Raw genomic sequence first — 56,217 nt, forward strand, 5'->3', positions numbered from 1 at the left:
AGACCCAATTCCTCTTCATTTCGCACAATAAGATTGCGATGGAGATGGCCAATCAACTGATCGGTGTGACGATGCAGGAACAAGGCGTGTCGCGCATCGTGGCGGTGGACATGGAATCCGCCGCATCATTTGCTACAGAGGCTCAAGCCGCATGATTACAGATTTCCAAATGAGTTTGATTGCCGCAGGCGGCGTATTCGTCGTCGGCGTCATTAGCTACAACAAGTGGCAAGAGTACAAGCTGAAAAGACGCGTCGAGCGCGCCTTTGATGGCCAGCACGACGATGTCCTGATGCGTGCCGACGACGGCGTGCGCGCCGAACCGCGCTTCCACATGGACGACGTGCCGATGCCGGACGCCGGCTCCGGCGCTTACGGCGTGCCGGAACATATCGGCAGCCATGTCGGCGGCGTCTCCGCGCCTAGTTTTGCTCCGGATAGCGATGAACCAGCTGCGCCAGTGCGCACCGCCGATGCGGATGTGCCGGCCGAGGAACTGGCGACTTGCCTGGTCGACCCGCTGATCGATTGCCTGCTGCCGCTGGAACTGGAAGCGCCTTCGCGCGGCGAGAAGCTGCTGCCTGCGCTGCAAAAGCTGCGCTTTGTCGGCAACAAGCCGGTTCACTTCATCGGCCTGGCCGTGAGCGGTGATTGGGAGCCTGTGCGCCACGGCGTGGTGTACACCAAGCTGCAGGGTGGCGTGCAACTGGCCAGCCGCAGCACCGCGCTGAACGAACTGGAATACTCCGAACTAGTTACCCGCCTGCGCAGCGTATCCGACGAGATTGGCGCAGAGCCGCAAATCCCGGACATGATCGAGGTAATGCAGGACGCGAAAAACCTGCACCGCTTCGTCGCCAACCATGACGCGCAACTGGGCGTGAACCTGGCGTCCAACGGCGCCCCATGGAATATCGCAACGCTGCTGGGCGCACTGGAAAAACTAGGCTTCGACGTACGTCCAGACGGCCGTTACGCCATGCCGGACGGCGAGGGCGGTCACCTGTTCTCCCTGTCCACCAACGTTACCTTGGCCGAGGAAACCACTTCGCGCCTGACGCTGCTGCTCGACGTGCCATGCGTGGCTCCGGTACGCGACGGCTTCGGCTCGATGATCGCCTGCGCCAAGAACCTGATGGCCCGCCTCGACGCGACCATCGTGGACGACGCTAACCAGCCGCTGGCTGACGAAACTCTGGCCAGCATCGCCGGCCAGGTAAAAGAGTTTTACGACGACATGGCAGCATCGGATATTCCGGCCGGTTCCACCCGCGCGCTGCGCCTGTTCAGCTGATCAGAAACATGAGCAACACCCAACACGCAACACCCGCCGAACGCGCCGCCTGGCTGACGGCGGAACTGAACCGCCACCTGCACGCTTACCACGTGCTCGACGCGCCAACCGTTCCCGACGCGGAGTACGACAAGCTGTTCGTTGAGCTGCAATCGATCGAGGCAGTCCATCCCGAACTGCAGGCGCCGGATTCGCCGACCCTGCGCGTTGGCGCACCGCCGCTGGCGGAATTCGCTTCAGTCACCCACGCCGTGCCGATGCTGTCGCTGAACAACGGCTTCAATGACGAAGATATCGAGAACTTCGACCGCCGCGTGCGCGAGGGCCTGGACGCGGTGCAACTGGTCGAATACGCCACTGAAGCCAAGTTCGACGGCCTGGCGATCAACCTGCGCTACGAGAACGGCGTCTTCGTCCAAGCGGCCACGCGCGGCGATGGCTACACCGGAGAAGACGTCACCGCCAATATCCGCACCATTAAAGGCATTCCGCTGCGCCTGAATAGCGACGCACCGCCGCCGGTGCTGGAAGTGCGTGGTGAAGTGCTGATGTTCAAGGCCGATTTCGCAGCACTGAACGCCCGCCAGCGCGAGCTGGGGCAGAAAGAGTTCGTCAACCCGCGCAATGCCGCGGCGGGCGCGCTGCGCCAGCTCGACTCGCGCATCACCGCTGCACGCAAGCTCAGTTTCTACGCCTACGGCATCGGCGAACTAACCGGCGCCGAACTGCCAGCGACGCACAGTGCGCTGCTTGACTGGTACGCCGAACTTGGCCTGCCTGTTTGCGCCGAGCGTGATGTGGTGCTGGGCAAAGATGGCTTGCTGGGTTATTACGAGCGTATCGGCAAGGCGCGCCCTTCGCTGCCTTACGAAATCGATGGTGTCGTCTACAAGACCAACCGTTTCGAAGATCAGCGCGCGCTGGGCTTCGTTTCCCGCGCGCCGCGTTTCGCGCTGGCGCATAAATTCCCGGCGGAAGAGGCGCTGACCACGGTGCAGGCCATCGAAGTGCAGGTTGGCCGCACCGGCGCGATCACGCCTGTGGCGCGCCTGGCGCCCGTGTTCGTTGGCGGTGTGACCGTCACCAACGCCACGCTGCACAATGAAGATGAAGTGCGCCGCAAGGACGTGCGCGTTGGCGACACCGTGATTGTGCGCCGAGCCGGCGACGTGATCCCGGAAGTGCTGTCCGTGGTGCTGGACAAGCGTCCATCGCCGGAACCGATGGCGTGGGCGCTACCGACCGAATGCCCGGTCTGCGGCTCGCACGTCGTGCGCGAACCTGATGAAGCCGTGGCGCGCTGCTCCGGCGGTTTGTTCTGCTCGGCCCAGCGCAAGGAGGCGATCCGCCACTTCTGCGGCCGCCGCATGATGGACATCGAAGGCCTGGGCGACCGCTATATCGACAACCTGGTCGAGTGCAACCTTGTGCACGGTGTGGCGGACCTGTTCCGCCTGACGCTGGACGACATGCTGAAAATGAAGCGCCTGGCCGACGAGCGCGAAGGTACGACACCGGAAACCGTGGCCCAGGGCAAGGTGCCGACCAAATGGGCGGAAAACCTGTTGGACGCGATCGCCGCCAGCAAGAACCCTCCACTGGAACGCCTGCTGTTCGCACTGGGCATCCGCCACGTCGGCGAATCCACCGCCAAGACCCTGGCCGACTGGCTGGGTAAGCTGGAATTGATCCGCAGGGCGCCAGTGGCATTGCTGCGCGTGCTGCCGGACATTGGCGGCACGGTAGCCGAATCGATTGCCGACTTCTTCGCCGAAGAACGCAACCAGGAAGCACTGGACGCGCTGCTGGCCGCAGGCGTGGCGCCGAAAGGCGAACATGCACCAAAGGCCGCGTTGCGCGAAAAGCTTGATCCTGTGGCGCTGCTGGCGGCCCTCGGCATCCCGAAGATGACCGAGCCGCGTGCGCGGCAGTTGGTGGAGCAAGGCATGACGCTGGAGGCGTTGTCCCACCTGACGATCTACAACGTGTTCGGCTTGCCGGCGACGGTCGAGCAGGGGCTCGAGGCCTGGCTCGGCGAGCAAGCGAACCGCGACTCGCTGCTTGCCCTGCACGAGTTGCGCGAAGCATTGCTGGCGCAACTGCCGGAAGTGGCCGACGCTGAAGGCGCGATGACGGGCAAAACTTTCGTACTCACCGGCACGCTGCCGACCATGAGCCGCGACCAGGCGCAAGCCCTGATCGAATCGGCGGGCGGCAAGGTCTCCGGTTCGGTATCGAAGAAAACATCCTATGTCGTCGCAGGCGCGGAAGCCGGCAGCAAGCTGGCCAAAGCCGAAGAACTGGGCGTCACCATTCTTGATGAAGCGGGCTTGCTCGCACTGCTGGGAGGCTGAGCATGGCAGTTCGTGAAATCCTGAAAATGGGCGACCCAAGGCTGCTGCGCGTGGCCGAACCGGTGCGCGAGTTCAATACCAAGGAACTGCACGCCCTGATTATCGACATGTTCGACACCATGCACGCAGCGAACGGCGCCGGCCTGGCCGCGCCGCAGATTGGCGTGAACCTGCAACTGGTGATTTACGGCTTCAAAGCCAACACGCGCTATCCGGATGCACCGCAAGTGCCTGAAACGGTGCTGATCAACCCTGTATTGACGCCAATCAGCGACGACATGGAAGAAGGCTTTGAGGGCTGTCTGTCGGTGCCGGGCCTGCGCGGCAGTGTGCCGCGCTATACCGAGCTCCATTACGAAGGCTACGACCAGTTCGGCGAACGTATTGTGCGCGATGCCGATGGCTTCCATGCGCGCGTGGTTCAGCATGAGGTGGACCACTTGCTGGGCATTCTCTACCCAGCACGGATTCGCGACTTCTCCAAGTTCGGATTTACCTCGGTGTTGTTCCCCGACCTCGATCCAGGCGACGACGACTGATTTGTTGGCGGCGCCGGGAAATCTGGCGTAATATCCCCGCCAATTTGCATCCTTATCAACACAACGGATTTCCCCAGATGAGCAACTCGTCGCAAAACAACCCGCTCGAATTTAGTATCCGCGGCATTGTCCTCGGCATCCTGATTACCCTGGTCTTCACTGCGGCGCAGGTTTACCTGGGCCTGAAAGTCGGCCTGACCTTCGCCACCTCGATTCCTGCCGCCGTGATTTCCATGGCCCTGCTTAGCGCATTCAAGGATGCGACGATCCAGGAAAACAATATCGTTCAGACCATCGCTTCGGCGGCGGGCACGCTGGCGTCGGTGATCTTTGTGCTGCCAGGCCTGCTGATGATCGGCTGGTGGGCGAAAATCCCGTTCTGGCCGACCTTTGGCGCTTGCGCCATTGGCGGCGTGCTGGGCGTGATGTACACCATGCCGCTGCGCCGCGCGCTCGTGTCGCAATCGGACCTGCCATATCCTGAAGGTGTCGCTGCGGCGGAAGTGCTGAAAGTCGGCACCCAGTCGCGTTCCGGCGCGCAGGAAGGTAAAGCCGGCCTGTGGGCTGTGATCTGGGGCTCCGTTGCATCGGCCGTATTCGCCTTCCTCGGCGCGGCCAAGCTGATCGCTTCGGAAGTTGCCGCCTTCGTTCGCGTCGGTAGTGGTTCCACCGGCATGGGCGCTTCGAGCTCGCTGGCACTGATCGGCGCCGGTCACCTGATGGGTATCAGCGTCGGCATCGCCATGCTGGTAGGTCTGGTGATCGCCTGGGGAGTACTGGTACCGCTGCTGACCAATATGGACCCGCAGCCTGCCATGAGCGTTGCCGACCACGCGCTGCAAGTATGGAGCACCAAGGTGCGCATGATGGGCGCGGGCACGATCGGCGCCGCCGCTATCGTCACGCTGGCGACCCTGGGCAAGCCCGTGCTTGGCGGCCTGAAGTCGGCACTGGAAACCGCGCGCCGTGTGAAAGCGGGCGGTGCGGACGTGCCGCGTGAAGACAAGGATATCCCGGTATTTATCGTTGGCCTGGTAACCCTGCTGGCCATGGTGCCTGCCGGCTGGCTGCTGGCATCCTTCCTGGAAGGCGGCGTGCTGGCTTCCATTTCGACGCCGCTGGTGCTGGTTGGTATTGCCTACATCGCGCTGGCCGGTATGGCCGCCGCCGCTGTGTGCGGCTACATGGCTGGCCTGATCGGCTCGTCGAATTCGCCGGTGTCCGGCATCGCTATCCTGACCATCCTCGGCGCTGCGACTTCGGTTGGCGTGATTGGCCGCCATATCATGGGTCCGGATATTGCGCAGGCGCTGATTGCCTTCTCGCTCTTCGTCACCACCGTGGTGCTGGCAGTCGCCGTGATCGGTAACGACAACCTGCAGGACTTGAAGACAGGCCAACTGGTCGGCGCTACGCCTTGGAAGCAGCAGGTGGCGCTGATCATCGGCGTGTTCGCCGGCTCCTGCGTCGTTCCGCCAGTGCTGGAACTGCTGAACCATGCTTACGGTTTCGCCGGCGCACCTAATGCGAACGCGATCTCCGCGCAGCCGCTGTCTGCGCCGCAGGCAACCCTGATCTCGACTCTTGCCAAGGGCGTGATTGGCGGCGACCTGAAATGGGACCTGATCGGCTACGGCGCCCTGATCGGCCTGGTCCTGGTAGCAATTGACTTCTTCCTGAAGCGTTCCAGCAGCAATAAATACAGCTGCGCGCCGCTGGGCGTTGGCCTGGCGATCTACCTGCCTTCCGCAGTGACCTCGCCGGTGGTGGTTGGCGCAATCGCCGGCTACTTCTTCGACAAAGCCATGAAGGGTAAGAAGTACGGCGAAGGCGCTTCCCGCCTGGGCGTGCTGATCATGTCCGGCTTCATCGTTGGCGAAAGCCTGTTCAACGTAGCGCTGGCCGGCCTGATCGTCCTGTCCAATAATGGCGAGCCGCTGGCAATCAAAAACAGCATGACCGAAGCGACCACCATGCTGATCGCGCTGGCCGTTGCAGCCGTCGTGGTGGCGGGCTTGTACCGCTGGTCGGCAAATTCGGCGCGCGCTATCGAAGCTTGAACGTTGCAGGAGTGATCCTGAAGGAGTGTGACCATGACGCTATCGAGGATGGGGCAGGGCACATGGAATATGGGCGAACGCGCGGCCGACAAAGCGGCCGAGGTGCGCGCCCTGCAACTGGGCCTTGACCTGGGGATGACGGTGATCGACACGGCGGAAATGTATGCTGATGGCGGGGCCGAAAAAGTAGTCGGTACAGCGCTTGCGGGCCGCCGCAGCGAGGCCTATCTGGTCAGCAAGGTGCTGCCGCAGAACGCTTCCCGCAACGGCGTGGTGGCGGCATGCGAGAAAAGCCTCAAACGCATGAAGGTCGATCACATCGACCTTTATTTGCTCCACTGGCGCGGCAGCGTGCCGCTGGCTGAAACGCTTGAAGGGCTGACGGCCCTGAAGCAGGCCGGTAAGATTCACGAATACGGCGTCAGCAACTTCGATCTCTCCGATATGAAGGAAGCCGATGCGCTGCCGGGCGGCGAGGCCATCGAAGCCAACCAGGTGCTGTACAACCTGCGCCGGCGCGGCATCGAGTGGGATTTACTGCCGTGGTGCCAGGAGCGCGGCGTGCTGCTGATGGCCTACTCGCCGCTCGAAGCGGACCGCAAGGAGCAGCAACACCTGCTGTCCAATCCCGCCCTCGTGGCCATCGCCGCGCGCCACCAGGCCACGCCTGCGCAAATCGCGTTGGCCTGGCTGCTGCGTAAGGACGGTGTGCTGCCGATCCCAAAGGCGACCAGCGAGGCGCATGTGCGCGCCAACGCTGCGGCGATGATGCTGCGGCTGGACCAGGAAGACCTGGCATTGCTGGATAAATCCTTCGCGCCGCCGACACGGGCCACTCCGCTGGACATGCTTTAGCGCTGGCCGCCGCGAGTGGTCCTGAGCCGCTCCAGGATGCGCTGAAGTTCGTCCTGCATCTGCGGCGACAGGTTCTGGAACTGGCAGCCAATCTGCACCTGCTCGCCGAGCAGGAAGGAGCGGAACTGGCGCGCCAGGCGGATTTCCAGGTCGCAGATCAGCACCGAACCCGGACCCATATCAAGGCGCACACGCTGCAAGCGGCGGCCCACATGCAGTCCGACCGCATCGCGCGGTGCGCAGCGCATGCCTACGCCGCCAACGGCGAAATCGTATAATTGCATCTCATACGGCTTGCCATTCAGGACGAAGGAAGCGGTGTGGTAGGTGCCGAGCGGGGTTTCCAGGCGAGGAGCCGCGCGGCGGTTCAGCACCTGGCAGCGTTCCGGGAACTGCGCTGGAATCAGCGTCGGCTGCTCGGGCAGGGAATTCCATTGCGGGTCGTTCAGCTTGAACTGGAACTTGGCGCCGTGCAGCCACGCGACGAAAGTGCATTCGCCAGGCGGCAGCGAGGAGCCTTCATTGAGCTGGATGACAAAGTGCGGTAATTCTGGATCGACCGACAGCAAGCGCGCCAGCACAGCGTCGGCGCGATCTCTGTGATAAATGGAGATCGCATCGCCTGCTTCGGCCAGCTCGGCGAGCGCATCGCCGATTTCATCGGGGTCCACGATGTCATGTGGATTTGACCCCGCGTCCATCGGTTCCACCACGTCTTGTGGACGGGGCGGCCCCTTGCGGAGGTCGTTTTGCATTGGATCGTTCACAGCTCAGGTTCTCGTTTTTTAGGAGAAGACCCGGTTACTTTACCGCGTTCCGGCGTGCTCCGCTTGCTAAACGGCAATGAAAGCTGCTTTTCTGTTGCGTTGATGCCGACTCAGAAGCACTCGTCCGGGCTCAGGTAACGCCATTGTCCTTCAGGTAAGTTGCCAAGTTTTACACGACCAATGCGCACTCGCTTCAAGCCCACCACGCGCAGGCCGACCATCTCGCACATACGGCGGATCTGGCGCTTTTTGCCTTCGCGCAGGGTGAAACTGAGCTGGTCGTCGTTCTGCCAGCGCACCTTGGCCGGCAGCAGCGGCTTACCATCCATCCACAGTCCGTGGTTCAGCTTCTTCAATTCGCTGTCGGGCAGGCGGCCAGGCTTGGTGTATTCCACGCGTACCAGGTATTCCTTGTCAACGTGGGTGTTCTCGCCAATCAGCTGCTTCGCGACGCGGCCATCCTGGGTCAGCACGAGCAGGCCGACCGAATCGATGTCCAGGCGGCCCGCCGGCACAAGGCTGCGCAGCTGGTTGCGGTCGAAGCGTTCCGGCGCGCTGTCTTCGGCCCAGCGGTTCTCCGGCTTGATCAGGACCACTGCCGGCTGGTAGCCGTCTTCTGCCTGGCCGCTGACGTAGCCCACCGGCTTGTTGATCAGGATCGTGACGCGGCGCGCCTGTTCGGCCGCGGCCTGGCGCTCCACGGTGACTTTCTGGCTTGGATAGACTTTGGTGCCCAGTTCGGACACCACTTTGCCGTCCACGCGCACCCAGCCTTTGGCGATCCATTCATCGGCTTCACGGCGGGAACACAGGCCCAGTTCGGACATGCGCTTGGAGAGACGTAATAATTCTTCGGACATCAGATTTTCAGTGCTTCGAGTAAGTCGGTTTCCAGCTGCAGCTGGGTACGGGCATTGGCCAGCGCCGCGCCATCGACGATGAACACGTCTTCCACGCGTTCGCCGAGGGTCATGATCTTGGCCGTATGCAGGTTGATTTTGTATTTGGTCAGTACGTTCGCAATCGAATACAGCAAGCCGGTGCGGTCATTCGCCGCTACGGAGAGCAGGAAGTACTGTCCGCGTTCGTCGGGACGCAGGTCCACGGTCGGCTGTATCGGGAAGGTGCGCGACAGGCGCGACAGGCGTCCCTTGCTCGGCGCGGTCAGCGGGCCTTGCGTCACCAGCAGCTCGCACAGCTCATGCTCGATCAGGTTGATGATGTCGCGGTAGCTTTTGGCGAAATTCTGCTCGGTGACCAGGAAGGTATCCAGCGCATAGCCGTGCTTCGTGGTGTGGATCTTGGCATCGAGGATGCTGAAGTTCTTGCGGTCGAAGTAGGAGCAGATGCGCGCGAACAGGTCCGGCTGGTCCTTGATGTAGACAGCCACCTGCAAGCCTTCGCCAATCGGCGCCAGGCGCGCTTTCACTACCGGCTGTTCGCTGTCCAGGCGGTCCCACAGGGCGCGCGTCTGCCAGGCGATGTCGCTGGCGTCGTGGCGCAGGAAGTAGGCCAGGTCCAGCTGCTTCCACAGCGCTTCGTGCGCATCTGGCGGCAGGCCATACAGGCGCAACGTGGCCAGCGCTTCCTGCTGGCGGTTCTTCAGCTCGCGGTCGGTGGAGTGCGGTTCTCCGCCCAGCACGCGCAGCGTCATCTTGTACAGGTCTTCCAGCAGCTTGCCTTTCCAGGCGTTCCATACTTTCGGGCTGGTGCCGCGGATGTCGGCTACCGTCAGCAAATAGAGTGCGGTCAGGTGGCGCTCGTCGCGCACGGTCTTGGCGAAGGCCTGGATCACGTCCGGATCGGACATGTCCTGCTTCTGCGCCACGTGCGACATGGTCAGGTGCTGTTCGACCAGGAATGCCACCAGTTCAGTGTCTTCCTCGTTGATGCCATGCTCCTGGCAGAACTGCTCGACGTCGGCTACGCCGAGCTTTGAGTGGTCGCCGCCGCGGCCCTTGGCGATGTCGTGGAACAGCGCCGCTACGTACAACAGCCATGGCTGCGGGAAGTTCGCCATCAGCTGCGAGCAGAACGGATATTCGTGCGCGTGCTCGGTCATGGTGAAGCGGCGCATGTTACGCAGCACCATCATGATGTGCTGGTCCACCGTGTAGACGTGGAACAGGTCGTGCTGCATCTGGCCCGTGATCTTGCGGAAGCTTGGCAGGTAGCGGCCGAGGATGGACAGCTCGTTCATCCGGCGCATATTGTGGATGATGCCTTGCGGCGCCTGCAGGATGCGCAGGAAGTAAGCCTTGTTGACCGGATCGGCGCGGAAGCCGGCGTCGATCTTGAAGCGCTCGTGCCACAGCGCGCGCATGCTGCGGGCCGTCATGCCTTTGAGGGCAGGGCGCTCGCACAGCAGCACAAAGATTTCCATGATGGCCGACGGCGTTTTTTCAAACGTATCGTCATCGTTCATGTCGATCATGCCGTTCACTTCGCTGAAACGCTCGTTGATGCGGATCGGCTCTTCGTCGTGCGGGAACAGGTAGGACTCGATGTTCTGCAGCAGGATGGTGTTCAGCTGCACCACGGTCTTGGCAGCCCAGTAGTAGCGCTGCATCAGGTATTCGCTGGCGCGGCGCATGTGGACGCCGCTGCCGGTGGCTTTCAGGCCCAGGGTTTCGGCGACGGCGGTCTGCACGTCGAACACCAGGCGGTCTTCGCGGCGGCCGGCCACCAGGTGCAGGCGCACGCGGATATCCTTGAAGGCGCGTTCCTTTTCCATCAGCTGGCGTGCTTCGGTCTGGGTGATCAGGCCGCGCACGGCCAGGGTACGCCACGAGTTGGCCAGGCCGGCGGCCTTGGCCATCCATAGGATCACGTGCAGGTCGCGCAGGCCGCCCGGGCTTTCCTTGACGTTCGGCTCGAGGCTGAACGGCGTGTCCTCGTACTTGGCGTGGCGCTGGCGCATTTCGATGGTCTTGGCCTCGAAGAAGGCGCGTGGATCCATGGCCTTGTTGTAGGCGTCCTGCATCTGCGCGAACAGCACCATATTGCCGGTGATGATGCGCGCTTCCAGCAGGCTGGTTTGCACGGTGATGTCGGCCTTGGACTCGGCCAGGCATTCGTCGATGGTGCGGATGCTGTGGCCTACGTCCAGGCCCAGGTCCCACAGCAGCTGGACGAATTCTTCCAGTTTGCCGCGCGTGGCGTCGTCCGGCGACTCGTGTAGCAGGATCAGGACGTCGACATCGGAGTAGGGGAAAAGCTCGCCGCGGCCGTAGCCGCCGACCGCCACCAGGGCTGCTTGCGGCGGCAGGCGATTCGCCGCCCATGCCTGCGTGAGGACATCGTCTACGGAGCTGCGCAGGTTGCGCAGCAGCTTTTCAGGCATGCCATCTTCATGGAAGTTGGCAATGATGCGCTGGCGGTCCGACTTGAGCCGGGCCTTCAGCTGTTCCCGGAGATCCTTCTTCATCGCGGCGTGGGGCATGCGTGTATCGGCGGGATTAGGCTGCGGCTTGTTCGGTAACGAAGGCAGGCGGCGGAGGGCTGCCGGCGGACAGGGTGAACACTTCGTAACCGGTTTCGGTCACGACCAGGGTGTGCTCCCATTGTGCGGACAAGCTGCGGTCCTTGGTCTTGATGGTCCAGCCGTCAGGCATTTCCTTGATTTCGCGGCGGCCGGCGTTGATCATCGGTTCGATCGTGAAGACCATGCCCGCTTCCAGCACAGGGCCGGTGCCCGGTTTGCCGTAGTGGAGGATTTGCGGTTCTTCGTGGAAGACCTTGCCGATGCCGTGGCCGCAGAATTCGCGCACCACGCTGTAGCCGTTTTTCTCGGCATGCACCTGGATGGCGTGGCCGATGTCACCGAGGGTGGCGCCCGGCTTCACCTGCTCGATGCCGAGCCACATGCACTCGAAAGTCACGTCGGACAGGCGCTTGGCAAGGATCGACGGTTTGCCGATGAAGAACATGCGGCTGTTGTCGCCGTGGTAGCCGTCCTTGGTGATGACGGTGATGTCCAGGTTGACCACGTCGCCGTCCTTCAGCACCTTGTCGCCCGGGATGCCGTGGCAGATCACGTCGTTGACGGAGGTGCAGATGGCTTTAGGGTAGGGCGTATAGCCAGGCGGGCAGTAGTTCAACGGGGCTGGAACGGTGCCTTGCACATTGGTCATGTATTCGTGGCACAGGCGGTCCAGCTCACCGGTGGTAACGCCGGCTTTGACGAAGGGGGTGATGTAGTCGAGCACCTCGGAGCCAAGGCGGCCGGCCTCGCGCATGCCTGCGATGTCTTCGGGGGTTTTGATATTGATAGTCATGGATTCTGCTATGGGTGCGTAGTCCCCGTGATTATAAACGACAACGCTATGCCGGCTTGGGCCCTGACCCTGGTGCGATTGGCCCATGCCATGAAGCGGTCATAAATGCGATTTAGTATCCCGGGTTGCGTTTTTTCTTTTATGCGAAAGCTTATGCTTTGTTGTTCTTTCGTAAATTGTGCTGAAGTGTTGTTTTCTTTCGTTTAATCATGCGAAACGTAAATTTGCGGCGTTCGTGCGCATGATTTCTTGCAATAATTGACACACCCAAACCTGACCATAAGGAAACCCGATGTCCACTAGCCGCCGCAAGTTCCTTGGCATGGCCACCGCTGGCGCCGCCAGCACACTGTTCCCCGATCTGATCCGACAGGCGCTGGCCGTTCCGGCCTACAGCCCCACCGGCACCCTGGCCGATGTGCAGCATGTTGTGATCTTCATGCAGGAAAACCGAGCCTTCGACCACTATTTCGGTACCCTGGCCGGCGTGCGCGGCTTCAACGACCCGCGCGCCATTACGCTGCCGGGCGGGAAACCGGTCTGGTACCAGCCTAACAGCGGCAGCGGCTATGTGCTGCCGTTCCATTTCGACGCCAAGAACACCAGCGCGCTCTCGCTGGGCACCAACCATAGCTGGAAAGGCTCGCAAACCACCTGGCAGGGCTGGGACGCCTGGGTCAAGCAGAAGACCGCGCAGAGCATGGGCTATTTCGATCGCGGCGACCTGCCGTTCTACTATGCGCTGGCGGACGCGTTTACTATTTGCGACGACTACCATTGCTCGATCTTCGGCGCCACCGACCCGAACCGCATGTACTCGCTGACTGGCACCAACCAGAATTGGCAGTCGTCGATGGGAAGCTTGTACAACATCGATTCCGCTGGCTATTACAACAACGAGCCTCAGTACGACAACATCACGCCGACCGTGACGGCCAGTGCGCCGAACTGGCGCACTTACGCGGAGGTGCTGGAGGCGAACAGCGTGAGCTGGAAGGTCTACCAGGAGTGGGACAACTACGGCGACAACTACCTGGCCTACTTCCGCAATTTCCGCGTCAACGCCGACGGTACTCGCCTGTCGCAAAGCAGCCCGCTGTACCAGAAGGGCCGCGTGATCGCGCCTGGCTCCACCGAGGCAAATTCCAAGGGCACCAAGGCCGACTGGCTGGTGGCTTCGTTTGCCGATGATGTGCGCAATAACCGCCTGCCGCAAGTCTCCTGGATCTGCGCGCCGAACGATTATACCGAGCACTCGCCGAATTCGCCCAACGCCGGCGAGAACCTGACTGCGCGCCTGCTGGCGGCCCTGGTCGCCAATCCGGATGTTTGGTCGAAAACCGTCTTCCTGCTCACTTACGACGAGAACGATGGTTTCTTCGACCACGTGCCGTCGCACCTGGCGCCGCTGAACACCGGCATGGGCCGTGCCACCATGGCCGATGTGGGCCAGTACGAAAACTACAGCGGCGTGCCGGTCGGCCTTGGGCCGCGCGTGCCGATGCTGGTGATTTCGCCGTGGAGCAAAGGCGGGCGCGTTTGTTCGCAATTGTTCGACCACACTTCCAAGCTGCGCTTCCTGGAAGAGTGGCTGGTGGCGGGGCTTGGCAAGCAGCGCGCCAGCATCGCTTGCGAGAACATTTCGCCGTGGCGCAGGGCAGTCTGCGGCGACCTGACCTCCGCCTTTGATTTCAAGACGCCGAATACGAGCTGGCCATCGACTGTGCCGAAGACGACGACCTACCAGCTGGTGTCGGGCAAGCCGTATCCTCAGCCGCCAGCGGTGCAGGCCCTGCCCGCGCAGGAGGCCGGAAGTCCGCGCTATTCCTGCCCCTTGCCGTATGCGTTTGCGGCAACCGCCCGTGTGGCGTCGTCAAAGCAGGTGGAGCTGTCGTTCTTCAACCAGGGCGGGGCAGGCAGCGCCTTCATCGTTTATTCGCAAGCCCGCAATGACGGGCCGTGGTACTACACCGTCGAGGCGGGGAAGAAGATCGAACGCGAAGTCTGGAACTGGAGCTCGGCGAATTACCATCTGGACGTGGTGGGGCCAAATGGCTTCAAGCGTGAATTTGCCGGCGTGCTGGCGCTGGCCACGGCTTCCGGCGGCGCCCGTCCGGAAGCGTGGTTGAATCCGAATGTTCCGGCAATGTCGGTCGATGTGGTGCTTTCCAACGTCGATGGCCTGCGTGCCGCCTCCTTCAAGGTGAGCGACAATGCCTACGGGCGCGCAGCGAGCACCCATACGGTCGCCGCCGGCCAGCAACTGACGGTCAGCGTGGCGGTCAGCGCGAGCTACGGCTGGTATGACTTGTCCGTGACCTGCGACTTCGACGCGCAATACCTGCGCCGCATGGCTGGCCGACTGGAAAACGGCCTCGCGAGCCGCACCGACCCTGTCCTGGGCCGCACAGTGGCCGGCCCGCAGGCGACGTTCGCAGCCAGCGCGGCGAGCGTGCCTGCCGGCACGCCGATCAGCTTTAATTACACGGTGCCGGCGGCCCAGGTGAACAGCAAGAACTGGATCGGTATTTATCGCAGCGGCGTTACGCCTGGTTCGACCGCTTCGGCGTCCTGGCAGTACGTCACCAATGGTGCGGGCAGTGCTTCATTCTCGACCAGCGGGCTGGCGGCAGGCAGCTACGCAGCCTGGCTGCTCTATAACGATGGTTATACCGCCCTGGCCAATCCGGCGGCATTTTCAGTGACCTGATGGATGTGTGCAATTGTGCTGATTTCCGCACTGTGCACTTATAAATTCATCAAGACTTGCACAATCGTGCGTGTTTAACTCTCCGTTCCTTACAACAAGAAACGGAGAGACCGAAATGCGCTTGAAAGTTGCAACTGCAGCAGTGATGTTGTTGGCCAGCCTGTTCGCGCAGGCTGGTATTCCTTACAAGGACAGCGTGTATGAGTTCAAACAGCCGGGCGGCGAAAAGCTGCGCGTGCACCTGGACGGTAACGACTACTACGCCGAGCAGCGTACCGACGATGGTTCGCTGATCATCTTCGACGCCGCGAAAAAGGGCTTCTGCTACGCCACGGTGAATGCTGCTGGCGACGAGCTGGTGTCGACCGGCGTGCTGGCGACCAACGCCAAAGCCCGCAGCTTGAATGGAACGGCCAAGAAGCAGGAAGGCCTGAACCAGGACGCCCGCGCCCGCAAGGCCAAGGAAAAGTTCGAGAAGATGAATGGGCGCACGCTGGAAAGCGCCCGCAAATCGGCGAGCATCGCAGCCAATGCGCCGCAGTCCCTGGCGGCAGCCGTGACGGGGCAGGTGAAGGGCCTGACCGTGATCATCGATTTCCCGGACGTGCCGGGCACGATCACGCAGGCGCAGGTGAATTCCTTCCTGAATGACATGCCTTACACCGGCTTCGGCAACGCGCAATCGGTGCGGGGCTATTGGCAGTCTGCGTCGGGCGGTAAGCTGGATTACACCAACACCACGACGATCTATTACCGCGCTAAGAAGAACAAGGCCTACTACGCCGACAGCACCCTGGATTCCGGCGTCCGTTCGCAGGAGCTGATCACCGAAGCGCTGAACTGGCTGGAATACACCCAGGGCTTCAACTTTGCGTCCCTGAGCGTCGATGCCAACAAGCGCATTCGCGGCCTGAACTTCTTCTATGCCGGCGGCTCGGACAGCGCCTGGTCCAAAGGCCTGTGGCCGCATATGGGCTGGCTGAATAACCAGTTCTGCGCGGATGGCGTCTGCACCGGCTACTACCAGATCACCAATATGGGCAACTCGCTGGCGATCGGCACCTTTTCTCATGAGACAGGGCACTTGGTGATGGGGTGGCCGGACCTTTACGACTACGACGGCAGTTCCGAAGGCTCGGCGGCCAGCTATTGCATCATGGGCTTTGGCAGTATTGGTGCACAGAGCCAGTATCGCCCGGTTCCGCCGAATGGCTTCTTCCGCTACCAGGTTGGCTGGGATACTGTGACGGAGCTGAATCCGGTGCTGAATGCCAGTGCGCCAAAAGGCCGTTTGAGCCATACCTCCGGCTCGCATAGCCTGTACCGCTGGACCAATCCGGCCAAGCAGGACGAAGCCTTCTACATCGAGGCGATCTATAGAGCCGACCAGAACCTGTACCAGCTAGGTTCGGGCCTGGCGGTGTGGCACATCGACCCGGCGGGTAACAATTCGGACGAGTGGCACCCGTATGTGCAGATGGAACACGCAGACGGCCGCCGCGATCCTGAGTACAACGTCAATCGCGGCGATGCGACCGACCTGTATGACGGCGCGATCTACAAGGCTTTCTACGATACGGTGCCGAATAACTACGCTTCGCGCGGCACCAATTCGCGCTGGTGGAACGGCAGCGGCTCGAACTTCGGCCTCGCCAATATCAGCGCTGCCGCGCAGACGATCTCGTTTGATGTGGTGAAGGGCGATGGTACGGCTGCCGGCGACACGTACACCGGTTATCTGTCGGGCGCAAACGCCTCCGCCATCCAGCCATCGCCATACTTCTACTACAACGGCGGCACGATCAAAGCCAACTTGTCCGGCCCGGCGAACGGCGCTGACTTTGACCTGAAGCTGGAGCAGTGGAGCGGCAGTGCGTGGGTGCAGGTGGCATCCTCGACCAGCCCGACGTCGGCCGAGTCGATCACCTACAACGCCGCGGCAGCCTACTACCGGATCACCGTGTATAGCTACAGCGGCGCAGGCAACTACACGCTGACCGTCACCAAGTAATTCGCTTAGTGGACCCTTGCAGCTCGCTGCTCTGCGAGCTGCCTTTTTATTTCATCGATGTCGGCCTGCATCTTGAGTATGGGAGGCGATGTCTTTTGGCCGAGCTCGATTGCAGCGAATATATTCTGCATGAGCGCGGCATTGAAGGCGGCGGCACCGAATACAGTGCTGAGGGTGGCGGCTATCGCGGTGGTAATGACCGTACGCTTAAGGCTCACCATTCCAGCCTCAATGCGATCCATGGTCCTTTGCATGTGTTCAAAACGCTCGCGCGTGGCGGCTTCGCGCTCTTCCGCAAGTTTGCGCGCAGCAGCTTCGCGCCGATCAGCGAGCTGGCGAGCGGCGGTTTCGCGTTCACGTGAGGCGGCTTCGCACTCACGTGCAGCGGCTTCGCGTTCATCCGCGCGCGCCGTATAGGCTTCCATTGTTGCACGAAACTCTGCGAGCTTCAGGTCGCTGCGCGCTTCGGCAAGTGCGGCGTTCGAGTCGACGTACTGTTTGATGGCGGGATCCATGATTTCATCTTCGGCGGGGAGGGGAGTGATGTCAACCAAGCTCATGAGGGCACCGCAATGTGTTTCCTCATTTTGGCGACGCTCCCCGGCGCCCGTTTAGATCAAAATCAAGCTTTTTCCTTGCTTTCCGCCAGGTGGTGAGCCACGAGTGCGTTGGCGTGGCCGTGGCCCATGCCGTGGTCGGTTTTCAGTATCGACACCATGTCCATATGCTTCATACCCTGCATGCCTTTCAGTAGCTTGAGCCAATGTTCGACCGGCTTGCCGTACTTGGCTTCGATTGAAGGGAAGTAGGAGGATGGGGAACCCATGACCGTCTCCTTACTGTTCAACCAGTAAAGCCAGCAAGGCCAGCGACTGCTGCCAGCCCACATAGCACTGATCGGCGGGAATCACAGCCGGTACGCCTTCCTGCACGATGTCGACATCCGTGCCGCAGGAAACCGCGCGCAGCGTGATCGTGGTCTGCATCTGCCCCGGCAGGTTCGGATCATCGAAGACCGCGGTGTAGCGGATCTTCTCGCCCGGATGCAGTTCCAGGTACTCGCCGCCGAACGAATGCGTGAAGCCGGTGCCCAGGTCAGTGAAGGACATGCGGTACTTGCCGCCCACGCGTGCATCCATTTCGTGGACTTCGCCCAGGTAGCCGTTTGGCGGCAGCCATTTGTTGAAGGCCGAAGCCGTGGTCCACGCCTTGTAAATGCGTTCCGGGGAAGCGCGCAGGACGCGGTGCAGTTTGATGGTGTTGGTGCTTGCCATTTTGAGTCTCCTTGAGGGTGGTTTGTATAGCCACGACGCGCCAGCTCGCCCAAATTCGACACGGGAGCGCGAAATTTTTTGTATTCATTGTCAAGTTTGCACTAAAATGCTGCCCGTTGCATGCCCTGCAGAGCAGTAACACGCTTGCATGACTACCCCAAAACAAGCTAAAATCGATGGTTGCCTGAACTCTGTTCTTGCAATGTTGTAAATTTTCTTATTTTATAAACCCGAATCCCCCCAACAAGGGTGCCCGCAAGGGTCACTGGGCGGATTCCAGACCAAACCCTGGAGTAAATAATGTCTGTAACGATGCGTGAAATGCTGGAAGCCGGCGTCCATTTCGGTCACCAAACCCGTTTCTGGAACCCAAAGATGGCTCCGTTCATCTTCGGCCACCGCAACAAGATTCACATCATCAACCTGGAAAAGACCCTGGCCATGTACCAGGACGCGATGAAAACCATCCGTCAAATCTCCGCTTCCCGTGGCACCATCATGATGGTTGGCACCAAGCGCCAGGCTCGCGACATCATCGCTGCTGAAGCTCAGCGCGCCGGTGTTCCGTTTGTTGACCAGCGTTGGCTGGGCGGCATGCTGACCAACTTCAAGACCATCAAGACCTCGATCAAGCGCCTGAAAGACATGGAAGCCGCGATCGAAGACGGTTCCGTCGAGAAGCTGTCGAAGAAAGAAGCGCTGCTGTTCCGTCGCGAACTGGACAAGCTGCAGAAATCCATCGGCGGCATCAAGGATATGGGCGGTGTTCCTGACGCAATCTTCGTGGTTGACGTTGGTTACCACAAAGGCGCGATCACCGAAGCCGCTAAGCTGGGCATCCCAGTGATCGGCGTGGTCGATACCAACCACTCTCCAGAAGGCGTGACCCACGTTATCCCTGGTAACGATGACTCCTCCAAAGCGATCACCCTGTACGCCCGCGGCGTTGCAGATGCGATCCTGGAAGGTCGTGCAAACGCTACCACTGAAGTCCTGGAATCCATCAAGACTGCAGCTGGCGACGAGTTCGTAGAAGTTAACGAGCAGGCTTAATTGCCTGGCTGCCGCAAGGCGGCTTCAGCTTGAGAAAGGGGTGGCCCACCAGCTCCCCCTTTTTTTTAAACAGAATCCCCCGGACGAGCAGGCTGCCTTTGGCGCCGCCCCGGACTGAAATCCCAATCGAATACAGGAGAATCACATGGCAGCAATTACTGCAGCAATGGTAGGTGAACTGCGCGCTAAGACCGACGCGCCAATGATGGAATGCAAAAAAGCGCTGACCGAAGCCGGCGGCGACATGGACAAAGCAGAAGAACTGCTGCGCGTTAAGCTGGGCGGCAAAGCTGCCAAAGCGTCCGCACGCGTTACCGCAGAAGGCGTGGTTGCTTCCTTCATCTCCGGCGGCGTTGGCGCCCTGGTAGAGGTGAACTCCGAGACCGACTTCGTTGCTAAAAACGACGACTTCCTGGCCCTGGCTGCCTTGGCTGCCAAGCTGGCCGCTGAACAGAACCCAGCTGACGTTGCTGCCCTGCTGGCCCTGCCAGCTGGCAACGGCCAGACCCTGGACGAAGTGCGCGCTGCCCTGGTTGGCAAAATCGGCGAAAACATGTCGATCCGTCGCTTCCAGCGTTTCGAAACCACCGGCAAGCTGGCTTCCTACCTGCACGGCACCAAGATCGGCGTGATCGTTGAATTCGACGGCGCTGACGAGCAAGTTGGTAAAGACGTGGCCATGCACATCGCTGCAATGAAGCCGGTTGCCCTGTCGTCCGAGCAAGTTCCTGCCGACCTGATCGCTAAAGAGCGCTCGGTTGCCCAGGCTAAGTCCGACGAAGATGCAGCTGCTGCAGTTGCCGCTGGCAAGCCAGCCCAGCCAGCAGACATCGTTGCCAAGCGCATCGATGGCGCCGTTGCCAAGTACCTGAAAGAAGTGTCCCTGATGAACCAGGCTTTCGTGAAAAACGACAAGCAGTCCATCGAGCAGATGCTGAAAGCCGCAAGCACCACCGTCAAGGGCTTCACCATGTACGTGGTTGGCGAAGGCATCGAGAAGAAAGTTGACGATTTCGCGGCGGAAGTCGCAGCCCAAATGGCTGCCTCCAAAGGCGCTTAATCAAGAGAACGGGCCGCAAGGCCCGTTTTTTTAAGCCTGCAGTAAAGGGTTGTTAAGGCTTTTTTAAGGCTTTCAATCCGGAATTAAACGGTGGACAATGGCATTTCCGTTATCATTGCCGCCGAAGCCACACCGAACAAAACATTTAAAAGGAGCCCCAGCTCATGTCAAAACCAGCCTTCAAGCGCGTCCTCCTGAAATTGTCCGGCGAAGCCCTGATGGGCGATGACCCGTACGGCATCAACCGCGGCACTATCGAACGCATGGTGGCGGATGTCGCCGAAGTCGCAAAGCTGGGCGTTGAACTGGCGGTCGTCATTGGCGGCGGCAACATCTTCCGTGGCGTGGCGCCTGGCGCCCAGGGCATGGACCGTGCTACCGCCGACTACATGGGCATGCTGGCCACCGTGATGAGCGCGCTGGCCCTGGCCGACGCCATGAAGCACGTGGGCGTGACCGCGCGCGTGATGTCGGCTATCGGCATCGAACAGGTGGTCGAGCCTTATGTGCGCCCGAAAGCGCTGCAGTACCTGGAAGAAGGCAAGGTCGTGATCTTCGCCGCCGGTACCGGCAACCCATTCTTCACCACCGACACCGCAGCGGCGCTGCGCGGTTCGGAAATGAGCGCGGAAATCGTGCTGAAGGCCACCAAGGTCGACGGCGTCTACACCGCCGATCCGAAGAAGGACCCGCACGCCACCATGTACCAGAAGATCAGCTTCGATGACGCTATCGCCAAGCACCTGCAAGTGATGGACGCCACCGCGTTTGCACTGTGCCGCGACCAGAAACTGCCGATCAAAGTATTCTCCATTACCAAGCCGGGCGCGTTGATGAACGTGATTATGGGCGCGGAAGAGGGTACACTGGTTCACGTTTAAAATAATTCAAGTAAAGTAACAGGAGAGTAGGAATGTCTACTGCTGACATTAAGAAGAATGCCCAGGACAAAATGGGCAAGTCCCTGGAAACCCTTAAGGCCGACCTGGCCAAAGTGCGTACCGGCCGTGCCCACGTTGGCATCCTGGACCACGTGATGGTGGACTATTACGGCAACCCGACCCCGATCAACCAGGTAGCTAACCTGACGCTGGTCGATGCACGCACCATCGGCGTAGCCCCGTTCGAAAAGAAAATGGGCGCTGCCATCGAGAAGGCGATCCGTGATTCGGACCTGGGCCTGAACCCGGCATCGCAGGGCGACCTGATCCGCGTTCCGACCCCGCCGCTGAACGAAGAGCGCCGTAAAGAGATGGTCAAGCTGTGCAAGGGCGAGGGCGAAGATGCCAAGGTCGCTATTCGCAACATCCGCCGCGATGCCAACGAGGGCTTGAAAAAGCTGGTGAAAGACAAGGCCATTTCGGAAGACGAAGAGCGCCGCGCAGTGGATGAAATCCAGAAGCTGACCGACAAGTTCATCGCCGATATCGACAAGACCGTCGCCGAAAAAGAGAAAGAAGTCCTGACCGTTTAAGGTCCAGAAACCGGGGAGGGTGCTGGCATTGCCCGCACCCTCCCCGGATTTTTAGTTTACGTGCCTATGAAATATTCGAGTTCGACAACCGGAGTCCCTGATGCACCGAAGGTGCCGCGCCATGTGGCCATTATCATGGACGGCAACGGTCGCTGGGCCACCAAGCGCTTCCTGCCGCGCGTGGCCGGCCACGTCAAGGGCGTGGATGCCGTGCGTACCGTGGTTGAAGCCTGCATCGATCGCGGCATCGAGTACCTGACCGTGTTCGCCTTCAGTTCCGAAAACTGGCGCCGTCCGGAAGAAGAAGTCTCGCTGCTGATGAAACTCTTCGTTACCGCGCTTGAGCGCGAAGTGGCGAAGATGCATGCCAATAATATCCGCCTGAAAGTTGTGGGCGACCTGTCGCGCTTCGGCGATAAGCTGCGCGAGATGATTGCCAATGCCGAGCGCAAGACCGCCAATAACACCCGCCTGACCGTCACCGTGTGCGCCAACTATGGCGGACGCTGGGATATCATGCAGGCGATCGGCAAGATGGTGGCCGAGCATCCAGGCACGACCGACTTCTCCGAAGAGCAGTTGGCGCCATACCTGTCGATGGCTTATGCACCGGAGCCTGACCTGTTCATCCGTACCGGCGGCGAAGAACGCATTTCCAACTTCCTGCTGTGGCAACTGGCGTACACGGAACTGCACTTCACCGACACCTACTGGCCCGACTTCAATGCCGAGCGCCTGGACGAGGCGATTGCTTCCTACCAGGGCCGTGAACGCCGCTTTGGCCGCACCGGCGACCAACTGGCTAACAAGAGCTAAACAACGATGCTGAAAACCCGCGTGATTACCGCCGTCCTGCTGCTGGCGGTACTGTTGCCCGTCCTGTTCTCCGGCTACCTGCCGGCGGTGCAGGTGGTGGTGGCCGTGTTCTTCGCCGCCGCCGTGTGGGAAGCCTTCCGCCTGTTCAAGAACCGCGCCGCGCTCGTCGTGGCCGGTGCCTGGACGGCGGCTTTCGCCTACACCTTCATCTTCACCAATGGCCTCGAGCAAGCGAAGTTCTGGCTGGCGATTGGCGCCGCCATCTGGCTGATCCGTTTCACGCCTTCTCTGAAACTCGGCTTGCCTGCGCCGGAGGGCGCCGGCAATACAATGCTGAGCATGGTGTATGCGGCGACCCTGGTGTCGTGCTTCGTCGCCATGCTGCTGCTGTTTGCGCGCGGTCCGGTCTACCTGCTGTCGGTGATGGCTGTGGTGTGGGCGGCCGACATCTTCGCCTATTTCTCGGGCAAGGCTTTCGGCAAGCATAAGCTGGCGCCGACCATCTCGCCGGGCAAATCCTGGGAAGGCGCGGTGGGCGGCATGATTTCCGTGCTGGTGCTGGCCGCCGTCACCGTGCTGCTGGCGCCGTCCGTGCCGCTCCTGCAGGAAACCTTCGCGGTGCGCCTGGCCGAGCGCATGGGCTGGGGCATCATGCTGGCCGTGCTGGTGCTGATCGTCGCCGCCTCCATCGTCGGCGACCTGTTTGAATCCATGCTCAAGCGCCGCGCCGGCATGAAGGACAGCAGCAACCTGCTGCCGGGTCATGGCGGCGTGCTTGACCGGATCGACGCGCTGGTGCCTGTGCTGCCCATCGCCGCGTTGATCACCCCAAGGCTGTTCTAAGGAATTCCATGCAACGCATTACCATCCTCGGCGCCACCGGTTCCATTGGCGTTTCCACGCTGGACGTCATTGCGCGCCATCCGGACCGTTATTCCGTCTACGCGCTGACCGCCCATAGCCGGGTCGAAGAACTGGCCGCCCAGTGCATCCAGTTCCGTCCGGCGCGCGCCGTGGTGGGCAGCGCCGCTGCCGCCGACCAGCTGGGCGCCTTGCTGCGCGCCGCCGGCTGCAAGACGAACGTGGAGTGGGGCGAGGCCGCGCTGTGCAGCGTTTCGTCCGACGCCGAAACCGACGCCGTCATGGCTGCCATCGTCGGCGCGGCGGGCCTGGCGCCAACGCTGGCCGCCGCCCGCGCCGGCAAAAAAGTCATGCTGGCCAATAAGGAAGCGCTGGTCATGTCCGGCCAGCTGTTCATGGACGCCGTGGCTGAAAGTGGCGCCGTGCTGCTGCCGATCGACTCCGAACACAACGCCATCTTCCAGTGCCTGCCGGCTGGCTACGGCCGCGTGCCCGCCGCCGCTGGCGTGACCAAGATTCTGCTGACCGCTTCCGGCGGCCCGTTCCTCAAGCGCGACGTGGCAACCCTGGAAAACGTGACCCCGGACGAAGCCTGCAAGCATCCGAAATGGGTCATGGGCCGCAAGATTTCGGTCGATTCCGCGACCATGATGAACAAGGGCCTGGAAGTGATCGAGGCCCACTGGCTGTTCGGCGCCCCAGCCGAACAGATCGACGTGGTGATCCATCCGCAATCGGTGATCCACTCCATGGTGTCGTACAACGACGGTTCAGTACTGGCAGAATTGGGGAACCCGGACATGCGCACGCCGATCGCGCACGCCCTGGCTTACCCGGAGCGCGTCGCCTCCGGCGTGGCCCAGCTGGACCTGACCCAGGTCGGTACCCTGCAATTTGAAAAGCCCGATTTCGAACGCTTCCCTTGCCTGGCGCTGGCCTTTGCAGCCCTGCGCGCCGGCGGTACGGCGCCAGCCCTGCTGAACGCGGCCAACGAAGTGGCGGTGCAAGCCTTCCTCGACGAACGCATCGGCTTCCGCCGCATCGACCGCGTGATCGCGCAAGTGATGGACGAACTGCCGCACGGTGCTGCCAGCAGCATCGAGGCCGTGATGGCGCAGGATGCGCTGGCGCGGGCCGCTGCGGAACGCATTATCGCGGGATAAGCGGCAATGGATACCCTGCGCACCATTCTCGCCACGATTGTCTGCCTGGGTACCCTGATCGTGATCCACGAGCTGGGGCACTACCTGGTGGCGCGCTGGTGCAACGTCAAAGTCCTGCGCTTCTCGGTTGGCATGGGCCGTATCGTCTGGATGCGCAAGATCGGCCCGGACCAGACGGAATGGGCGATCTCCGCCATCCCGCTGGGCGGCTACGTCAAAATGCTGGATGCCCGCGAGGGCGACTTGAGCGGCGCTACGCCGGAAGACCTCAAGCGCGAATTCACCCGCCAGAACGTCTGGAAACGCATTGCCATCGTGGCCGCCGGCCCGCTGGCCAACTTCCTGCTCGCCATCGCCCTCTACGCAGGCCTGTACATGAGCGGCGTGCGCGAGCCTACCGCCCGTATCGCCGACCCGGCGCCTGCCACGGCCGCTGCTACAGCGGGCCTGAAGCGCGGCGACCTGGTCAAGTCTGTCAATGGCGACGCGGTGCAGGGCTGGTCTGAGCTGCGCTGGGCCATCATCCAGACTGCAATTCACCGCAAGGGACTGGACCTGGTGCTCGATCGCCCTGGCTATGGCGAGCTGCGCGTCGCCATTCCGGCCGAAGCGTCGGCTAAAGTCAGCCTGGAAGACGACGTGCCGGCAGTCCTTGGCCTGGACCTGATGCGTCCACCGCCGGTGATCGGGAATATGGAGGAGGGCGGCGCCGCCCGCCGTTCCGGTTTGCAAAAAGGCGACCTGGTTGTCGCCGTCGACGGCCATCCAATCAGCGACGTGCGCGCCTTTGTCGCCGAAATCCAGCGCTCACCTGGCCGCAAGCTGGCCATCACCGTGCAGCGCGACGGCCGCCGGCAGCTGCTGGACCTGGTGCCGGACGCGGTGGAAGACAAGGCTGCAAACAGCAAAGGGCTTGTAACAGTCGGTAAGATCAAGGCCGAACTGGTGGGCGCCCTTGATACGATGGTGGTGCAATACGGCCCACTGGACGCTATCGATAAGGCGGTACGTAAGGTAATCGATACTTGCTCGATGACCGTCAAGGTATTGGGCCGCATGATTATGCTGGAAGTCTCGCCGAAGAATATTACCGGCGTCCTGACCATTGCCCAATATGCCGGGGAAACCGCCAAAATGGGCGCCGAGCCATTTATTGCCTTCGTCGCCTTCATAAGTGTGAGCCTTGGGCTAATGAATTTACTGCCAATTCCTGTTCTGGATGGGGGGCATTTGCTGTATTATTCGCTGGAAGTTTTGACCGGGCGCCCCGTTTCCGAGCGCTTTGGCGAAATGGCGCAGCGTATTGGGCTTGGTTTGCTGGTGTCTTTAATGGCGCTGGCCTTATTTAATGACCTGGTCCGGCTGCTTTAATTTTTTTCGATTTGCCGATGAAATTACACACTGATCGTATCGCCCCTCAATTCCGCCGCACCCTGGTAGGCGCAGCCGTCCTGGCCATCTGCTCCGGCAGCGCAATCGCTGCCGAGTCGTTCGTCGTCAAGGATATCCGCGTCGAAGGCATCCAGCGTACCGAAGCCGGTACCGTGTTCAGCTACCTGCCAGTGCGCGTGGGCGAAACCTTCAGTGACGACAAGAGCGTGGCCACCATCAAGGCCCTGTACGCCACCGGCATCTTCAAAGACGTAAAACTCGAGCGCGACGGCAATGTGCTGGTTGTGATCGTGGAAGAACGCCCGGCCATCTCCAAGGTGGACTTCAAGGGCACCCACGAATTCGAAAAGGACATGCTGGTCAAGGCGCTGAAGGATATCGGCGTCGGCGAAGCCAAGACCTTCGACAAGGCGTCGGTCGACCGCGCCGAGCAGGAATTGAAGCGCCAGTACCTGTCGCGCGGCCTGTACGGTGTGAAGATCACCACCACCGTGACCCCGCTCGATCGCAACCGCGTCAACATTGACTTCGAAGTCGATGAAGGCGACGTTGCGCGCATCAAGCAGATCAACATTGTTGGGAACAAGGCTTTCAGCGACAAGGAGCTGAAAGAGCAGATGGCCCTGAATACCGGCGGCTGGTTCAGCTGGTACACCAAGGCCGACCAGTATTCCAAGACCAAGCTGAATGGCGATATCGAGACCATCAAGTCCTGGTATCTGGACCATGGTTATATCGAGATGAATGTGGATTCCACCCAGGTGTCGATCACCCCGGACAAGAAGGATATCTACATCACCATCAATGTTACCGAAGGCGAGAAATACAAGGTCTCGGACATCAAGTTTGAAGGCGAAATGTTCGGCCGCGAGGATGAACTACGACAGCTGGTGCTGTTGAAGAAGGGCGAGCTGTATTCCGGCAAGGCCCTGACCTACACGAACAAACTGATTACTGACCGCCTCGGCACTTTCGGCTTCGCCTTCGCCAACGTGAATGCCAACCCGGAAATCGACCAGGCCAAGCGTGAAGTCGCTTTCACCTTCTTCATCGATCCGGGCAAGCGCGCCTATGTGCGCCACATCAACGTCCAGGGTAATACCACTACCCGCGACGAAGTGATCCGCCGCGAGTTCCGCCAGTTCGAATCGAGCTGGTACGACGCCAACAAGATCAAGGCGTCGCGTGACCGCGTGGACCGCACCGGCTACTTCAAGGAAGTGACGGTCGATACGCCGGAAGCGCAGGGCACCTCGGACCAGGTGGACATCAACCTGTCCGTGGTCGAACGCCCAACCGGCAACTTCCAGATCGGCGGCGCGTTCTCGCAGGCCGAAAAGTTCACCTTCAACGCCGCGATCCAGCAGGCCAACTTCGCCGGCTCGGGCAATACCGTGGGCCTGGAGCTGAATACCTCGAAGTACAGCCGTACCATCGCTTTCTCGCATACCAATCCGTACTTCACCGAAGACGGCGTGTCGCGCAGCTATGAAGTCTACCTGCGTACCTTCCGCCCGCCTGCAGTGAACACCGGCTTGTACACCATCAAGCAGACCGGCGGCCGTATCAACTTCGGTGTGCCGTTCTCCGAGCAGGACACCGTGTTCTTCGGCATCGGCCTGGAAAAGTCGAACATCACCACCGACGAGACTTCGCCGACCTACTTCAAGCAATATGTGAAGGACCTGGGCGGCCCGTCCACCGGTATCGGCTCCGTCAACGCCTACGCCGTGCCGCTCACCGCAGCCTGGGCGCGCGACAGCCGCGACTCCGCCATGACCCCGACCATCGGCTTCATGCAGCGTATCAACCTCGAATTCGACGGCATCGGCCGTTCCAAATACTGGCGCGGCGTGTACGAGACCCAGTGGTATAAGCCGCTGACCAACAAGATTACGCTGGCGCTGAAGGGTGAGTTTGACTATGGCCGCGGTTTTGGCGGCAAGCCTTACCCGATCTTCAAGAACTTCTACGCCGGCGGTATCGGTTCCGTGCGCGGCTACACCAGCTCCTCGCTGGGCGCAGTCGACCCACGTTACGGCGACTCCCTGGGCGGCGCCGAGCGCCTGATCGGCAATGCGGAACTGCAGATGCCATTCCCGGGCCAGGGCCAGGACCGCTCGCTGCGCTGGTTCGCCTTCCTCGACGGCGGCCAGGTGTATGCTGAAAAGCAGAAGATGCGCCTGTCGGAGCTGCGCTACTCGACCGGTCTGGGCCTGAGCTGGATTTCCCCGGTCGGCCCGCTGAAGTTGAGTTATGCTAAGCCCCTGAATCCGAAGCTGGGCGACCGCCTGGAACGCTTCCAGTTCCAGATGGGCACTGGTTTCTGATGCATATTGCACCAAAAGTGCAACAAAGCAACTTATTTGGACGGAGAATCAAGTTGAAGACTGCCACCGCTACGCTGAGCAAAATCGCAGCCGTTATGGCGCTGGGCATCATGGCCGCGGCGCCGGCGCAAGCGCAGTCCTCCCGGATTGCCTGGCTGAGCGCTGAGCGCATCTACAACGAGTCGAAATTGGCGAAAGCCGCAGACAACAAGCTGCGCGAAGAATTCTCCAGCCGTGAAAAGGCTTTGCAGGAGCTGGCCATGCGTTCCAAGGCCGCCGCTGAAAAGTGGGAAAAGGACGGCGCCTCCAAGCCGGAGCCTGAGCGCAGCAAATTGCAGCGCGAAGCCTACGAGGCCGACCTGAACTTCCAGCGCCGCCAGCGCGAGTTCCGCGAAGACCTGAACCAGCGCACGAACGAAGAGCGTGCCGCGATCGCCGAGAAGGCGACGAAGATTATCAAACAGCTTGCAACCACAGAAGGCTACGACATCGTCCTGCAGGACGCCGTGTGGGCCAGCCCGCGCATCGACATCACCGCCAAGGTGCTGGAAGCGCTGGACAAATAACAGACTAGATTGGACTAAAGATGGGCCTTCGACTAGGTGAACTGGTCGAACGTCTGGGCGGTCAACTGGTGGGAGACCCGGAACTTCATGTTACGGGCATCGCGCCGTTGACCGATGCAGGCGCTTCGCAGATCAGCTTCCTCAGTAACACCAAATTCCGCGAACAGGCGGGGCAAAGCCAGGCGGCGGCCCTGATTGTCCACGCCAATGACGATGCCTTCGTGGCGGAAACCTACAAAGGCGCCCGCATCGTCGTCAAGAACCCTTACGTGTACTTTGCCCGTGCCGCCCAGATGTTCGAGGCGCAGACTGCCTATGTGCGTCCGGCCGGCGTGCACCCGACGGCCTGGGTCGACCCTGCGGCCAAGGTGGACCCTAGCGCCCACATTGGACCGAAAGCAGTGGTTGAAGCGGGCGCCGTGATCGGCCCCGGCGTCGTGATCGACGCCGGCTGCTATATCGGCCGCGAGGCGGAAATCGGCGAAGGCACCCACTTCTTTGCCAACGTGACCTTCCACGCCAAGTGCGTGATCGGCAAGCGCGGCATCATCCACTCGGGCGCCGTGATCGGAACCGACGGTTTCGGCTTCGCCAACGACGGCGGCGTCTATGTGCGCATTCCGCAAGTGGGCCGCGTGGTGATGGGCGACGACGTCGATATCGGCTCCAACACCTGCGTGGACCGCGGCGCGCTGGCCGATACCGTCATCGAAGACGGCGTCAAGCTGGACAACCTGATCCAGATCGCCCACAACATCCATATCGGCGCGCACACCGCCATGGCCGCCTGCGTCGGGATCGCAGGCAGCACCAAGATCGGCAAGTACTGCACCTTCGGCGGCGCGGCAATGGTCGTGGGCCACATCAATATCGGCGACAAGGTGAATATCTCCGGCGGCGCCCTGGTATCGCGCTCGATTTCCGAACCGGGACAGTATTCGGGCTCCTACCCGATTGCCAAGCACAGCGACTGGGAGAAGTCGGCCGTGATCGTCCGCAATCTGCCGACGATGCGCGAGAAACTGCGCACGCTGGAAAAGACCATTAAAACTAAAAGCGAAAACGAAGAATCATGACTACTACCGAAAACAAGACGATGGAAATCTGCGAGATCAAGTCCTACCTGCCGCATCGCTACCCGATGCTGCTGGTTGACCGTGTTCTCAGCTACGAGGAAAACAAATGCCTCACCGCCATCAAGAACGTGACCGCTAACGAAGAATTCTTCAACGGCCACTTCCCGCACAAGCCAGTCATGCCTGGCGTGCTGATGATCGAAGCGATGGCGCAGGCTGCGGCCCTGCTGTCGTTCAAGTCCATTGGCCTGAAGCCGGACGAGAATTCGGTGGTCTACTTCGTTGGTATCGACAATGCGCGCTTCAAGCGCCCGGTAGGTCCTGGCGACCAGCTGAAGATGGATGTGGAAATCGTGCGCAATGCGCGCGGCATCTGGAAATACAAGGCGGTTGGCTCGGTCGACGGCCAGGTAGCGCTGGAAGCTGAGCTGATGTGCACCATCCGCTCTGTGGAGTAAAAAGCATGGCGACCATCCACCCAAGCGCGATCGTCGATCCCAAGGCCGAACTGGCTGCGGGTGTCGAGATCGGCCCATACACGATCGTTGGCCCGAACGTGGTGATTGGCGAAAATACCGTGGTGGGCCCGCACGTGGTGATCGAGGGCCATACCACCATCGGCAAGAACAACAAGTTCTTCCAGTTCTCGTCCATCGGCGCTGCGCCGCAGGACAAGAAATGGAACGGCGAGCCGACCCGTCTGGAAATCGGCGACGACAACACCATCCGCGAGTTCTGCACCTTCAACCTCGGCACGGTGCAGGACAAGGGCGTGACCAAGCTTGGCAACAACAACTGGATCTCGGCCTACGTCCACCTGGCGCACGACTGTATCGTCGGCAACAACACCATCTTCTCCAACAACGCCCAGATGGCGGGCCACGTGGAGATCGGCGACTGGGTGATCATGTCCGGCTTCGCCAACGTGCACCAGTTCTGCAAGATCGGCGCCCACGCCTTTGTCGGCATGAGCACCAGCCTGACCCAGGACGTGCCGCCTTACGTGCTGTTGAACGGCAACCCGGCAGCTGCCCACGGCGTCAACATCGAAGGCCTGAAACGCCGCGGCTTTACCCGCGAGCAGATCAACGCCATCCGCAACGCGTACAAGATCCTGTACCGTTCCGGCCTGACGCTGGATGAAGCCAAGGCAGCGATGATCGCCGCCGAAGCCGAAGTGCCGGAAGACTGCGCCGCAGCAGCGCGCTACATGCGCGAATTCCTCGATACGACCACCCGTGGCATCGTCCGCTGACGTATCGATTGCAGTAGTCGCCGGCGAACCGTCCGGCGACCTGCTGGCAGGCCGTCTCCTGGGCGGCCTGCGTCCACACCTGCCCGAAGCGCGCTTCCACGGCATCGGCGGTCCGGCCATGATGGAACATGGCTTTGAATCGCAGTGGCCGATGGACAAGCTGACAGTACGCGGCCTGTTCGAAGTCATTCCGCGCTACCGCGAGCTGAAAGGCATCCAGAACACCCTGCGCGACCAGCTCCTGGCCGAAAAGCCGGACTGCTTTATCGGCGCCGACTACCCGGGCTTCAACCTGGGGCTTGAAGCCCAGCTGCGCGATGCCGGTATTCCTACCGTGCACTACATCGGCCCGCAAATCTGGGCCTGGCGCGGCGGCCGCATCAAGAAAATCATCAAGTCCGTGTCGCATATGCTGGTGATCTTCCCGTTCGAGGAGGAGATCTACAAGGCGGCCGGCGTGCCCGTGACTTATGTCGGCCACCCGTTGGCCGAAGTGATCCCGATCCAGCCCGACGAAGCAGCCGCGCGCCGCCAATTAGGCCTGGCGGAAGACGCCAACGTCGTCACCGTCATGCCGGGCAGCCGCATGGGCGAATTGAAGTACAACACCGTCGCCTTCATCGGCGCCTGCAAACTGCTGCTGCAGCGCGACCGTTCGCTGAAGTTCGTGGTCCCGATGGCCGGCGAAAAACAGCGCAAATACTTCCACGAGCTGGTGGCGCAAGCCGGGCTGCAGGATGTCGAACTGATGGTACTAGACGGCCAGTCGCACACCGCGATTTGCGCCGCCGACGCCGTGCTGGTCGCATCGGGCACCGCGTCGCTGGAAGTGGCGCTGTTCAAAAAGCCGATGGTCATCGCCTACAAGATCATGGCCGCGTCGTACCATATCATGAAGCACATGGCCTACCAGCCGTGGATCGGCCTGCCGAACATCCTGGCGCGCGAAACGCTGGTGCCGGAGCTGATCCAGCACGCCGCGACAGCCGAGACGCTGGCCGACGCCATGTGGAAACAATTGAGTGACGCCTCGCACCGCCTGCAGCTGGTGCAACGCTTCACCGACATGCATTACAGCCTGCTACGCAACAGCGCCCAGGAGGGTGCGGCGGCAGTCCTAAAGGTGATCAACAAATGAGCCAGCAATCCGGGTTGTTTGACGACCTTCCATATTCACTCGATGAGATCATTTGCGGCGTCGATGAGGCCGGGCGCGGTCCGCTGGCCGGGCCTGTGTTTGCCGCCGCCGTGATCCTGGACCGCGAGCGTCCGATCGCCGGCCTGCGCGATTCCAAGAAGCTGAACGAAGCGAAGCGCGACGAGCTGGCGCCACTGATCCGCGAACATGCGATTGCCTGGGCCGTGGCCAAGGCTTCGGAAGAGGAAATCGACCGCCTGAATATCCTGCAGGCCAGCCTGCTGGCGATGAAGCGCGCTGTGTACGCGCTATCGACTGCGCCGACCCTGGCACTGATCGACGGTAATAAGTGCCCGGTCATGCGCATTCAAAGCATCGCCATCGTCGAAGGCGACGACAAGATCGAGTCTATTTCGGCCGCCTCCATCCTGGCCAAGACCGCGCGCGACGCGGCCCTGGTCAAGCTGCACAAGAAATATCCTCAGTATGGGTTCGACCAGCACAAGGGCTATGGCACCGCGCTGCACCTGGAGCGCCTGCGCGAGCATGGCGCGTCGCCGGTGCATCGCCGCAGCTTTGCGCCGGTACGCGCCGTCCTGGAGCGCGACTTATGAAGCACATTACTTCGCGCGACAACGCGCAATACAAAGAGCTCTCGAAGCTCGCCACCAATTCGCAGGCGCGCCGCAAGGCAGGCCGCAGCCTGCTGGATGGTGTGCACCTGTGCGAAACCTGGCTTGAGCTGCGAGGCCATCCCGAACAAGCCATTGTGGCCGAAGGCGCGCTGCAAAACCCGGAAGTGGCAGCCATCATCGCCCGCCTGGAAGCGGATCACGCCCACGTGCTGTGTCTGACCGGCCAGCTGTACCACGCGGTCAGCCAGGTCGAACACGGCGTCGGCCTGATGTTCCTAATCGCGACCCCGGAAAAGGAAGTGCCGCGCGCGCTCTCCGTCAACGCCGTCCTGCTGGACAATGTGCAGGACCCGGGCAACGTCGGCTCCATCCTGCGCAGCGCTGCCGCTGCGGGCGTGAAGGAAGTGTATTGCGCCCCCGGCACCGCGTTCTGCTGGTCGCCGAAAGTGCTGCGCGCTGCCATGGGCGCCCACTTTGTGCTGGATATCTACGAGAACGTCGATTTGCCGCAACTGGTTCAAGTCGCGCAAATCGCCACCCTGGCCACCAGCGGTTATGCCGCAGAACAGCTCTACCAGCTGGACCTGAAACGTCCGGTCGCGTGGATTTTCGGCCACGAAGGGCAGGGCGTTTCCGACACACTCCTGAACGGCGCCACCCACCGCGTCATCGTGCCGCACTTGGGCAAGGTCGAATCCCTGAACGTCGCAGCCTGCGCGGCGGTATGCTTTTTCGAGCAAGTAAGGCAGAATCTGGGTTAATAAGAATACTCAGATGGGAATAGGTGTTATGGAAATCGCAAGTTTGCATTTCCTGGTCGCCGAAGGGGAGCCTGTCCAGCGCGAGCAACTGGCAGGCATGTTGCGTCATCTCGGTGCACAACACATTTCCATCGCCTCGGATGGCTTGAGCGCCTTGCGCCTGCTGGAAACCGGCCTCAATCCCCCCGCGAATATCGCACTGATGGACTTGGCGCTGCCCGGCATGGACGGTCTGGAAGTCATACGCCGCCTGGCCCAGTTCCATTGCCGCGCCGGCATCATCATCCTCGCATCGCAAAGCGCCGACGTGTTGTTCTCGGTCGAGACCATGGCCGAAGCCTATGGCATCGACATCCTGGGCAGCTCCACCAAGCCAATCAGCTCGGCGAAGCTGCAGGAGCTGATTGAAAACTATATCGAACCCTCCGACGAAGCGGAACCGGAGGCGCAGCACCCTGAATTCACCTTCGCCGAAGTAGGGCGCGGCCTGCAAGGGCGCGAATTCGACCCTTATTTCCAACCAAAGATCGAGCTGGAGACCGGCGCCGTGAAAGGGCTGGAGATGTTTGCCCGCTGGCGCCACCCGCAATTCGGCGTGCTGGGGCCGTCCGCCTTTGTGCCCGTGCTGGAAAGGGTGCGCCGCGTCGACTTCCTCGACTGGTGCATGATCGAAAAGTCGGTGGCAGCTTGCCGCAGCCTGCACGATAAGGGCATCCCGATTTCGTTCTCGGTCAATGTGGACCCTGGCACGCTGGCCCACCCTCAATTCGTGGCGCAGATGACGGCCTGCCTCGAGCGGCATCGCATCCTGGCCGATTACCTGACCTTTGAAATCACCGAGGCGTCGGTGCTGACCACCAACCCGCATTTCCTGGAAAGGCTGCTGCGCCTGCGCATGATGGGTTTCGGCCTGGCGATCGATGACTATGGTACCGGGCGCTCCAACCTGCAGCTTCTGGCAGCGATACCGTTCTCCGAATTGAAAATAGACCGCAGCTTTGTGGATGGCGCCTCGCGTAAGCGCGCTATCAGCACCGTACTGAAATCGTATCTGGGACTGGCAAGCAGCCTGTCGCGGCGCGCCTGCGCCGTTGGCGTGGAAACGAGGAAAGATTGGGATTTCCTGCAAGGACTGGGCTGCGCCTACGCCCAAGGCTTCTACATCGCCAATCCCATGCCAGTCGAGGATATCCCCGGCTGGCTGGACGACTGGAAGCACTTCTTCTGAAAATCAGTAGACCGAGCGATTCGGTTTGATTTCCTGCAGGATGGTGGTCGAAATCTCTTCGATCGACTTAGTGGTGGACGACAGCCAGCGGATGCCTTCACGGCGCATCATGGCTTCCGCCTCGTTCACTTCATAGCGGCAGTTTTCCAGCGAAGCGTACTTGGAGCCAGCGCGGCGCTCGTTGCGGATTTCCGACAGGCGCTGCGGCTCGATACTCAGACCGAAGATCTTGGATTTGTAGGCATACAAGGCCGAAGGCAGCTTGCCGCGCTCGAAGTCGTCTGGAATCAGCGGGTAGTTGGCCGCTTTTACACCGTACTGCATCGCCAGGTACAGCGAAGTAGGGGTCTTGCCCGAACGGGAGACGCCGACCAGTATCACGTCCGCCGAGGACAGGTTCTTGTTGGATTGACCATCATCGTGCGCCAGCGAGAAGTTGATCGCCTCGATGCGATTCTTGTATTCCTCGCTATCGACCACATTGTGTGAACGGCCAATGGTGTGGGTCGATTTGACGCCCAATTCCTGTTCCAGCGGCGCCACAAAGGTCTGGATCAAGTCCATGTGCATGGCGTTGGCGCGTTGGATCACGTCCGACAGTTCGGCTTTGACCAATGTCGAAAAGACAATTGGTTTTGCGCCATCTTCGGCCCCGATCTCATTGATTTTGCGCACTGCATCATAAGCTTTGTCGCAGGTATCGATGAACGGCAGACGGATCTGGCGGAAGCGCAGGTCGAATTGCGTCAGCACCGAGTGGCCAAAGGTTTCGGCGGTGATGCCCGTGCCGTCAGAGACAAAAAAGACGGTGCGGCTGGACGCCGGCAATAAACGTTGATCTTGTGGCATCAAAAAAAGCTTTTCAAATGGATGAATCGTCAATTTGCTCGGCAGGCTGTAAAATGCTTGCCAACAGTAAGATTGTGCTGCACGGCGCCAAGAATGACAAGAACGATGCCGCGCGCACCTGCGCAAAGATTTCTATCATCAAAAAGGTGTCTTTATGACTAACGCAGTAAACAAGGAGCAGTCCGGCGGGGAGTATGTTGCCTCGTTCGAGAATTTGCGCATGACGGATGTTGAATCCGTCGGCGGCAAGAACGCGTCGCTGGGTGAGATGATCTCGCAACTGGCAGGTGCTGGTGTGCGCGTGCCTGGCGGCTTCGCAACCACCGCCCAAGCCTTCCGCGATTTCCTGTCGCACAGCGTTGATGGCGGCCCATCCCTGGCCAAGCGCATCGCTGACCGCCTTGAACACCTGGACGTCGACGACGTCCGCGCCCTGGCAGCATCGGGTGCGGAAATCCGCCAATGGATCATCGACACCCCATTCCAGCCACGCCTGGAAGCCGATATCCGCGCCTTCTACGACAAACTGGTTGCTGACTCCAGCACCGAAGTTTCCTTCGCCGTGCGCTCCTCCGCCACCGCGGAAGACCTGCCTGACGCATCGTTCGCAGGCCAGCAGGAATCCTTCCTGAACGTGGTCGGCATCGACAACGTGCTGGAAGCGATGAAGCACGTGTTTGCATCCCTGTACAACGACCGCGCGATTTCCTATCGCGTGCACAAAGGCTTCACCCACGCTGAAGTGGCGCTGTCGGCCGGCGTGCAGCGCATGGTGCGTTCCGATACGGGCGCATCGGGCGTGATGTTCACCATCGATACCGAATCGGGCTTCAAGGACGTGGTCTTCATCACTTCCTCCTACGGCCTGGGCGAAACCGTGGTGCAGGGCGCCGTGAACCCGGACGAATTCTACGTTCACAAGCCAATGCTGGAGCAGGGCAAGTCCGCCGTGATCCGCCGCAATATCGGCTCCAAGCTGATCAAGATGGAATTCACCAACGAAGCGAAGGCTGGCCGTTCCGTGAAGACCGTGGACGTACCGATCGAGCTGCGCAACCGCTACTCCCTGGTTGATGCGGAAATCGTCGAACTGGCCAAGTACGCCATGATCATCGAGAAGCACTACGGTCGTCCAATGGACATCGAGTGGGGCAAAGACGGCCGCGACGGCAAGCTGTACATCCTGCAGGCCCGTCCTGAAACTGTGAAATCGCAGCAGAAAGCCACCGACTCGCAGCAGCGCTTCAAGCTGAAGTCGACCGGCACCGTGCTGACCTCCGGCCGTGCAATTGGCCAGAAGATCGGCGCCGGCCCTGTGCGCGTGATCCGCGACCCAAGCGAAATGGAACGCGTGCAGCCGGGCGACGTGCTGGTAGCCGACATGACCGACCCTAACTGGGAACCGGTGATGAAGCGAGCTTCCGCCATCGTCACCAACCGCGGCGGCCGTACCTGCCACGCAGCGATCATCGCGCGTGAACTGGGCGTGCCGGCAGTTGTTGGCTGCGGCGATGCAACCGACGTGCTGAAAGATGGCAACTTCGTGACCGTGTCCTGCGCCGAAGGCGATGAAGGCAAGATCTACGACGGCCTGCTGGAAACCGAAGTATCCGAAGTCCAGCGCGGCGAACTGCCACCGCTGAAGACCAAGATCATGCTGAACGTGGGTAACCCGCAACTGGCCTTCGACTTCCAGTCCGTACCGAACAACGGTGTGGGACTGGCTCGCCTCGAGTTCATCATCAATAACAATATTGGTGTGCACCCGAAAGCGATCCTGGAATACCCGAACATCGACGCAGACCTGAAGAAGGCTGTGGAATCGGTTGCCCGCGGCCACGCTTCGCCGAAGCAGTTCTATATCGACAAGCTGGCCGAAGGTATTGCCACCATCGCCGCGGCCTTCTGGCCGAAGAAGGTGATCGTGCGCATGTCCGACTTCAAGTCGAACGAGTACAAGAAGCTGATCGGCGGTTCCCGCTACGAGCCGGACGAAGAAAACCCGATGCTGGGCTTCCGTGGCGCCGCGCGCTACCTGTCGGCGGATTTCGCCGCTGCATTCGAAATGGAATGCATCGCCATGAAGCGCGTGCGTGAAGAAATGGGCCTGACCAACGTCGAAATCATGGTGCCGTTCGTGCGTACCCTGGGCCAGGCGGAGAAGGTTGTTGGCCTGCTGGCCAAGAACGGCCTGAAACGCGGCGAAAACGGCCTGCGCGTCATCATGATGTGCGAAGTGCCTTCCAACGCCGTGCTGGCAGAGCAGTTCCTCGAGCACTTCGACGGCTTCTCGATCGGTTCCAACGACTTGACCCAGCTGACTCTGGGTCTGGACCGTGACTCCGGCATGGAGCTGCTGGCAGCCGACTTCGACGAACGCGATCCTGCCGTGCGTGCGCTGCTGGCCATGGCCATCTCGGCCTGCCGTAAGCTGAACAAGTACATCGGCATCTGCGGCCAAGGACCATCCGACCATCCTGACCTGGCCATCTGGCTGATGGAGCAGGGTATCGAGACCATGTCCCTGAACCCGGACTCCGTCATCGACACTTGGCAGAAGCTGGCAGAAATGCAAAAATAAAGTAACGACAAGCCTCGTTGCTGAAACCCCCGTGGCCGTGTCGGCGACGGGGGTTTTTTACTTTTGGAGGTTGTGATGGCTGATTGGATGCTGTGGGCGATTGGCGCGGGCGTGCTGGTGATCGCCGAACTGTTTAGCGGCACGTTCTATCTGCTGATGATTGCGATCGGCATGGGGGCAGGTGCGCTGACGTCGCTGCTGCGCATCGACATGCCGGGACAGATGCTGGTGGCGGCGATTGTGGCGGCTATCGCTACGGTGCTGCTGCGCCGCAGCCGCTTCAGCAAGATCGAGCGGAGGCCTGCTTCCGCCAACCCGGACGTCAACCTGGATATCGGCCAGTCCGTCAACGTGCCAGCCTGGCAGGACGGTGTAGCGCGCGTGATGTATCGCGGTGCGATGTGGGACGTGGAACTGGCGCCGGGTGAAGCCGCCGCGCCAGGTATGTACAAGATTCGAGAAATTCGCGGTAGCCGGCTGATCGTCGGCGCATAACAAGGAGAATGGAATGGAAATTAGTTTTGGCACCGTCACGCTGGTAGTGTTCATCGTAGCGCTGGTGTTTGTATTCAAGACCATCAACGTAGTGCCGCAGCAGCACGCCTGGGTGGTTGAACGGCTTGGCAAATACCACGCGACGCTAGGCCCCGGCCTGAATATTGTGGTGCCCTTCATCGACCGCATCGCCTACAAGCACGTGCTGAAAGAGATTCCGCTCGACGTGCCCTCGCAGGTTTGCATCACCAAGGACAATACGCAGCTGCAGGTGGACGGCATCCTGTATTTCCAGGTGACCGACGCCATGCGCGCATCCTACGGCTCCACCAACTACGTGGCCGCGATCACGCAGCTGGCGCAGACCACCTTGCGTTCCGTGATCGGTCGCATGGAACTGGATAAAACGTTCGAAGAGCGCGACCACATCAACACCACGGTTGTGAATGCGATCGACGAATCGGCCGCCAACTGGGGCGTGAAGGTGCTGCGCTACGAGATCAAGGACCTGACGCCGCCGCAGGAAATCCTGCACGCCATGCAGGCCCAAATCACCGCGGAGCGCGGCAAGCGCGCGCTGATCGCCGCCTCCGAAGGCCGCAAGCAAGAGCAGATCAACATCGCCACCGGCGAACGTGAAGCCGCGATTGCGCGCTCCGAAGGCGACAAGCAAGCCGCCATCAACCGCGCCCAAGGTGAAGCCGCCGCCATCCTCGCGATTGCCGAAGCGACAGCCGGCGCCCTGACGCAGGTCGGCAACGCAATCCAGCAGCCAGGCGGCGAGACCGCGATGAACTTGAAAGTCGCCGAACAATACGTCGACGCCTTCAGCAATCTGGCGAAGACCAACAACAGCCTGATCGTCCCCGCCAACGTCGGCGACATGAGCAGCCTGATCGCCACCGCCCTGCAAGTCGTCAAGACCCAAAAGTAACTACACCCGAGCCCGTGTCACACCTTGGGGTCACACCCCGACAGTGACACGAGCTCTGCCTGCTGGTGCGGTTGAGTCCGTGTCACACTTGGGGTGTGACCCCAAGGCGTGACACGGGCTGGGCAGTAATTGCGTACAATGCGGCCTTATATTGAACAGGAGGCGCTTGTGGGAACCTGGGCTGTTGGACCGTATGGCAATGACTTCGCACAGGATTGGGCGGAGGATTTGCAGGAATCAAGGGACCTCTATTTTATCGAGGACACGTTGAATAACGTGTTGCAGGCGGAGACTACCGAGTATCTGGAGGCTCCGTTCGGCGCCGAGGCGCTGGCTGCCGTGGAAACCTGGTCGCGCCTGCAAGGCAAGGGCGGTGTGAAGGATGACGATTCTGCTGCCATCGATGAATGGGTGGCGGAGGTTCAAGTTAAATTCAGCAAACCTCGTGCAGATATCGCGGATAAGGCGGCGCGCGTGCTGGCTCTGGTGCTCTCCGATGCCTCTGAATTGCGTGAGCTGTGGGAAGACAGTGAGCACTTCGCTGATTGGCAAGCCTCTGTAACCGATCTGCAGCGCAGGTTGTCGGCATGAAGCGCGTCATCGCGAGTGCGCTCTTGTCGGCCGTTTTCGCGTCGGCTGCTGCCAGCGACGCCGCGACTGATGCTGCCATCTCGGCCCGCATCGCCCAGATCCGCGCCATGCCTTCTGCTGCCAACGCTGCCGCAGCAGGTGCCCAGCGTCGTGAACTTGACAGCGCCTGGCGTTATTTCGGCGACTATCGCGAAGACGCTATCCCTTTGCTGCGCCGCGAACTGGCGGCCGAACTTCGCTCGCAGCGACCCAGCCAGCAATTGCTGCTGGATGCCGCTTGCTTCCTGCTTGCATACGGCGCCGATACCGATAAGCAGCTGGCCACGCAGGCCGCGCTGGCGATCAATCCAGATGCGCTGCTCGATGGGCCGCAATCATTCCGCCTGATGCACGCCGCAGCCGCGAGCCGCGATGCGCGCTTGCTGCCTCTGATCGACCGCATCTTCCTGCGCAAATCCGTCAGCCTGCCGCTGCCGCAACAAGGCAGCTCGATCGATGAAACCGGCGTCCGTGCGCTGCTGTACGGTCAATTCGGCCTTGCTGGCGAACGTCGCTTGGCCGACCAGCTGCGCGACCCGGCACTGGTCAAGCCCGCGCTGGATGTGCTGCAACTGGTTGGGTCGCCTGACAGCGTGGGCGCTGTCACGCCGCTTCTGCAAAGCGCGGACATGGAAGTCTTCACGCGCGCCGTGAACTTCCTGGTGCGCGCCGGAGGTCCGCAAGGCCGCCTGGCCGTGCTGTCGCTCAGCCCACGCGCATTGTCGAAAGAAGCCCGCGCTTTCCTTGCGCCGATGCGCGAGAAGCTTGCGCTGCCTCCGATTCCACAAGCAGGCAAGGGCGCCTTGCCTGATGCCGAGGTGCGTCGCCAGCTGAACGCACTCGAGTCCAGCAACGGCGATTACGAAGGCATCGATCCTGCAGCCATCGTGCAATCGCGTTTGCCGAAGGAGGAATTGCTGGAGCGCCTGACCCGCATCCGCGAACGCACCTTCTCGCGCGCTTCGAACGATGCGCTGGATGATGCCGACACCACCAGTACCTTGCTGAATGCCTTAAACTATCGCTGAGGAACCTCTCAATGCTGCAAATGCGTCCCAACTGCGAATGCTGTAACAAGGACTTGCCGCCCGGTGCGCAAGATGCCTTGATCTGTTCCTTCGAATGCACATTCTGCGCCGAGTGCGTCGACGAGAAACTGCATGGCAAATGCCCGAATTGCGGCGGCGATTTCGCCCCGCGCCCAACCCGTGCCGCTTCGAAGCTGGATAAATACCCGGCGTCGACCGAACGAATCTTCAAGCCAAATGGATGCTCTGGTCTCGATTGAAGCTGAACTGGCGGACTTCCTTGGCCGCCATCGCCATGTCCTGGCGCTGACCGGGGCTGGGCTGAGCACCGCCTCGGGAATTCCAGGCTATCGCGATAAGGACGGCTTAAGGCGTGGCCGCACCCCGATCCAGGGGCCCGAATTCCGTCGTAATGAAGCCGTGCGCCGCCGTTACTGGGCGCGCAGCATGGTGGGCTGGTCCACCATGTCCCAGGCCGAGCCGAACGCCGGCCACCGAGCCATGGTCGACCTCGAATCCTCCGGCCACCTGCATACCGTGATCACTCAGAATGTGGACGGCCTGCACCAGCGCGCCGGAAGCAAACGCCTGATTGAATTGCACGGTAACCTGCACCATGTGATCTGTCTCGAATGCCAGGCCCGCTACGCGCGCGCCAGCCTTCAACCCCAATTGGAACGCGATAACCCGGAGCTGGCCAATGTGCTGGCGCAGCCGCTGCCCGATGGCGACGCTGCGGTGGAGCCGGATGCGCTGGAAGATTTCCACGCGCCTGCCTGCGCTGCCTGTGGCGGCGTCCTGATGCCCGACGTGGTCTTCTTCGGCGATAACGTGCCGCCTGCGCGCACGGCGCGAGCCCTGGCGGAAATGGAGGCAGCCGACGCGCTGCTGGTCGTCGGCTCTTCGCTGATGGTGTTTTCCGGCTTCCGCTTCTGCCGCATGGCTGCGGCGGCCGGCAAGCCAATTGCGGCCATCAACGCGGGCAAGACCCGTGCTGATGACCTGATTTCCCTGAAACTGGAGCTGCCTGCACAGGAAGTGCTGCCGCAGCTCGTTGATTTGCTTGCTAAAGGGAAATATTAGCGGCGGTTCTGCTTCATCGCTTGCTGTACTTCACGGCTGGCGTCGCGGTCTTTCTCCGAAGCGCGCTTGTCGTGCTGCTTCTTGCCCTTGGCCAGGCCGATCTCGCATTTGATACGGCCGCCTTTGAAGTGCAGGTTCAGCGGCACCAGGGTGTAGCCAGAGCGCTCGACCTTGCCGACCAGCTTGTCGATCTCGGCACGGTGCAGCAGTAGCTTGCGCGTGCGCACGGCTTGCGGGTGGATGTGGGTGGAAGCGGTAGGCAGGGCGCTGATGTGCGCGCCAAACAGGTACAGTTCGTTATCGCGGATGGTAACGTAAGCTTCCTTGATCTGAACGCGCCCATCGCGGATCGCTTTCACTTCCCAGCCTTCAAGTGCGATCCCGGCTTCATACTTGTCTTCAATGAAGTAGTCGTGGAAGGCTTTGCGATTATCGGCGATGGACATGGGTAAAAATGCGTGGGTTTGTTAAACTACGGGTTCTTTGGACAACATCATAGCAAACGGTTACTCAATGGCAGTAGTGCACAAGTCGGTATTCCTGGGATACAGCGCCGAGCAAATGTTTGATTTAGTGGCAAAGGTCGAGGATTATCCCAAATTTTTGCCCTGGTGTGGCGGAGTTGATGTCCGCGAACGGGGTGAGAATCATGTTGTGGCAAGCGTTGGGATCAATTTCCATGGTGTGAAGCAGCATTTCACCACGTCCAATTCGAATACTCCGTTCACTGAAATCCGCATGAAGCTGGTCGATGGGCCTTTCAAAACCCTCGACGGCACCTGGACTTTCAAGGCCTTGCGCGAAGATGCCTGCAAGGTTGAACTGGACTTGCACTATGAATTCTCCAGCAAGCTGCTGGAGCAGGTAATCGGCTCGGTGTTTGGCATGATCGCCAACAGCATGGTCGATTCCTTCTGCAAGCGCGCCGAGACGGTCTATGGCTGAACGTATCAAGATCACCCTGTGCTTTGCACCTGCTTCGCAGCCTATCCTGTACGCGCTGGAAGTGGACGAGGGCACGACCATCGGCCAGGCCATTGAAATCAGCGGCGTCCTGCAGGATGCGCCGGAGATCAACCTGGTGACCATGCCAGTCGGGATTTACGGCAAAAAGAAAACGCTGGATACCGTGCTGCGCGCGCGCGACCGCATCGAAATTTATCGTCCCCTGATCGCAGACCCTAAGGATGCCCGGCGACGCCGGGCCAAAAAGGCTTAAAAAACGTCCGCCAGGCGCAGCAAGGCGCCGATCACGGCAAGCTGGGTCGTGAGGAATACCATTGCGGAGAAGCGGCGGTCGCGGTGGAATTCCTGACGTAGGGTGTCCATCTGACGGTCAAGGCTTTCACGCAGTGCCTGCTGGTCTTCGCGCATCTCCTTGCGGAAAGCGACGAATTCGCCCTCGATGCGTTCCAAGCTGCGCTGAATGGATTTGAGGGCTTCTTCAAGCCGCGTGATGCGCACTTCGTGGTCTGGCAATTGCTGTTGTACGTGGTCATTGCCGTTCATGGTCGCCTCCGGTACGTTGTTCCCTCTCCACGCACCCTTAGACCATGCCCGGCCAAATGAGTTCCCGCTTATTTGCAGTTGCTGGCGATCGATTCCTTCTGATCCTTGATTTGCTTGGCGCGCGCCTCGTCGGTCAGGAAGGTGCGCTCGCCTTTTGCATCGGTATCGGAAATGCGGGCGCCGCTTTCCAGCAAGCTCTGATTCTTCTTGGCTTCCGAGCAGTACTTCTTACGTTCGGTTTCGCGCTTGGTGTCTTCAGCAGCCTTGGTGGCCTTTTCGGCAGCTTCCTTCTGGCGTTTGTTAAAGTCGGCGTTGCGTTCGGCCAGTGTTGGCGGTTGTTTTGGTGCTTTGGCTTCGTCTGCTGGTGCTTCTTCACCTTCGACAGGCGCTGCGGCCGCCTCTTTGCGCAGGTCGGGTATGCCTGCGCCGCGTGGCGCTTTCAGGATCTTGTTGGCAGGCGTGCCTGGTGGTGGCGGCTGGTCGGACAGCTGCTTGACGCCTTTTTCATTTACCCACATCCATTGCGCCTGGGCCAGGGAAGTGCAGGCAATCAGCGCGGTTGCCAGCGCCAGGCGGGTAATTCGTTGATTCATAGGGGATTTCCTTGGTGAGAGTGCACATTTCACCCCGAAATCCCCTCATTGTCAAATATATTTCCTACAGGAATCACCAATCTGCGGCGGATTAGAAACGGTGGCGCAGCCCGACTGTGAATTGGCGGTCGCCAAGCCCCGGTTCTTCGCTGTTTCCCTCGGTGTATCCAGCGCCGTGATGGTTGCGGATGCGGGCGTAGGAGGTGTAAATGTCCGTGCGCTTGGAGAAGGCATACATATAGGCCAGGGCGTACTGTTGCGCGTCTTGATTCAGGGTAGTGCGGTCATCCTTGTTGATGACGGTGGCAACCACCGTATGCGGGCCGAACGGAACCGACACGCCCAGCAACAGATCCCGGCTGTCGGTCGACGGAGTCGGTGGCGTGCCGCCGAAAGCGTTGACGGAGCTGTTCAGCGGCGCGCTGTTGAGGCCCTTGTCCACGCCATAGCCGAACCACGTTTTGGCGACGCCGAAGTCATAATTGGCGCCCAGCAGGAAATTGCGGCCGCTGCTGGTGCCCTTGAGCGTTGCCGTGTCGTTGTCGCGGTTATGGTAGGCGAGGCGGACATTCAGCGGCCCCTTGCTGTAGCCGATGGACCCGCCCAGCGAACGGCTGGCGCTGCTGTCACCGGCCACTTCGCCCGCCGCATACATAAAGTCGGCGCTGAAGCCGTTGAACTCTGCGCTGCGGACCAGTACCGAGTTGCTGGCGCGGAAGCCGGTCGATGGCATCAGGTTGTTGGAGCGTGCGATGCCATTGCGCAGCGGATCGACCACGGTGTTGAGGGTGGTGAACAGCGGAGTGTCCTGCAGGCCAATCGAGATCGCGCCAAGCTTTGCGTTGCGCAGGCCGACAATGCTGGTTCGGCCAAACAGCGTATTGTTCTGCGTCGAGTTGCCCACGTCCGCATGAATGCCGCCTTCGATTACGAAGAAGGCGGAATTGCCGCTGCCCAGGTCTTCGCTGCCGCGGAAGCCCCAGCGGCTCTGGGTCGCCATGCCGCTGGTGACGCGGGTCGAAATGCCGGCGACGCCGCCGCGGTCCTGGGAAATACCAAGGTCCATCACGCCGTAAAAGGCGACATTGCTTTGTGCCAGGGCGGCGCCGCTGCAAGCCGTAAGGGCGAGCGCAGCCACCGCAGTAATGCGTTTGTTCATTTCGTCTCCGGGAGTTTTTGTGTTTAGGCTGGTACGGTATTGCCGCGTGGCGCAGGGTCAGGCAGTGGTTCGATCTTGCCGAGCACGAAGACGAAGGACACGATGCCAACCAGCAGGATCACACCAGCGACCATGAAGGCATTGGCGAATGAGTTGGTGGCGCCGACGATCATGCCGGTGACGATAGGTGCCGCTGCGCCCATCAGGTTATTGGCGAAGTTCATGATGCCGCCCACGGTGCCGGCGCCGCCTTTCGGAGCGATCAGCGAGGGCAGCGACCAGCCCACGGGCGCAGCGGAAGCCAGACCGCCCAGGGCAATCGAAATCCAGAAGATGGCCCACGCAGGGTCGGTGGTTTGGGTCGCGCCGAACACGGCGAGGCCGAACAGCATGCCGATCACCAGCACGCTCTTGCGTACCGTGGATTCGTTCTTGCCTTTGGCGATCAGGTGGTCGATCAGCCAGCCACCGACGAAGAGGTCGGTCACAGTGGCGACGGCCCATGGAATTGCGGCGAAACCGGCGGACTTGATGATACTCATATGCATGGTCTGCACCAGGTAGCCCGGCAGCCACGTCAGGAACAGGTAGAAGGTGTAGCCGTACGCAGCGAAGCCGATGGTCAGGCCCCACACCTTGGACTTGGTGAGCAGGTAGCCCAGCATATTGACGGCGCCGCCTTCGGCAGGACCTTCCGGCGCTGCACCGCCTTGCTGAATGTAGTTGAGCTCGGCTTTTGTCAGTTTGGTATCGGCGCTCGGGTCGCGATAGAACAGCAGGAAGGCGAAGAAATAGCTGAAGCTCAGTACGGCGGTCAGGGCGAAGCCCCAGCGCCAGCCGAATGCCACGACGGTGACTGCAACCAACGGGACGCCGATTACGTTCGAGAACTTGGCGGCCGCATCGAAAATCGCGGTAGCGGTACCACGCTCACTGCGCGGGAACCAGTATCCGGTGGCCTTGGAACTTACGGGGAAGGCCGGCGCTTCGGCAACACCGAGCAGGACACGCGCCACGAAGATGCCGGCAAAGCCGCTGGAGAAGGCAGTGATAGTGGAAGCAATGCCCCACAGGAATGCACCCCAGCGCCCAACCTTGGTCGGGCCGAATCGGTCCAGCACCATGCCGACCGGGATTTGCAACAGCGAGTAAGACCAGGCAAAGGCGCTGAACAGCAGGCCCATATCAACCGGCGTGAGGTTGAATGCCTCCTGGATTTGCGGCGCAGCGACCGACAGGCCGATGCGGTCGATGTAGTTGATCAGGACTCCAATGCCGAGCAGGGCGCCAATGCCCCAGCGGCGCTTCGCTACCTTGGTTACCGTGGATGTCTTCATGCTGTCTCCATTTTTTGATTGTAGTGCGAATGCTAGTCCTGGCATTCGAGTGATTGCAGGATGGTGTCTACCAACTGCTGCGGTGTGTGAGTCAGGTCGAGGAGCAGGCCGGCTTCGTCGGCTTGCAGTGGTTCAAGGTCGCGTAGCTGGCTATCCAGCAGCGAGGGTGGCATGTAGTGCCCAGGGCGGGTGCGCATGCGTTGATCGAGCAGGGCGCGATCGCCGTTCAGGTGGGCGAAGCGCAGTTCGGGATCGCCGCTGCGCAGCAGGTCTCGGTAGCGGCGCTTGAGGGAGGAGCAGGAAAGCACCAGGCCTTCGCCGCGTTCGCGCGCAGCGCTGATTTCATTGCGCAGGGCTTGCAGCCAGCCGGCGCGGTCCTGGTCGATGAGGGGGATCCCGGCCGACATCTTGGCCACGTTTTCCGGCGGGTGAAAGCTGTCGCCTTCGAGAAAGGGCACTCCCAGCGCGGCGGCCAGCCTGGAGCCGATTTCGCTCTTGCCCGCGCCGCTGACGCCCATGACCACCCAACGAGTATTTGCTGTTTTATTCATTTGTCTCCACTGATAGCGCTATCATTTGAATCGAAGTTTAGCGCGGCCAGAGAATTTGTAAAGAAGAATTTGAAGCTAAGCGAGGGCGAGGAGTGCTCGCCCCAGTGGGAAGCGAGGCAGAATGTTGTAATTCTGCCTCGTCAGAAGATAGCGCTATCTATCCCTCTTACTCCCGGAATGCGCGATTGACCTTGATGTTCTGTTCCATGTAACGACACAAGTCCGGTGCGCAGGCCTCGCCCTCGGCGGCGCCAAGGTAGTCATGCAGCATGCGTTCGAGCAGATTGACGTAAGCCAGGCGGATGATCGGCTTGCGCGGATTATGGCCTTCGCTTGGGTCGACCAACAGGGTGACCGGTTTGCCGTCCGCTTGCAGTTTCGACACGTATTCGGTCACGCTCGCGATATCGACCTTGTCATCCTTGCCGCCAGCCAGGATGACAAGCGGGCGTACAACGCGGGCTGCTCCCGACATTGGCGAGTCCTTACGCATAGCCGCCATCGCCGCCACGTTCGACTGATCGATGCCCACCTCCTTGAAACGCATGGTCGTTGGCAGCTCCTCGGTGCCGGCGAGGTTTTCGCTGGATGCCAGTTCGATCACGCGGGCGAAGTCCGGCGGCGGCACTGCAGCGAAGCCGAACCGGAACATCTCCGGCGTGTGGGTCAGCGCCATCAGGGTTGTGTAGCCGCCGAAGGAATCGCCCAGGATGGCCATGCGCGACTTGTCGCCAATGCCGTTTGCCAGCAGCCATTGCACGCCTTCGATGACATCAGCCTGCACGCGGCCGTTGCCGAAGTCCATCCCCGGCGCCCGCATATACTGTTCGCCGTAGCCGGTTGAAGCGCGGAAGTTTGGCTGGAACACCGCGACGCCACGGTTCGCCAGCCATTGCACCAGCCAGTGGTAGTCGCCATCAAAGCGCGACCAGGGACCGCCGTGGACCATGGTCACCAGCGGGATCTTGGCTGCATCGGCTCCGCGCGGCAGCGTAAGGTAGCCGTGGACGGGCTTGCCATCGGAAGCGCGGTAGCTGATGGCGTACTTGTGCGCCAGAGCTTCCTGCGCCAGCGGCTTACCCTGGGCGCGTTCGGCGTGCAGGATTTCGCTGCTCTGCCTTGTGGCGGCGTCATACAGCCAGTAGCGCGGCTGCTGCAGGTCCGCGCCTGTTTCGGTGATCATCCAGCGCTTGCCGCCGGCCGATGCGGTGAGGCTGGTGCTACTGCCTGCGAAGCGGGAGGAGATGTCGGCCAGCGCATTGCCAGCGCTCGCGGCGACCGCGTAGCTGCGCCGCTGCGGCAGGTCGTAAGTGGCGGCAAGGACTTCGCCGCTCTGCGGGTCTGCTGCGAAATTGCGCATATCAGTCATGCCCTGCGGGTCGGTGTGGAGCAGACGTTGTGCGCCGGTTTTTGCATCGACCTCGATCAAGGCGGTGCGGTCGGACTGGTAGCCCATCATCATCTTCAGGCGTTTGCCGTCGGCCGAGGCTTCCACCATCGTGCATGGGTGGACGGGTTTGCAGCGCAGGACTTCCTTCCAGCCGCTGCCATCGCGCCTGGAAATGATTTGCGCGTAGTCTGCGGCGAGCGTTTTCGTGAAGAGCGGCTGGCCCTTGACGTCCAGCAGCGCGTCGCGCAGCGGTGCACCCTGGTAGAGGAGCTCGCGCACACCGTCGGCGGCATTACTGTAAAGCTTGTAATTGCCCGCCTTGCGATCGTATTCACCGGCCAGCAAGTTGTGCGGGCGGCGCAGGTCCACACCAAGCACCTTGTTTTCGAGTCCGGCGTCGTAAGTTACGGCTTTGGTGATTGCGCCGTCCTTGGCGTTGATTGCGCTGATGCCTACGGCGTCATCGACGAACAGCGTACTGCTATCAGTGGACCAGGCAAGCGAGCCACGTGGTGCATCCTTTGCCAGGACGCGCGTCGTTCCGCTGGCCACGTCGTACAGGTGCAGGCCGGCGCTGCTTCCCGCTTGCATGACGAACGCTACGCTGCGGCCATCCGGCGAAAGGTGGACCTCGCGCATCGGCGAGCGGGCGAGGAAGGCGTCCAGCGCGAGGCGTGGCGACGGCGCGAGCGCCGCGTTCGCGGCCGCGATGCTGCGTAAATCGAGGGTTGGCGCCTCCGCTGCCTTGGTGGCCGCGAAACCGGGAGCGATAATCGCGAGCAGGATCGTGCAAATTGCAGGGCGAGCGAGGGCCGCCCGCCCGTTCAGGGCCGAGAAAATCATGGGAGTCTCCTGTTTAGCTAACTATGCCTCGCTGGGGACGGCGTTTTGTGAAACCTTTGAAGGCAGGCGTTCGCGCCGTTGTTCCATTGCGGCGAGTGTTACGAGAGCTGGCGGTCCTAATAGCAGGCAAGCCGCCATCCAACCCGCACGGCGACGGGGGCTGGCTGCTGTCCGCTTCAGGCGCCACCATCCTGCGGCGCCTGAGAAGAGGGCTGCCGCAATCGCGGCAATCCACGCTGCGACCGGCCGTGGCAGGTCCAGTGGCATGGGCGCAAAGATGGCCGGTGTGGTCAGAACCCGCGATGGCCAACCGTCGACCAGGTACATGGCAGGCGAGATCCACCAGTCTTTATGCTCAAACAGCACCGGGTATTCGTGGATTAGCGGACGACGCGCAATTTCCACGGCGCGGCCCTGCGGATCAAGGTGGAGGACCACTTGATCCCCGGCGGCCGCTCCGTCAATCATGCGTTTTCCGAACAAGAAGCCAATCAGGACGCCATCCTTTCCCGGAGTCATGACCACCCGAGCCAATTCGTCGGCTGGGCCAGGCAATGGAATTGCGGCGACTTCCCGCATCTGCGCGGTGCCATCCATGATCACGAGGCGCTTGGTGGTGACGACATATTGGCGCTGGCGCATTGGATCAGGCCAGTTGAGGATCACTTCGTCATTGCGCACGTGGAGCATCTCGCGCCAGGTGCGGGTGGCTGCATCATATGTAGCGATACTGTGCTTGAACAGCGCATAATCGGCGGTCGGTACGCCCCCGAGGATCGATGGCAGCACGAGCGGCAGTTCCGAAACAGCCATGCTTGCCTTGCGAGCTCCCGAGAACGGGTCGCGCCCGATGAAGGCAGATCTATCCTGGCTATAAGTCCATTGGAGCTTATTCTCGTCATCGCGGAACTCATCGCTCCACTGCAAGCCAAGCTGGTTCCGGACCGGAAAGCTGTCCACGAAGATCGCGCTTTCGCTCGTGTTGCCCGCTACCTGACCGCGCCAGCTTGCCGCACGTGGGTCTTGCGATGCCGCGAGTCCAAGCAGCATGCTTTCTTCCGGCTTGATGCGTTCCGCCGCCGTGAAGCCGCCCGGCAGCGGAACCTCCATATTCAGCGGATGCGAACCGTGGAGGATTGCAGCGCATTGATATATCAGGCCACCACCGGCCGTCAGCAGAAAATAGCTGGATAGCACCAGGGGCAGGGCGGTTGCCAGTACAGCGCCGGCGCCCCGTGGCGGAGCATGCCGGTTAGGCCGCATCACCGTGCCGACCATCGCCGCCAGCAGTGCGATGCAAAGCAGGTCGAGCAAGAACACCTGGTAGACAGACGCAATGGTGAACATCAACGTGAATGGCAGCATGACCACCGTCGCCCCAAGTTTGCTGCGGTTTAGCATGACGTAAGCAGCGCATAGCCAAGCCGCAATGGCGAACAGCGTGCCATGCAAGGCGACCGCATAATGGTGGGCGTCGACAATGCGCGTAGTCAGGAGCTGATTGCCCGCCAGCGCCAGAAGTCCCGGCAACCCAATCACAACGAAGATCAGCGTTGCCGAGGCGCCGCAAAGGGCCGCAGCGATCGTACGCGCAGGCAGCGGGCGATGCATGAGCCAGATCCAGCGATTGGGCTGGCGATAGGTGCCAAGCTGGTAAAGCCCAAACCCAAACGCCAGCGCAGCGTGGAGGAACAGCAGCGGAAGCTGGCCTTTCGCGCTCAAATGCATGAAGTCGAAGAAACGAAGTAGGACAAACAGGCAAAGCAGGTGAAGCGAAGCCGCCAGCATGGCCGCCTTGCGGAAGCGGCGCAGTTCGGAAAAATAAAGTTCGCGCATGTTGATCTCCTCAGGCAGCGCGTTTGGCGGATGCGTGGCCGCGGCTCAGGAAGCCGTTGACGGCGCGCTCCAGCGTGGCCGGCATCGATTGCACGGAGCGTGCGCCCATCAGCTTCAGGCGTGCACCGAATTCTTCCGGCTGGTCGAAGACGGTCAGGTGGGTGAGGCCGTCGATATGCTGGACTTCGAGGAGTCCGGGCAAAGTGCGCAGGTCGGGCGCTTTGAACGGGAATTCGACCACCCACAGGCGCACACGCTCGCAGAACTCGTCCGGCGCCGACATATGGCGCAGGCGGCCGCGCTCGATGATCACGAGATTGTCGGCGACGCGTTCGATTTCCTCCATCTGGTGCGAGCAGTAAACCACGGTCGCATCGTTATCCAGGGCCGTGAACATCAGCGATTCAAGGAAAGCGCGCTTGGCCACCACGTCGAGGCCGAGCGTCGGCTCGTCGAGGATCAGCAAATCCGGGCTTTGCGCCAGCGCCAGCGCCAGGCTGACGCCCGCCCGCTCGCCGCGCGACAGCTGCGAAATGTACTGCTCCGGTTGAACATTGAAGTTGCCGGCGACTTCCTCGTAGCGCGCCTGGTGCCAGCGCGGATAGAGCTTGCGCTGCATGGCCACCGCATCGGACACGCGCAGCCAACCGGGCAGCGTATGCTCCTCGTTGACGAAGCCAATGCGGCCGCGCAGTTCCGGAGTCAGCTCGCCGCTATCGGAGCCCAGTACTGCGGAGCGGCCCGCTGTCGGCGACTCAAAACCAAGTAGCACGCGGAACAGCGAGGACTTGCCTGCGCCGTTCGCGCCAACAATGGCGTGGATGCCGCCGCGCGGCAAAGCCAGCGTCATTTCGTCCAGCGCCAGCTTGCCCTTGTAGGCCAGGCTTAGCGCTTCAGTCTGAATTGCGTAATCCATGTCTAGGCAGTCTTTTTAGGCGTCAGAAAGGAGAGTTCTTCGTCGATGCGCTGCAGCACCTGTTCCTTCGGTACATCCAGCGCAATAACATCGCCAACGAAGCGCTGTACCGCTTCATCCAGCCTGCGTTCGCGCTCTTCAGGCGCCAGCACCTGGCGTGGAGGCGCTACGAACAAGCCCAGGCCAGCGCGTGCATCGAGCCAGCCTTCAGCGGCCAGCTCGTTATAGGCTTTGGCGACAGTATTCGGATTGATGGTCAGCTGCTGCGCCAGCCCGCGCACGCTCGGCAAGGCCGCGCCCACCGGCAGTTCACCGCTGGCGATCAGGCGCCGCACGCCGTCTACGATCTGGCGGGTGATAGGGCGTGCGTCACCTGGCGCTATTTGCAACATGAGAGGGGTGCGGCGGCTCATCTTTAATCTCCACTGTACTAGTACGGATAGTACAGTAAGCCCAAACCGGGGCTGGCGTCAACTACCACGTGAAGATTGCCATGACGAAAACGCGCGTTTTCTGTATAATCTACTTTTGCGCCTATAGGAAATACTATGCGTCTGCTCCAAAAAGCACTCACCTTCGATGACGTGCTCCTCGTCCCCGCGTATTCCAACATCCTGCCTGCGGATACGTCCCTCAAGACTCGCCTGACCCGTAACATCAGCCTGAATATCCCTCTGCTGTCCGCAGCAATGGATACCGTCACCGAAAGCCGTCTGGCAATCGCAATGGCGCAAGAAGGCGGTATCGGCATCATTCACAAGAACTTGAAGCCGAAAGACCAGGCACGTGAAGTGTCGAAGGTTAAGCGTTTCGAAGCAGGCGTGCTGCGCGACCCGATCACCATCCCGCCGGACATGAAGATCCGCGACGTGATCAAACTGACCGAGCAATATGGTATTTCCGGCTTCCCTGTAGTGCAGGGCAAAGAAGTCGTCGGCATCATCACCAACCGTGACCTGCGCTTCGAAAAAGAGCTGGACGCGGAAGTGCGCGCCAAGATGACCCCACGCGAAAAGCTGGTCACCGTCAACGAAGAGGCCAACACCGAAGAAGCCAAGCGCCTGATGAACAAGCACCGCCTGGAGCGCGTGCTGGTGGTGAACGAGGCGTTTGAATTACGCGGCCTGATCACCGTCAAGGACATCCAGAAATCCACCGAACACCCGAACGCATCGAAAGACCAGCACGGCAAGCTGCTGGTTGGCGCGGCAGTCGGCGTCGGCGCGAAAGACGAAGAGCGCATCGACCTGCTGGTAGCGGCAGGCGTGGACGTGCTGGTGGTTGACACCGCACACGGCCACTCCCAGGGCATCCTGGATCGCGTGAAATACATCAAGACCAAGTACCCGCACGTTGACGTCATCGGCGGCAATATCGCCACCGCGGCTGCTGCCAAGGCACTGGTCGAATACGGCGCGGACGCGGTCAAGGTCGGCATCGGCCCAGGCTCCATCTGCACCACCCGTATCGTTGCAGGCGTAGGCGTTCCGCAGATCACCGCGATCTCCAACGTGGCCGAAGCGCTGAAAGGCACCGGCGTTCCATGTATCGCTGACGGCGGCATCCGCTTCTCCGGCGACATTTCGAAAGCACTGGCAGCCGGTGCATCCACCGTGATGATGGGTTCCATGTTCGCCGGTACCGAAGAAGCGCCGGGCGAAGTGATCCTGTACCAGGGCCGTTCGTACAAGTCCTACCGCGGCATGGGCTCCCTGGGCGCGATGGCCGATGGTTCGGCTGACCGCTATTTCCAGGACGCGAGCGCCAAGCAGGACAAGTTCGTACCGGAAGGCATTGAAGGCCGCGTGGCCTACAAAGGCTCCGTCCTGGCGATCCTGTTCCAGCTGGTCGGCGGCGTGCGCCAGTCCATGGGTTACTGCGGCTGCGCCACCATCGACGAACTGAAAGAAAAAGCAGAATTCGTTGAGATCACGTCGGCCGGCATGCGCGAATCGCATGTGCACGACGTCCAGATCACCAAAGAAGCGCCGAACTACCGCTCCGAATAAGACATCCGCAAAGCGGCGACCAAGCGTCGCCGCTATTTTTTTTTGCCCCCGCTATGCACTCAAAAATCCTCATCCTTGATTTCGGTTCCCAGGTAACCCAGCTGATCGCACGCCGCGTGCGCGACGCGGGTGTCTTTTCCGAGGTGTACCCGTACGACGTCAGCGAAGAATTCATTCGTAATTACGGCGCATCCGGCGTCATCCTGTCCGGCTCCCACAACTCCACGCTGGAAGGCGATTCCCCGCGCGCACCGCAAGCCGTGTTTGAAATCGGCGTGCCAGTGCTGGGCATCTGCTACGGCATGCAGACCATGGCTGCCCAGCTGGGCGGTAAAGTGGAAAACGGCTTGGTGCGCGAATTCGGCTACGCTGAAGTCCGCGCCCGCAACCACACCGCGCTGCTGAACGGCATCAACGACTTCGTCACCGACGAAGGCCACGGCATGCTGAAAGTCTGGATGAGCCACGGCGACAAGGTCCTGGAAATGCCGGCCGGCTTCAAGTTGATGGCTTCCACCGATTCCTGCCCAATCGCTGGCATGGCCGACGAAGACCGCAAGTTCTACGCCGTGCAATGGCACCCGGAAGTCACCCATACCGTGCAGGGCAAGGCCATGCTGGGCCGCTTCGTGCACGAAATCTGCGGCTGCAAGGCTGACTGGAATATGCCGGACTACATCTCCGAAGCAGTGGAGAAAATCCGCGCCCAAGTCGGCACCGATGAAGTGATCCTGGGCCTGTCCGGCGGCGTTGATTCTTCCGTGGCTGCGGCGCTGATCCACCGCGCCATCGGCGACCAGCTGACCTGCGTCTTCGTTGACCACGGCCTGCTGCGCCTGAACGAAGGCAAGATGGTGATGGACATGTTCGCCAAGAACCTGGGCGTGAAAGTGATCCAGGTCGATGCGACCGAACAGTTCATGGGCCACCTGGCCGGCGTGACCGATCCAGAGCAAAAGCGCAAGATCATCGGCCGCGAATTCGTGGAAGTGTTCCAGGCTGAATCGGGCAAGCTGGTCAACGCCAAGTGGCTGGCGCAAGGCACCATCTACCCTGACGTGATCGAATCCGCAGGCAAGGGCAAGAAAGGCCAGACCATCAAGTCGCACCACAACGTGGGCGGCCTGCCAGAGACCATGAAGCTGCAGCTGCTCGAGCCGCTGCGCGAACTGTTCAAGGACGAAGTGCGCAAGCTGGGCGTAGCCCTGGGCTTGCCGCACGAGATGGTCTACCGCCATCCATTCCCGGGCCCAGGCCTGGGTGTGCGTATCCTGGGTGAAGTGAAGAAGGAATACGCCGACCTGCTGCGCCGCGCCGACGCGATTTTCATCGAAGAACTGCGCAATACCCCTTACGAAGGCGCCGCCATGCCGGGCGAAGACGCACCAGCCAACTGGTACGACGCAACCTCGCAAGCATTCGCTGTCTTCCTGCCGGTGAAATCGGTGGGCGTGATGGGCGATGGCCGCACCTACGATTACGTCGTAGCGCTGCGCGCCGTGCAGACCCAGGACTTCATGACCGC

The 56,217-nt window shown here is 61.0% G+C and carries 54 protein-coding genes (2 of these 54 cut by a window edge); 36 read left to right on the plus strand and 18 right to left on the minus strand.

The annotated features are described in order from the left end of the window. The 6 genes from smc to AC1RTP_RS06340 all read left to right on the plus strand — a co-directional run. Positions 1–155: the end of a chromosome segregation protein SMC gene (smc, locus tag AC1RTP_RS06315; RefSeq protein ID WP_498605709.1), read on the plus strand. The gene continues 3,376 nt to the left of window position 1, outside the view; the window shows 155 of its 3,531 coding nt (coding positions 3,377–3,531); the start codon falls outside the window, past its left edge; its stop codon occupies positions 153–155. 14 nt (positions 156–169) lie between these two features. Beyond that, positions 170–1,294, plus strand: a complete 1,125-nt coding sequence (locus AC1RTP_RS06320) for a cell division protein ZipA C-terminal FtsZ-binding domain-containing protein (RefSeq protein WP_498605710.1) — start codon at positions 170–172, stop codon at positions 1,292–1,294. 8 nt (positions 1,295–1,302) lie between these two features. Continuing rightward, the gene (gene ligA, locus AC1RTP_RS06325; RefSeq protein WP_498605711.1) at positions 1,303–3,648 is read left to right on the plus strand and encodes an NAD-dependent DNA ligase LigA; all 2,346 of its coding nucleotides are present in this window, start codon (positions 1,303–1,305) and stop codon (positions 3,646–3,648) included. Positions 3,649–3,650: 2 nt separating this feature from the next. Further along, positions 3,651–4,187 carry a peptide deformylase gene (gene def / locus AC1RTP_RS06330; RefSeq protein ID WP_498605712.1) on the plus strand — a complete coding sequence of 179 codons (537 nt, stop codon included), beginning with the start codon at positions 3,651–3,653 and terminating at the stop codon, positions 4,185–4,187. Positions 4,188–4,264: 77 nt separating this feature from the next. Continuing rightward, positions 4,265–6,247 (plus strand): OPT family oligopeptide transporter, encoded by a 1,983-nt coding sequence (locus AC1RTP_RS06335; protein WP_498605713.1) that lies wholly within the window; start codon positions 4,265–4,267, stop codon positions 6,245–6,247. A 33-nt stretch (positions 6,248–6,280) separates the two neighbouring features. Beyond that, complete coding sequence (locus AC1RTP_RS06340) at positions 6,281–7,102, plus strand: aldo/keto reductase (RefSeq protein WP_498605714.1); 822 nt, start codon at positions 6,281–6,283, stop codon at positions 7,100–7,102. Here AC1RTP_RS06340 and AC1RTP_RS06345 read toward each other — a convergent pair. The 4 genes from AC1RTP_RS06345 to map all read right to left on the minus strand — a co-directional run bounded on the left by AC1RTP_RS06345 (position 7,099) and on the right by map (position 12,146). Continuing rightward, positions 7,099–7,857 (minus strand): flagellar brake protein, encoded by a 759-nt coding sequence (locus AC1RTP_RS06345; RefSeq protein ID WP_498605715.1) that lies wholly within the window; start codon positions 7,855–7,857, stop codon positions 7,099–7,101. The two genes, AC1RTP_RS06340 and AC1RTP_RS06345, sit on opposite strands and share 4 nt — an antisense overlap. Before the next feature lie 122 nt (positions 7,858–7,979). Continuing rightward, positions 7,980–8,729, minus strand: coding sequence for a pseudouridine synthase (locus tag AC1RTP_RS06350; RefSeq protein ID WP_498605716.1), 750 nt, complete (start codon positions 8,727–8,729; stop codon positions 7,980–7,982). Further along, the gene (locus AC1RTP_RS06355; protein ID WP_498605717.1) at positions 8,729–11,311 is read right to left on the minus strand and encodes a [protein-PII] uridylyltransferase; all 2,583 of its coding nucleotides are present in this window, start codon (positions 11,309–11,311) and stop codon (positions 8,729–8,731) included. Before AC1RTP_RS06355 ends, AC1RTP_RS06350 begins: the two co-directional genes overlap by 1 nt. A gap of 16 nt (positions 11,312–11,327) precedes the next feature. Next, positions 11,328–12,146: a type I methionyl aminopeptidase gene (gene map / locus AC1RTP_RS06360; protein WP_498605718.1), complete on the minus strand. Its 819-nt coding sequence runs from the start codon at positions 12,144–12,146 to the stop codon at positions 11,328–11,330. Positions 12,147–12,438: 292 nt separating this feature from the next. Between map and AC1RTP_RS06365 the strand changes: the two genes are divergently transcribed. Both AC1RTP_RS06365 and AC1RTP_RS06370 read left to right on the plus strand, forming a co-directional pair. Next, entirely contained in the window at positions 12,439–14,856 is a 2,418-nt protein-coding gene (locus AC1RTP_RS06365; RefSeq protein ID WP_498605719.1) for a phosphocholine-specific phospholipase C, read from the plus strand. Between the two features lie 115 nt (positions 14,857–14,971). Next, positions 14,972–16,867 (plus strand): M6 family metalloprotease domain-containing protein, encoded by a 1,896-nt coding sequence (locus AC1RTP_RS06370; RefSeq protein ID WP_498605720.1) that lies wholly within the window; start codon positions 14,972–14,974, stop codon positions 16,865–16,867. 5 nt (positions 16,868–16,872) lie between these two features. Here the strand turns inward: AC1RTP_RS06370 and AC1RTP_RS06375 are convergent, their stop codons facing one another. The 3 genes from AC1RTP_RS06375 to AC1RTP_RS06385 form a co-directional block, all read right to left on the minus strand. After that, the gene (locus tag AC1RTP_RS06375) at positions 16,873–17,427 is read right to left on the minus strand and encodes a hypothetical protein (RefSeq protein WP_498605721.1); all 555 of its coding nucleotides are present in this window, start codon (positions 17,425–17,427) and stop codon (positions 16,873–16,875) included. A gap of 62 nt (positions 17,428–17,489) precedes the next feature. After that, positions 17,490–17,693 carry a DUF4287 domain-containing protein gene (locus tag AC1RTP_RS06380; protein ID WP_498605722.1) on the minus strand — a complete coding sequence of 68 codons (204 nt, stop codon included), beginning with the start codon at positions 17,691–17,693 and terminating at the stop codon, positions 17,490–17,492. A gap of 10 nt (positions 17,694–17,703) precedes the next feature. Continuing rightward, positions 17,704–18,141 carry an SRPBCC family protein gene (locus tag AC1RTP_RS06385; protein ID WP_498605723.1) on the minus strand — a complete coding sequence of 146 codons (438 nt, stop codon included), beginning with the start codon at positions 18,139–18,141 and terminating at the stop codon, positions 17,704–17,706. Between the two features lie 300 nt (positions 18,142–18,441). On the opposite strand from AC1RTP_RS06385, the gene rpsB reads away from it, so the two are divergent. The 17 genes from rpsB (at position 18,442) to AC1RTP_RS06470 (ending at position 34,949) form a co-directional block, all read left to right on the plus strand. Continuing rightward, a complete protein-coding gene (gene rpsB / locus AC1RTP_RS06390) occupies positions 18,442–19,194 on the plus strand; it encodes a 30S ribosomal protein S2 (protein WP_057262713.1) in 753 nt (250 codons plus the stop codon). 145 nt (positions 19,195–19,339) lie between these two features. Further along, positions 19,340–20,254, plus strand: coding sequence for a translation elongation factor Ts (gene tsf / locus AC1RTP_RS06395; protein ID WP_498605724.1), 915 nt, complete (start codon positions 19,340–19,342; stop codon positions 20,252–20,254). A 164-nt stretch (positions 20,255–20,418) separates the two neighbouring features. Further along, positions 20,419–21,135, plus strand: coding sequence for a UMP kinase (gene pyrH, locus AC1RTP_RS06400; RefSeq protein WP_498605725.1), 717 nt, complete (start codon positions 20,419–20,421; stop codon positions 21,133–21,135). Between the two features lie 32 nt (positions 21,136–21,167). Continuing rightward, positions 21,168–21,728 (plus strand): ribosome recycling factor, encoded by a 561-nt coding sequence (frr, locus tag AC1RTP_RS06405; protein ID WP_498605726.1) that lies wholly within the window; start codon positions 21,168–21,170, stop codon positions 21,726–21,728. A 66-nt stretch (positions 21,729–21,794) separates the two neighbouring features. After that, positions 21,795–22,544 (plus strand): polyprenyl diphosphate synthase, encoded by a 750-nt coding sequence (uppS, locus tag AC1RTP_RS06410; protein WP_498605727.1) that lies wholly within the window; start codon positions 21,795–21,797, stop codon positions 22,542–22,544. A gap of 6 nt (positions 22,545–22,550) precedes the next feature. Continuing rightward, positions 22,551–23,387: a phosphatidate cytidylyltransferase gene (locus AC1RTP_RS06415; protein ID WP_498605728.1), complete on the plus strand. Its 837-nt coding sequence runs from the start codon at positions 22,551–22,553 to the stop codon at positions 23,385–23,387. 8 nt (positions 23,388–23,395) lie between these two features. Beyond that, positions 23,396–24,568: a 1-deoxy-D-xylulose-5-phosphate reductoisomerase gene (ispC, locus tag AC1RTP_RS06420; RefSeq protein WP_498605729.1), complete on the plus strand. Its 1,173-nt coding sequence runs from the start codon at positions 23,396–23,398 to the stop codon at positions 24,566–24,568. A 6-nt stretch (positions 24,569–24,574) separates the two neighbouring features. After that, positions 24,575–25,939 (plus strand): RIP metalloprotease RseP, encoded by a 1,365-nt coding sequence (rseP, locus tag AC1RTP_RS06425; protein WP_498605730.1) that lies wholly within the window; start codon positions 24,575–24,577, stop codon positions 25,937–25,939. A gap of 17 nt (positions 25,940–25,956) precedes the next feature. Beyond that, the gene (gene bamA, locus AC1RTP_RS06430; RefSeq protein ID WP_498605731.1) at positions 25,957–28,290 is read left to right on the plus strand and encodes an outer membrane protein assembly factor BamA; all 2,334 of its coding nucleotides are present in this window, start codon (positions 25,957–25,959) and stop codon (positions 28,288–28,290) included. A gap of 110 nt (positions 28,291–28,400) precedes the next feature. Next, positions 28,401–28,856 carry an OmpH/Skp family outer membrane protein gene (locus tag AC1RTP_RS06435; protein WP_498605841.1) on the plus strand — a complete coding sequence of 152 codons (456 nt, stop codon included), beginning with the start codon at positions 28,401–28,403 and terminating at the stop codon, positions 28,854–28,856. Between the two features lie 20 nt (positions 28,857–28,876). After that, positions 28,877–29,932 carry a UDP-3-O-(3-hydroxymyristoyl)glucosamine N-acyltransferase gene (gene lpxD / locus AC1RTP_RS06440; protein ID WP_498605732.1) on the plus strand — a complete coding sequence of 352 codons (1,056 nt, stop codon included), beginning with the start codon at positions 28,877–28,879 and terminating at the stop codon, positions 29,930–29,932. After that, positions 29,929–30,390, plus strand: coding sequence for a 3-hydroxyacyl-ACP dehydratase FabZ (gene fabZ, locus AC1RTP_RS06445; RefSeq protein ID WP_498605733.1), 462 nt, complete (start codon positions 29,929–29,931; stop codon positions 30,388–30,390). Before lpxD ends, fabZ begins: the two co-directional genes overlap by 4 nt. A gap of 5 nt (positions 30,391–30,395) precedes the next feature. Next, positions 30,396–31,187, plus strand: coding sequence for an acyl-ACP--UDP-N-acetylglucosamine O-acyltransferase (gene lpxA, locus AC1RTP_RS06450; RefSeq protein WP_498605734.1), 792 nt, complete (start codon positions 30,396–30,398; stop codon positions 31,185–31,187). Beyond that, positions 31,171–32,325 (plus strand): lipid-A-disaccharide synthase, encoded by a 1,155-nt coding sequence (gene lpxB / locus AC1RTP_RS06455; RefSeq protein WP_498605735.1) that lies wholly within the window; start codon positions 31,171–31,173, stop codon positions 32,323–32,325. Before lpxA ends, lpxB begins: the two co-directional genes overlap by 17 nt. Next, a complete protein-coding gene (rnhB, locus tag AC1RTP_RS06460; protein ID WP_498605736.1) occupies positions 32,322–32,939 on the plus strand; it encodes a ribonuclease HII in 618 nt (205 codons plus the stop codon). Before lpxB ends, rnhB begins: the two co-directional genes overlap by 4 nt. Then, positions 32,936–33,721, plus strand: a complete 786-nt coding sequence (locus AC1RTP_RS06465; RefSeq protein WP_498605737.1) for a TrmH family RNA methyltransferase — start codon at positions 32,936–32,938, stop codon at positions 33,719–33,721. The genes rnhB and AC1RTP_RS06465 overlap by 4 nt, the downstream gene beginning before the upstream one ends. Positions 33,722–33,749: 28 nt before the next feature. Further along, positions 33,750–34,949, plus strand: coding sequence for an EAL domain-containing response regulator (locus tag AC1RTP_RS06470; protein ID WP_498605738.1), 1,200 nt, complete (start codon positions 33,750–33,752; stop codon positions 34,947–34,949). A 3-nt stretch (positions 34,950–34,952) separates the two neighbouring features. On the opposite strand, the gene ppsR is transcribed toward AC1RTP_RS06470, so the two are convergent. Then, positions 34,953–35,798, minus strand: a complete 846-nt coding sequence (gene ppsR, locus AC1RTP_RS06475; RefSeq protein ID WP_498605739.1) for a posphoenolpyruvate synthetase regulatory kinase/phosphorylase PpsR — start codon at positions 35,796–35,798, stop codon at positions 34,953–34,955. 154 nt (positions 35,799–35,952) lie between these two features. Here ppsR and ppsA point away from each other — a divergent pair, with 154 nt between their 5' ends. From ppsA to AC1RTP_RS06510, 7 genes are all read left to right on the plus strand, one after another. Continuing rightward, positions 35,953–38,379, plus strand: coding sequence for a phosphoenolpyruvate synthase (ppsA, locus tag AC1RTP_RS06480; RefSeq protein ID WP_498605740.1), 2,427 nt, complete (start codon positions 35,953–35,955; stop codon positions 38,377–38,379). A 75-nt stretch (positions 38,380–38,454) separates the two neighbouring features. Then, positions 38,455–38,874, plus strand: coding sequence for an NfeD family protein (locus tag AC1RTP_RS06485; protein ID WP_498605741.1), 420 nt, complete (start codon positions 38,455–38,457; stop codon positions 38,872–38,874). A gap of 13 nt (positions 38,875–38,887) precedes the next feature. Beyond that, complete coding sequence (locus tag AC1RTP_RS06490) at positions 38,888–39,808, plus strand: SPFH domain-containing protein (RefSeq protein ID WP_498605742.1); 921 nt, start codon at positions 38,888–38,890, stop codon at positions 39,806–39,808. A 168-nt stretch (positions 39,809–39,976) separates the two neighbouring features. Then, the gene (locus AC1RTP_RS06495; protein WP_498605743.1) at positions 39,977–40,399 is read left to right on the plus strand and encodes a DUF4259 domain-containing protein; all 423 of its coding nucleotides are present in this window, start codon (positions 39,977–39,979) and stop codon (positions 40,397–40,399) included. Further along, the gene (locus AC1RTP_RS06500) at positions 40,396–41,466 is read left to right on the plus strand and encodes a hypothetical protein (RefSeq protein WP_498605744.1); all 1,071 of its coding nucleotides are present in this window, start codon (positions 40,396–40,398) and stop codon (positions 41,464–41,466) included. Before AC1RTP_RS06495 ends, AC1RTP_RS06500 begins: the two co-directional genes overlap by 4 nt. Before the next feature lie 11 nt (positions 41,467–41,477). Beyond that, the gene (locus tag AC1RTP_RS06505) at positions 41,478–41,726 is read left to right on the plus strand and encodes a DUF1272 domain-containing protein (RefSeq protein ID WP_498605745.1); all 249 of its coding nucleotides are present in this window, start codon (positions 41,478–41,480) and stop codon (positions 41,724–41,726) included. Continuing rightward, a complete protein-coding gene (locus tag AC1RTP_RS06510) occupies positions 41,704–42,549 on the plus strand; it encodes an NAD-dependent protein deacetylase (protein WP_498605746.1) in 846 nt (281 codons plus the stop codon). Before AC1RTP_RS06505 ends, AC1RTP_RS06510 begins: the two co-directional genes overlap by 23 nt. Here the strand turns inward: AC1RTP_RS06510 and smpB are convergent. Next, a complete protein-coding gene (gene smpB, locus AC1RTP_RS06515; RefSeq protein WP_498605747.1) occupies positions 42,546–42,995 on the minus strand; it encodes an SsrA-binding protein SmpB in 450 nt (149 codons plus the stop codon). The two genes, AC1RTP_RS06510 and smpB, sit on opposite strands and share 4 nt — an antisense overlap. Before the next feature lie 67 nt (positions 42,996–43,062). Here smpB and AC1RTP_RS06520 point away from each other — a divergent pair, with 67 nt between their 5' ends. Continuing rightward, a complete protein-coding gene (locus AC1RTP_RS06520; protein ID WP_498605842.1) occupies positions 43,063–43,494 on the plus strand; it encodes a type II toxin-antitoxin system RatA family toxin in 432 nt (143 codons plus the stop codon). Next, complete coding sequence (locus AC1RTP_RS06525; protein ID WP_498605748.1) at positions 43,487–43,768, plus strand: RnfH family protein; 282 nt, start codon at positions 43,487–43,489, stop codon at positions 43,766–43,768. The genes AC1RTP_RS06520 and AC1RTP_RS06525 overlap by 8 nt, the downstream gene beginning before the upstream one ends. Here the strand turns inward: AC1RTP_RS06525 and AC1RTP_RS06530 are convergent. From AC1RTP_RS06530 to AC1RTP_RS06570, 9 genes are all read right to left on the minus strand, one after another. After that, complete coding sequence (locus AC1RTP_RS06530) at positions 43,765–44,058, minus strand: hypothetical protein (protein ID WP_498605749.1); 294 nt, start codon at positions 44,056–44,058, stop codon at positions 43,765–43,767. The genes AC1RTP_RS06525 and AC1RTP_RS06530 overlap by 4 nt on opposite strands. Positions 44,059–44,126: 68 nt before the next feature. Then, the gene (locus AC1RTP_RS06535) at positions 44,127–44,651 is read right to left on the minus strand and encodes a DUF4124 domain-containing protein (protein ID WP_498605750.1); all 525 of its coding nucleotides are present in this window, start codon (positions 44,649–44,651) and stop codon (positions 44,127–44,129) included. A 91-nt stretch (positions 44,652–44,742) separates the two neighbouring features. Next, on the minus strand, positions 44,743–45,810 hold the full coding sequence (locus AC1RTP_RS06540; RefSeq protein ID WP_498605751.1) for a porin: 1,068 nt from the start codon (positions 45,808–45,810) through the stop codon (positions 44,743–44,745). 23 nt (positions 45,811–45,833) lie between these two features. Then, positions 45,834–47,147, minus strand: a complete 1,314-nt coding sequence (locus AC1RTP_RS06545; protein WP_498605752.1) for an MFS transporter — start codon at positions 47,145–47,147, stop codon at positions 45,834–45,836. Between the two features lie 32 nt (positions 47,148–47,179). Continuing rightward, positions 47,180–47,698 (minus strand): gluconokinase, encoded by a 519-nt coding sequence (locus AC1RTP_RS06550; RefSeq protein ID WP_498605753.1) that lies wholly within the window; start codon positions 47,696–47,698, stop codon positions 47,180–47,182. A gap of 166 nt (positions 47,699–47,864) precedes the next feature. Then, positions 47,865–49,931: a S9 family peptidase gene (locus AC1RTP_RS06555; RefSeq protein WP_498605754.1), complete on the minus strand. Its 2,067-nt coding sequence runs from the start codon at positions 49,929–49,931 to the stop codon at positions 47,865–47,867. Positions 49,932–49,952: 21 nt separating this feature from the next. Further along, positions 49,953–51,767 (minus strand): hypothetical protein, encoded by a 1,815-nt coding sequence (locus AC1RTP_RS06560; protein WP_498605755.1) that lies wholly within the window; start codon positions 51,765–51,767, stop codon positions 49,953–49,955. Positions 51,768–51,777: 10 nt separating this feature from the next. Further along, on the minus strand, positions 51,778–52,683 hold the full coding sequence (locus AC1RTP_RS06565) for an ABC transporter ATP-binding protein (protein ID WP_498605756.1): 906 nt from the start codon (positions 52,681–52,683) through the stop codon (positions 51,778–51,780). 2 nt (positions 52,684–52,685) lie between these two features. Beyond that, positions 52,686–53,096 carry a GntR family transcriptional regulator gene (locus tag AC1RTP_RS06570; protein WP_498605757.1) on the minus strand — a complete coding sequence of 137 codons (411 nt, stop codon included), beginning with the start codon at positions 53,094–53,096 and terminating at the stop codon, positions 52,686–52,688. A gap of 135 nt (positions 53,097–53,231) precedes the next feature. Between AC1RTP_RS06570 and guaB the strand changes: the two genes are divergently transcribed. Beyond that, a complete protein-coding gene (gene guaB / locus AC1RTP_RS06575; RefSeq protein WP_130312186.1) occupies positions 53,232–54,692 on the plus strand; it encodes an IMP dehydrogenase in 1,461 nt (486 codons plus the stop codon). A gap of 53 nt (positions 54,693–54,745) precedes the next feature. Continuing rightward, positions 54,746–56,217, plus strand: partial view of a glutamine-hydrolyzing GMP synthase gene (gene guaA, locus AC1RTP_RS06580; protein WP_498605758.1) — the 5' portion only. It continues 130 nt past the right edge of the window; only the first 1,472 of its 1,602 coding nucleotides appear in the window; it begins with the start codon at positions 54,746–54,748; the stop codon falls past the right edge of the window.

This window comes from Pseudoduganella sp. GW821-FHT11H04 (genome assembly GCF_058807935.1).

Coding starts and splice junctions, on each gene's coding strand:
- AC1RTP_RS06365 (WP_498605719.1), top strand. CDS start 12,439: ATGTCCACTAGCCGCCGCAAGTTCCTTGGCATGGCCACCGCTGGCGCC.
- rnhB (WP_498605736.1), top strand. CDS start 32,322: ATGAGCCAGCAATCCGGGTTGTTTGACGACCTTCCATATTCACTCGAT.
- frr (WP_498605726.1), top strand. CDS start 21,168: ATGTCTACTGCTGACATTAAGAAGAATGCCCAGGACAAAATGGGCAAG.
- AC1RTP_RS06530 (WP_498605749.1), bottom strand. CDS start 44,058: ATGAACGGCAATGACCACGTACAACAGCAATTGCCAGACCACGAAGTG.
- AC1RTP_RS06560 (WP_498605755.1), bottom strand. CDS start 51,767: ATGCGCGAACTTTATTTTTCCGAACTGCGCCGCTTCCGCAAGGCGGCC.
- AC1RTP_RS06570 (WP_498605757.1), bottom strand. CDS start 53,096: ATGAGCCGCCGCACCCCTCTCATGTTGCAAATAGCGCCAGGTGACGCA.
- AC1RTP_RS06385 (WP_498605723.1), bottom strand. CDS start 18,141: ATGGCAAGCACCAACACCATCAAACTGCACCGCGTCCTGCGCGCTTCC.
- AC1RTP_RS06345 (WP_498605715.1), bottom strand. CDS start 7,857: ATGCAAAACGACCTCCGCAAGGGGCCGCCCCGTCCACAAGACGTGGTG.
- AC1RTP_RS06500 (WP_498605744.1), top strand. CDS start 40,396: ATGAAGCGCGTCATCGCGAGTGCGCTCTTGTCGGCCGTTTTCGCGTCG.
- AC1RTP_RS06535 (WP_498605750.1), bottom strand. CDS start 44,651: ATGAATCAACGAATTACCCGCCTGGCGCTGGCAACCGCGCTGATTGCC.
- AC1RTP_RS06550 (WP_498605753.1), bottom strand. CDS start 47,698: ATGAATAAAACAGCAAATACTCGTTGGGTGGTCATGGGCGTCAGCGGC.
- AC1RTP_RS06525 (WP_498605748.1), top strand. CDS start 43,487: ATGGCTGAACGTATCAAGATCACCCTGTGCTTTGCACCTGCTTCGCAG.
- def (WP_498605712.1), top strand. CDS start 3,651: ATGGCAGTTCGTGAAATCCTGAAAATGGGCGACCCAAGGCTGCTGCGC.
- smpB (WP_498605747.1), bottom strand. CDS start 42,995: ATGTCCATCGCCGATAATCGCAAAGCCTTCCACGACTACTTCATTGAA.
- fabZ (WP_498605733.1), top strand. CDS start 29,929: ATGACTACTACCGAAAACAAGACGATGGAAATCTGCGAGATCAAGTCC.
- AC1RTP_RS06520 (WP_498605842.1), top strand. CDS start 43,063: ATGGCAGTAGTGCACAAGTCGGTATTCCTGGGATACAGCGCCGAGCAA.
- AC1RTP_RS06505 (WP_498605745.1), top strand. CDS start 41,478: ATGCTGCAAATGCGTCCCAACTGCGAATGCTGTAACAAGGACTTGCCG.
- rseP (WP_498605730.1), top strand. CDS start 24,575: ATGGATACCCTGCGCACCATTCTCGCCACGATTGTCTGCCTGGGTACC.
- ligA (WP_498605711.1), top strand. CDS start 1,303: ATGAGCAACACCCAACACGCAACACCCGCCGAACGCGCCGCCTGGCTG.
- AC1RTP_RS06565 (WP_498605756.1), bottom strand. CDS start 52,683: ATGGATTACGCAATTCAGACTGAAGCGCTAAGCCTGGCCTACAAGGGC.
- AC1RTP_RS06415 (WP_498605728.1), top strand. CDS start 22,551: ATGCTGAAAACCCGCGTGATTACCGCCGTCCTGCTGCTGGCGGTACTG.
- AC1RTP_RS06380 (WP_498605722.1), bottom strand. CDS start 17,693: ATGGGTTCCCCATCCTCCTACTTCCCTTCAATCGAAGCCAAGTACGGC.
- AC1RTP_RS06465 (WP_498605737.1), top strand. CDS start 32,936: ATGAAGCACATTACTTCGCGCGACAACGCGCAATACAAAGAGCTCTCG.
- AC1RTP_RS06355 (WP_498605717.1), bottom strand. CDS start 11,311: ATGCCCCACGCCGCGATGAAGAAGGATCTCCGGGAACAGCTGAAGGCC.
- guaB (WP_130312186.1), top strand. CDS start 53,232: ATGCGTCTGCTCCAAAAAGCACTCACCTTCGATGACGTGCTCCTCGTC.
- AC1RTP_RS06435 (WP_498605841.1), top strand. CDS start 28,401: ATGGCCGCGGCGCCGGCGCAAGCGCAGTCCTCCCGGATTGCCTGGCTG.
- lpxD (WP_498605732.1), top strand. CDS start 28,877: ATGGGCCTTCGACTAGGTGAACTGGTCGAACGTCTGGGCGGTCAACTG.
- AC1RTP_RS06555 (WP_498605754.1), bottom strand. CDS start 49,931: ATGATTTTCTCGGCCCTGAACGGGCGGGCGGCCCTCGCTCGCCCTGCA.
- AC1RTP_RS06340 (WP_498605714.1), top strand. CDS start 6,281: ATGACGCTATCGAGGATGGGGCAGGGCACATGGAATATGGGCGAACGC.
- AC1RTP_RS06350 (WP_498605716.1), bottom strand. CDS start 8,729: ATGTCCGAAGAATTATTACGTCTCTCCAAGCGCATGTCCGAACTGGGC.
- AC1RTP_RS06370 (WP_498605720.1), top strand. CDS start 14,972: ATGCGCTTGAAAGTTGCAACTGCAGCAGTGATGTTGTTGGCCAGCCTG.
- AC1RTP_RS06540 (WP_498605751.1), bottom strand. CDS start 45,810: ATGAACAAACGCATTACTGCGGTGGCTGCGCTCGCCCTTACGGCTTGC.
- lpxA (WP_498605734.1), top strand. CDS start 30,396: ATGGCGACCATCCACCCAAGCGCGATCGTCGATCCCAAGGCCGAACTG.
- AC1RTP_RS06510 (WP_498605746.1), top strand. CDS start 41,704: ATGGATGCTCTGGTCTCGATTGAAGCTGAACTGGCGGACTTCCTTGGC.
- ppsR (WP_498605739.1), bottom strand. CDS start 35,798: ATGCCACAAGATCAACGTTTATTGCCGGCGTCCAGCCGCACCGTCTTT.
- ispC (WP_498605729.1), top strand. CDS start 23,396: ATGCAACGCATTACCATCCTCGGCGCCACCGGTTCCATTGGCGTTTCC.
- pyrH (WP_498605725.1), top strand. CDS start 20,419: ATGTCAAAACCAGCCTTCAAGCGCGTCCTCCTGAAATTGTCCGGCGAA.
- AC1RTP_RS06545 (WP_498605752.1), bottom strand. CDS start 47,147: ATGAAGACATCCACGGTAACCAAGGTAGCGAAGCGCCGCTGGGGCATT.
- tsf (WP_498605724.1), top strand. CDS start 19,340: ATGGCAGCAATTACTGCAGCAATGGTAGGTGAACTGCGCGCTAAGACC.
- AC1RTP_RS06470 (WP_498605738.1), top strand. CDS start 33,750: ATGGAAATCGCAAGTTTGCATTTCCTGGTCGCCGAAGGGGAGCCTGTC.
- AC1RTP_RS06485 (WP_498605741.1), top strand. CDS start 38,455: ATGGCTGATTGGATGCTGTGGGCGATTGGCGCGGGCGTGCTGGTGATC.
- bamA (WP_498605731.1), top strand. CDS start 25,957: ATGAAATTACACACTGATCGTATCGCCCCTCAATTCCGCCGCACCCTG.
- ppsA (WP_498605740.1), top strand. CDS start 35,953: ATGACTAACGCAGTAAACAAGGAGCAGTCCGGCGGGGAGTATGTTGCC.
- AC1RTP_RS06335 (WP_498605713.1), top strand. CDS start 4,265: ATGAGCAACTCGTCGCAAAACAACCCGCTCGAATTTAGTATCCGCGGC.
- rpsB (WP_057262713.1), top strand. CDS start 18,442: ATGTCTGTAACGATGCGTGAAATGCTGGAAGCCGGCGTCCATTTCGGT.
- uppS (WP_498605727.1), top strand. CDS start 21,795: ATGAAATATTCGAGTTCGACAACCGGAGTCCCTGATGCACCGAAGGTG.
- AC1RTP_RS06375 (WP_498605721.1), bottom strand. CDS start 17,427: ATGAGCTTGGTTGACATCACTCCCCTCCCCGCCGAAGATGAAATCATG.
- AC1RTP_RS06320 (WP_498605710.1), top strand. CDS start 170: ATGAGTTTGATTGCCGCAGGCGGCGTATTCGTCGTCGGCGTCATTAGC.
- map (WP_498605718.1), bottom strand. CDS start 12,146: ATGACTATCAATATCAAAACCCCCGAAGACATCGCAGGCATGCGCGAG.
- AC1RTP_RS06490 (WP_498605742.1), top strand. CDS start 38,888: ATGGAAATTAGTTTTGGCACCGTCACGCTGGTAGTGTTCATCGTAGCG.